The following is a 57,671-nucleotide window of genomic DNA, read 5'->3' on the forward strand; positions in this document are numbered from 1 at the left end:
CATCGACTTCGGTGCCGAGTGGCGTTTTGCCGGCTGCTCGATGTGCCTGGGCATGAACCCCGACCAGCTCGCCGAAGGGGAGCGCTGCGCTTCGACCTCAAACCGCAACTTTGAAGGCCGGCAGGGCAAGGGTGGCCGTACGCACCTCGTTTCCCCGGTTGTCGCAGCAGCCACCGCAATCCGTGGGACGCTGTCCTCGCCGTCGGATCTCGCCACAGCTTCAGCCTCCACCACCGTCGCCTAAGGATCGATCATGGAAAAAATTACAACCCACACCGGTGTTGGTGTTCCTCTGCGCCAGAGCAACGTGGACACCGACCAGATCATTCCGGCCGTCTATCTCAAGAGAATCACACGCACCGGGTTTGAGGACGCCTTGTTTGCCGGTTGGCGCAAGGACTCGTCCTTCATCCTGAACCAGGAGCCGTACTCAGCCGGCTCCGTGCTTGTCGCCGGCCCCGACTTCGGCACTGGGTCCTCCCGTGAGCACGCGGTGTGGGCGCTCAAGGACTATGGATTCAAGGCCGTCCTCTCGTCGCGATTCGCCGATATCTTCCGCGGCAACTCCGGCAAGCAGGGGCTTGTCGCCGCAGAGGTTGCACAAAGCGACATCGAGCTGATCTGGAAGGAAATCGAGAATCACCCGGGCACCGAGATTACGGTCAATCTCGAATCCCGCACGGTGACCTGCGGCTCGATCATTGCCCCGTTTGAGATTGATGACTACACCCGGTGGCGCCTTATGGAAGGTCTGGACGACATCGGACTGACGCTCCAACACGAAGATGAGATCACAGCCTTCGAAAACGAGCGCCCGGCCTTCAAGCCCACGACGCTTCCTGCAAAGTACTCTTAACTCTTTGCTGATCGCGTAAATGCGCGCGGTGCATTCGATGTCGATAAGACTAATCAAGCCCGAATTGGGTAGGGTTCTTCGGATGCAAGCCGCTCAAACGCGACGGGCGTTACAGCCCGCATACAGCCCCCGGCAATGCCGGGGGCTGTATGCTTACTAAGTCTTACCTTCGGTTTCGAAGGACAAACAATTTGGTGAGGTTCTTAAGTTCATGGGGAAAGTCCTAACGATTCATGGTGGCGTGCCACTTAAAGGAAAAGTGACCGTCCGAGGCGCCAAGAATTTGGTACCCAAGGCCATGGTCGCCGCCCTATTGGCGGATTCTCCCTCGGTTCTTCGCAACGTCCCGGAGATCAAAGACGTAGCAGTGGTTACCAGCCTGCTCAAGATTCACGGCGTCACGGTCATCAAGGATGAAATCACCGGGGATCTGACCATGGATCCAGCTGGCACCAAAACGGCCACCAGCAACGAGATCGATACCCACGCCGGTGATTCACGCATCCCCATTCTCTTCTGCGGGCCATTGCTTCACAGCCTGGGCGAAGCCCTTATTCCGAACCTTGGCGGCTGCAAAATCGGCGACCGTCCCATCGATTTCCACTTGGAAGTCTTACGGAATTTCGGTGCAGTCATCGACAAGGCAGGACCCCTGGGTACGAGCATTCGCGCTCCCCACGGTCTGACGGGCGCAAAGATTTCTCTACCGTACCCAAGCGTGGGCGCCACCGAGCAGGTTCTGCTGACGGCGGTTCGTGCCAAGGGCACCACCGAACTTGAAAACGCGGCAGTCGAGCCGGAAATCCTCGATCTGATCTCTCTCTTGCAGAAGATGGGCGCAATCATCACGGTTCAGCGTGACCGCGTGATCCGGATCGTGGGTGTGGATCGCCTCTCCGGCTACAACCACAAGGCCCTTCCGGATCGCAATGAATCTGCTTCGTGGGCCTCGGCCGCATTGGTGACCAAGGGCGATATTTTTGTCGAGGGAGCGGCCCAGCGGGACCTGACTGCCTTCTTGCACACTTACCGCCAGATTGGTGGCGAATTCGAGGTTCTGGATACCGGCATCCGTTTCTACCACCCAGGTGGAGAACTGAAGCCCCTCATGCTCGAGACCGATGTTCACCCCGGTTTCATGACCGACTGGCAGCAGCCCCTTGTTGTTGCGTTGACCCAGGCCGAGGGCGTTTCCATCATCCACGAAACGGTTTACGAAAACCGTTTCGGATTCACCAGTGCCTTGGTGGAGATGGGTGCACAGGTCCAGTTGCACAGCGAATGCCTCGGCGCGATTCCTTGCCGCTTCGGCCAGCGCAATTTCCAGCACTCAGCGATCATCTCCGGCCCGACCGTGATGAAGGGTGCCGATATCGACATCCCCGATCTCCGCGGCGGCTTCTCGCATCTCATTGCGGCCTTGGCTGCCGAAGGCACCAGCCACGTGACGGGAATCGAATTGATCAACCGCGGCTACGAGAAGTTCATGGACAAGCTCACCGATCTCGGTGCGCGAGTCGAAATGAATGAAATCGCCTAGTCCGCATAGGCTAATTTGCATGAAAGAATCACGCGGTACTAGAGCCGTGTTTGCTGTAGCTGCAGGAATCGTCCGGCCGGTCATGAATCTGATGATCAGCCGGACCTGGAAGGGTTTTGACAAACTTCCGGCTGGCGGCTTTATCCTGTGTCCCAACCACGTCACGGAGATTGATCCGTTGGTCGTGGGTCATGCGGTCTACAGCAACAAGCGCTATCCCCGATACCTGGCCAAGGAATCCTTGTTCAAGGTGCCGGTGCTCGGTTTTGTGTTGCGGAAAACCGGGCAGATCCCCGTGGCACGCACGAGCGCCGGTGCCTCGGAGTCGCTCCTCGCGGCCCGCAAGGTGCTGGATGCCAACGGCGTGATCATTATTTACGCAGAGGGAACCCTGACGCGCGATCCGGACCTGTGGCCGATGCGTGGGCACACAGGTGCGGCACGCCTCGCTCTGCAGACCGGCGCCCCGGTGATTCCCATGGGACATTGGGGCGCGCAGGACCTGTTTCCTCGGTATGCCAAGGGCATCAAGCTGTTCCCGCGCAAGCGGGTAACCGTTAATATCGGCGATCCCGTGGACCTGGACGACCTCCGAGGCTTGCCCATGACTCGCTCCGTATTGAACGAAGCAACCGAGCGAATTATGCGGGCCATTGCCAACGACGTGGCCGAGCTACGTGGCGAAGATGCTCCTGAGATTCTTTGGGACCCAGCCGCCCACGGACAAGCGATCAAGGGAAGAAACTTTGAACGCGGATCCGCTTCGGACAAACCGGAAGGCAAATAATTGAGATCCCTGCCAAAAAAAATCGCGGTCATGGGAGCCGGCAGCTGGGGAACAACCTTTGCCAAGGTTCTCGCCGACTCGGGTTCGGAAGCCGGGCGTAGGGTGATGGTGTGGGCGCGTCGTGAAGAGGTTGCCGTTGAAATCAACACCCGCCACACAAACTCACGATACCTACGTGAAACGCAGCTACCGTCAAACATCACCTCCTCCTCGGATCCCCGCGAAGTCCTGGCTGGTGCCGACCTGGTCGTCCTCGCCGTTCCAGCGCAAAGCCTCAGAGAGCAGCTGCGGTCCTTCCGGGATGCGATCGAACCAGGCGCCGTGCTCGTCTCCCTGATGAAGGGTCTCGAACGAGATACGGATGCCCGCATGAGTGAAGTGATTGCGGCGGAGGTTGATATCGATCCCGAGCGTATCGCTGTGCTGTCCGGACCAAACCTGGCCATGGAGATCGCACGCAAGCAGCCGACGGCTTCCGTTGTTGCTTGTTCCGACATTGAAACGGCGGCGTGGATTGCGGCACTCTGCTCCACCGAATACTTCCGCCCGTACACCAACACCGACCTCATCGGTGTTGAAATCGGCGGTATCGCCAAGAACGTGATTGCCCTCGCCGTGGGCATCTGCGACGGTATGGGAATGGGCGACAACACCAAGTCATCCATCATTACCCGTGGCCTTGCCGAGACCACACGCCTGGCTTTGGCATTGGGCGGAAAGTACGAAACCCTGTCGGGCCTTGCGGGTCTGGGCGACCTGGTTGCCACATGCTCATCCTCACTCTCGCGCAACAACACCGCAGGACGTCTCCTGGGACAAGGGCTGTATCTAGACGAGGTCAACGACCGGATGTCCCAAACTGCCGAGGGCATCAAATCGGGTCGTGCCGTGTTGGACCTTGCCATCCGCAACAATGTCGAGGTTCCCATCACCGAAGCCGTGGTCATGGTACTTGAAGGCACCCTGAGCGTTGAAAACATGGGGGCGCGCCTCCTGGGTCGCGAACTGAAATCCGAAGGGGAACTCCAATGAGTCCAACAAACACCCGCAAGCCTCGTGTCTTGCTCTTGTTCGGGGGTCGCTCGTCAGAGCACCCGGTTAGCTGCGTAACCGCCGCAGGCGTTCTTGACGCCATTGACCGTGAAAAGTACGACGTGGTTCCGGTCGGAATCACCCGTGAGGGCGCATGGACGCTGGTGGACCAGGATGTGGCCACATGGTCGCTGGCCGGCAGTGCAAAGCCCGAGGTAACTGCAGGGAAAGAAATTCTGCGGCTCACCGGCGAGCCGGGCCGCCACGAGCTCCTGGCTTCCGGGCCGTCACACGAAATCCGGAACCTGGGAGACATTGATCTGGTCTTCCCGCTGCTCCACGGGCCGTTCGGCGAGGACGGCTCACTTCAGGGAATGCTTGAAATGGCCGACGTCCCATATGTGGGTTCGGGCATCGCTGCCAGTGCCATTGGCATGGACAAGCATTTCATGAAGGTTGTGTTCGAGGCTGCCGGCTTTGAGGTCGGACCGTATGTCGTCATTACCGACAAGCAGTGGGGACGCGATCGCGCGTCTGCGCTGGATTCGGTCAAGGGCCTCGAATACCCACTCTTCGTCAAGCCCGCCCGTGCAGGTTCTTCAGTCGGTATTTCGCGGGTTGACACCCCCGATGCGCTTGAGGCAGCGATTGAGGCAGCCCGGATCCATGACCCGAAGGTTGTCGTGGAGCAGGGAATCGTCGGTCGAGAAATCGAATGCGGAGTTCTCGAGGGACGGGGACACCTTGCACCACGTGCGTCGATGCCGGGCGAGATTTCGGTATCAAATGACGGACATACGTTCTACGATTTTGATGCGAAGTACGTAGACGGCGCGGCAGCCCAACTGAGCTGCCCAGCGGCCTTGTCTGAGGAGGCAACGGCTGAAATTCGCGAACTGGCAGCCAAAGCCTTTGACGCTGTCAACGCCGAAGGCCTCTCACGGGTTGACTTCTTTTACACCGAAGACGGCAAATGGATCATCAACGAGATCAACACCATGCCAGGGTTCACGCCCTCGAGCATGTACCCGCACATGTGGGCCAAGACCGGCATCGAGTATGCCGAGCTCATCGATGAGCTGATTCATCTGGGACTGAACCGCAAGACCGGGCTTCGCTAGAAAAGTTCGACATGCAAAAGGGGTTGTTGCCTTGGCAACAACCCCTTTTGCATGTCGAAAGACTATGGAATGTCTTCCGATTTGGTGACGTCAGTGCAATGCCGTTGGGCAGGAATCTTTGAAGCGGCGGTTCCTAGGGAAGCCAGGACTGTGCTTGACGGAATCACATTCGGATCAAAGATGAGCTCAGTGGCCGGAGTGCGCCCATAGGTCGTCAAGGTCCAGCTTTTCTCACCTTGCTTGGCAAGCCAGTCAACACCGTTAACGGTGACACAGGGGTCGGTTGACGGCGGAGGGGGAGTCACCCCACAGCGGAGGACAAGCTGTGAGGGGTCCCCCCACACAGCCGTAGCCTGGCTATTGGTCTGGCGCTTTTGCTGGTCGGAGATTTCAGAGGGAAGCAGCACCATCATCTCGGCGCATAGGGGATTCCCCGCGTCATCGGCAGCTTGCACGTTTGCGATGGAACTGCAGCCGGTGAGGACAGCCAAGCCGACTACTGCACCGGCGATGGCGGTCGAGAAGCGCCGTTTGGCGGGAGTTGAAACTGACTTAACACTGAACAAACACTGTGAATTTGGGGCTGTGGGATTCGAAACTGTCATTCTAGGCACTTAAACAGCCTACCGGTCGTGGGAGATGACTAGGATGTAATGGAGTATTTTGATGAGAGGCATAAATGACATATCCGCATGAGTCCTTCGAGGACACCAGCAGTGAATCGCCCAAGAAGAAACGAACTGGGCGGGCCGTCTTGCTGGGTGCACTGGCACTCGTCTTGATCGGGTTGTTGGCGGCCGGCGGATACCTGTTCACTCTTGCTCGCGCGTTTGACGACGGAACCAACAAGCTTGCAGGCGCGTTTCCGGAAGAATCACTGCGCCCCCAGAAATCCGGGGAATCCAGTGGCGCGGTCAATATCCTTCTTCTAGGTAATGACTCGCGTGCGAAGAGCCAGGGTGAAGAGAACTTTGCCTCGCTGCCCAATGGCGGGCGTTCCGACACCATGATGCTCGTCCACATTCCGTCAGATCGGAAGGGCATCTATGTAACTTCGATCATGCGTGATACTTGGCTGGACATCCCGGGGCACGGGAAGGCAAAGATCAATGCCGCATTTGCCTATGGAGGGGTGCCGCTTGCAGTCCAAACGCTGGAAGGCCTGCTGAACACCCGTATCGACCATGTCGCATCTATCGATTTTGAAGGATTCAAGGGACTCACAGATGCCTTGGGCGGAGTGCAAATCAACAACCCGATTGCGTTCTCCCCGACTACGTCCAAGAATCTTCATTTCCCGCAGGGCGTCCAAACGCTCAACGGCGACGAAGCCCTTGCCTTTGTTCGTGAACGCCATGCGTTCAAGGACGGCGACTACCAGCGCGTACGCAATCAGCAGCTGTATATTAAGGCCGTTCTGGGTAAGCTGACGTCCAGGGATACATTGACCGACCCGGGAAAAATCTTGGAAAGCGTCAGGCAGCTTGCGCCATATGTCGCCGTGGACGAGTCATTGGATGCCATAAAGGTGGCGCAGATTGGCGCTACCATGCCCGGAATCAGTTCGGGTGACATGAACTTCTTCACGCTTCCCAACAAGGGAACAGGTCGGTCAGCCGACGGCCAGTCCATCGTTGTTCCCGACATGGCAATCATCGATGAATTCGCAAATGCATTGAACAAAGACAACGTCGCCCAGTTCGTAGAGGACAACGACCTCTAAAGGTAAAGAAATCATTCACACCATGAACGTAAAAATCCATGCCAACTCACAAGCAATGGCGAACTGGCTTGAGCGGGTAGTTAAGAGCCTTGGAAACCACAGTGATCGCCTGAACGCCATCAACATATTCCCAGTGGCGGATGGCGATACCGGAAGCAACCTCTACCTGACAGCACGGGCAGCTCACGATGCCATTTCCAAATTGGAGACGGAGAACATCGGCGAACTCTTGACCATGGCCTCGCGTGCCGCGATGGAATCGGCGCGGGGGAATTCCGGGACGCTACTTGCGGTGTTCCTGGCTGGCTTGGCCGAGCCGCTATGCGGAGTCGAACGGCTCACCGCTCCGCTTCTTGCAACGGCATTGGAACGCGGCAAGGTACGGGCGTGGTCCGCACTCAGCGAGCCTGTGGCGGGCACGATGCTATCGGTGATGGAGGTTGCGGCGAATGTCGCCCGTACGATGCACCGGGCCAGCGTTCTCGAGCCAGCGAGCAAGGCAGCGCTCGCGGAGATTCTAGAAGCCATTTGTGTTGCAGCCGAGGACGCGGTGGTCGCCACCGAATCCGAATTGGGTGTCTTGCACGAAGCCCAGATCGTGGATGCGGGCGCAGTCGGAATGCTCATCATCCTGGATGAACTGCGCGGCGCACTCCAAGGCCACGTATTCGACCCGGATGAATACGCCCAATTCCACGGCTACGACATCCAGGATCCGCATATCCACCAAGGGGTATCGAACGGGACCGGCGTGGAAGTCATGTGCACCATCAACCTTGATGCCTTGGGGGCAGCCACCCTACGTGGGCAGCTTGATGCCTTGGGCGACTCGGTGATCATGAGTCCTGTCAACCCGACCAGCGAGGGATACCGCTGGAGGGTTCACGTCCACGTGCCGGCAGCTGAGGATGCGCTGAACGCCATTCGAGGTGTCGGTTCCCCGGTGAACGTATCGATCACCGATCTTTGCACCCACGATGGCTGACCTGGACTTAGTTTCAACAACGCCATTGGAGCGAGTCCTCGGAGGCGCTACGGCCAAGAAGGTCCAGCAAGCCTTCGGGTACGAAACCGTGGGACAGATGTTGGGACATTTTCCGCGCCGTTACATGGAAGTCGGGGAGCTCTCAAAGATCTCCGAACTTCCCATCGGCGAGGAAGTCACGATCGTTGCCCAGGTTGAATCCATCAACCAACGACGAATGCACTCGCGCTCTGGATTCCTGTTGCAGGTTGCCGTACGCGACGCCCTCGGGCCGGAACAATCAATGCTGAAAATGACGTTCTTCAATGGCTACGAGGCAAAGCGGGATCTGCAAGTCGGTGCAACAGCCATGTTCAGCGGCAAGGTCACGCTTTATCAGAACCACCTGGAATTGACGCACCCGGAGTATTCCCTTTTGGAGGCAGCCGAGGAGGCGGATCCGAGGCCCATTCCCATCTACCCGGCGACGGCGAAGTTCCCCAACAAGAAAATCCGTGACGTGATGTCGCTGATCGTGGCGGGCACCAACGAAAGAGGGTTTCCGGAGTTCATTCCGGAAACGGTTCTGAAGAAACAGCGTCTGTCGCCTCGTGCAACGGCATATGCAGAAATCCATGGGCCCGAAAACCTCGCCCAGGGCTACGCGGCCCGGAAGCGTTTTGCCTTCGAGGAAGCATTCCTGCTGCAGCTGGCTCTTCTGCAGCGGCGGGCACACCGTCGCTTGCAGCCTGCCATCGCGCGAGTGGGCCGCAGCGACGGGTTGCTGGCGGCGTTCGAACGGACACTGCCGTACACCCTCACGGAAGGGCAAATTCGGGCCGGCACAGAGATCGCCGAGGACCTTCTTCGTGGACACCCGATGAATCGCCTGCTTCAGGGCGAGGTCGGTTCTGGGAAGACGTTGGTGGCCTTGCGGGCCATGCTTCAGGTCATTGACTCAGGCGGGCAAACGGCATTGCTGGCTCCGACTGAGGTCTTGGCGCAGCAACACCACCAATCCATCCGAAAACTCTTGGGAGACCTCGGAAAGCTGGGGGAGCTAGGCGCCGGTCCGTTGGCCACCAGAGTCGACCTGCTGACGGGGTCCGCCGCGGCCGGCGAAAGGAAGCGTGTTCTCCTGGGGGCTGCCTCGGGTGAAACCGGAATCCTGGTTGGTACCCACGCCTTGCTTTCGGACGTGGTGAGCTTTGCGGACCTGGGTCTGGTTGTCGTCGACGAGCAGCACCGCTTCGGCGTTGAGCAACGCGACCTCCTGCGATCGAAGGCAGAGAACCCTCCGCACATGCTTGTCATGACGGCCACCCCTATTCCTCGGACTGTGGCCATGACCGTGTTCGGGGACCTGGAGGTCAGTATGATGAAGTCGCTCCCGCCGGGCCGCGCGCCCATATCCACGCATCTGGTTCCGCTTCAACTTCCCCACATGCAGGCCCGGCTTTTTTCGCGGATGGCCGAGGAAGTTGCAAAGGGCCACCAGGTCTATGTCGTGTGCCCGCGGATCACCGAAACTGCAGTCGAGGACGATGCGCCACCGGTGCTTGCGGATCTATTGGAACCCAATGGTTCAGGCAGCCCGGTGGCGGCAAAACCCGCCTCCATGACCGTCGAGAAGATGATGGACCTACTTGCCTCGATGCCCGCCTTTGCGGGTACCGAGATAAGGCAGCTTCACGGGCGCATGTCCAGCGAGGAAAAGGCTGCCGCCATGGGTGCCTTCGATAGCGGCCGTGCCTCCATTCTTGTCTCTACAACCGTCATTGAAGTCGGTGTTGACGTTCACAACGCAACATTGATGGTGATTGTCGACGCCGAAAACTTTGGAATCTCGCAACTGCACCAGCTGCGTGGCCGCATCGGCCGTGGTCGCCATGCAGGCACGTGTTTGATGACCACCTGGTTGGACGCGGAACATCCTTCGGTTTCCCGTCTGCGCGCGGTGGAATCAACAACCGATGGATTCCTTCTGGCGGAATCGGACCTTCAAGAGCGCCGAGAGGGCGACATCTTGGGAGCAAGCCAGTCAGGTTCGCGTTCAACTCTCAAAGTGCTGAGGGTAATCAAGGACTCAAAACTCATCGCGCGGGCTCGCGACGCCGCGGAGCAAATCGTTGAATCAAGCCAAGGCTTGAACGCATACCCATTGCTGCGCAAGGCAGTTGAGGAATGGGTGGACGAAGACATGCAGGACTTTTTGGAAAGAGGATAAGTAAGAAATGAGTCGAATAGTTGCCGGTGCCGCAGGAGGACTTCCGCTGAAAAGCGTTCCCGGGGATTCCACGAGACCCACGACGGACAGGGTCAAGGAGGCCCTATTCTCCAGGCTGGAAAGCTACGACGTGCTGACCGATGCCCGTGTCCTGGATCTCTACGCCGGCGCAGGATCGTTGGGCCTCGAGGCGGCAAGCCGTGGGGCCCGTTCGGTCCTGTTGGTTGAATTGGCGCCGAAAGCTGCCGCGGTGTGCCAAGCCAATGCGGGATTGGTCAACAAGGCACTTCGAAGTGACATCGTAAGTGTGAGGCGTGGCTCCGTAGATACGGTTTTGGATTCGTTCGCGCCGACCGCCGGAGTGTCAGGCGGTAAGAGCTGGGATTTGGTCTTCATGGATCCGCCATATCCCATGACCAATGAGGAACTGGCCAAGACTCTTGAAAAGGTGGCACTGCTCCTTGAGGAACATTCAACTGTGGTGGTTGAACGTTCCTCAAGGTCAGAAGAGCCCATTTGGCCTGCGGGCCTTACTCGATTCGCCGAGAAAAAATACGGCGAAACACGACTATGGTTTGCCGAACCCGTCCAGGTCGGCTCCGAATAGAACCGTTCCTGGATGCGGGCCGGCCGCGCGGAGCCGTTCGACGAGCCCCAGGTCAATTTTCGATTGGGTGGCCGCCAAGATCATGTTGCCGGGGTATTTCCGGGAAAAGATTTCTGTTGGGGCACTAGCCATGATCGACCTGAAAACTCCAGACAGAGCCCTGATTTGAGTGTCGGCGAAGGCAAACGGTGGATCATCACCGACGTTGACCAGGACCATACCACCGTCCTCGAGCAGGTCGTTCATCTCGGAGTAGAATGCCGGCACGGTCAGATGTCCGGGTGCCCCCGAACCGCTGAAAATGTCCAAGACTATGACATCGAATTTCCTGTCTACTAGCTCGTGAGTGAGAACTTCACGCGCGTCGCCGATCAGGGTCGAGAGATTCTCCGGATGGTTCAGCGGGAGTGATTCAAGGACAAAGTCAAGGAGCTCACGTTCCAAATCAACCGCGACCTGTGTGCTGCCGGGACGAAGCTGCTCAATGTAGCGGGCAAGCGTCAACGCGCCAGCGCCCAGATGAAGCACCCTTAGTGGTTTGCCAGGCTGGCCAACCTCGTCGACGAAGTTGGCCAGCCGGCGCAGGTATTCGTAGAAGATCTCATCCGGATGCGCGACATTGACATGGGACTGCTCCGCGCCGGCCAATGAGAGCACCCATGCCCCCGGTACGAAAGTGTCTTCCTCCAAAGTCGCATGTGCACCCAGGTTGCTCATCCAACGGGAAATGGGGCTAGTCACGCTAGTTTCCTATCTTCGCGGTCAATTGTGACAGGCGTTCCGCTGCCTCGGTAAGTACCTCGAGCTTCTTGCAGAATGCGAATCTCATCAGCGTCCGTGTTCTTTCCGCGCCGTCCTCATGGCAAAAGACCGAAAGGGGGATTCCCGCCACCCCGATCGAGGCCGGCATTTTCCGCGCAAGGTCGAGGGCGTTGGTGAACCCCAACGGCGCCACGTCCGCAACGATGAAGTACGTCCCCTGCGGCCTATATACGCTCATGCCTGCAGCCTCGAGACCGGCCGCCAAGACTTCGCTTCGGTTCTGCAAATCCTTGGCGAAGCCGGTGAAGAATTCGGTGGGTGATCCCAGTGCCTCAGCAACCACGGGCTGGAAAGCCGAGCCCGAGGAGTAACTGAGGAACTGCTTGACGGTGCGCACTGCGGCGACCAACTCTGCCGGACCGCTGGCCCACCCGACCTTCCACCCGGTGAACGAGAAGGTCTTGCCGACGGACGAAAGGGTCAGTGTCCGCTCCCAGGCCCCGGGCAAGGAGGCAATGGGCGTGTGCGCGACACCAAACGTCAAATGCTCGTAGACCTCGTCCGAGAGAATGAGGCAGTCATGTTCCGTGGCAAGTGCGACAATTTCTGCCAAGACTTCCCGGCCGAAAACCGCACCGGTGGGATTGTGCGGGTTGTTCAAGACGATCATTTTCGTACGCGGGTTGAAAGCGGCCCGAAGTTCAGCGATGTTCGGCTGGAACATGGGCGCATTCAGGGCAACGGTCCTGTGGATACCGCCGGCAAGCCCGATTGTCGCCCCATAGGAATCGTAAAACGGCTCGAAAGTGATGACTTCGTCGCCTGGTTGGACAAACGCCAGGATCGAGGCTGCGATAGCTTCGGTGGCACCCGTTGTGACAACCACCTCTGTGTCAGGGTCAACTGTGATCCCGTAGAAACGCCATTGATGCTCGGCGATCGCAACCCGCAAAGCGGGTATGCCGCCACCGGGGGCATACTGGTTCAGGTTTCCCGCGATCCCTTGGGCGGCCCGATCCTTGAAGGCCGCCGGGCCATCGGTGTCAGGGAATCCCTGGCCAAGGTTGATGGCATCGTGTTTTGCCGCCAGGGTCGTAATTTCCTCAAAAATGGTGACGCCAAGCTGACCAGACGTTGATAAAAGATTGGCGCCGGCTGCCGTACGCTGCCATGGCAAATTGAATGTGGGCATGATCCATTATCCCGATTCTTGGCCCGATCATCAGCCGGTGACGTGACGCCACGACACGACGCAATGCTCGGCTCGTTCAGGCATCTACTGCGAGCCTGCCTTTGATAGATTGCTGAGTATGCGTAGAGCCGTCTGCCCCGGATCCTTTGACCCAATCCACAATGGTCATGTAGAGATCATTGCCCGTGCCAGTAGCCTCTTTGACGAGGTGATCGTGGCGGTTTCCACCAACTATGCAAAGAAGTACAAGTTCGAGGCCGCCGACCGCCTGGAAATGGTGCAAGAAACCATTGGCGGGCTTCGTGGCGTAAGCGTTCAACCCATGGGGGAGGGGCTACTTGCGGACTTTTGCAGGGAGAACGGCGCGGACGCCATCGTGAAGGGCCTGCGTTCAACCGTGGACTATCAATACGAAATTCCCATGGCCGTGATGAACCGCCATCTCACGGGGGTTGAAACGGTTTTCTTGGCGGCCGACAACAGGTATACCCATTTGTCATCTTCGCTCTTGAAAGAAGTGCAGTCACTGGGAGGGGACGTTTCCGATTACTTGCCGCGCACGGTGCTCAAACGCTTGAACCACGGGTAGCAATGGGAAATTGGTGTTTCGTAGTTTGTGTAATTCATGAAGTAAAGTCGAATCCATGAGTACAAGCAGGCGCGTCATCAAAGCAGTCATCCCAGCAGCAGGCCTCGGAACACGTTTCCTTCCGGCCACCAAAGCCATGCCGAAGGAAATGCTGCCGGTTGTCGACCAGCCAGCGATCCAGTACGTTGTCGCCGAGGCCTCGCGGGCCGGGCTCACCGACATGCTGATGATCACTGGCCGCAACAAGCGCGCCTTGGAAGACCACTTCGACCGAGTGCCTTTCATTGAGTCCACGCTCGAAGCCAAGGGCGACCTGGAAAAGCTGCGCTCGGTTCAGGAAGCCACCGAACTAGGCGACATCCACTACATCCGTCAGCGTGATCCGAAGGGCCTCGGGCACGCGGTGCTATGTGCCAAGCAGCACGTCGGCAATGAGCCGTTTGCCGTTCTGTTGGGTGACGACCTTATCGACGAACGCGACGAACTGCTGTCCGTCATGATTGATGTCCAGGAGAAGACCGGCGGATCGGTCATCGCCCTGATGGAAGTGGATCCTGAACAAATCAGTGCATACGGCTGTGCCGACGTCACGGCCGTCGACGGTGCCGAATATGTGACTGTCAACGGTTTGGTTGAAAAGCCCGCAGTCGAGGATGCCCCGTCAAATCTTGCCGTTATCGGCCGCTATGTGCTCCATCCGCGCGTGTTCTCTGTCTTGGAGGAAACTGCGCCGGGCCGAGGCGGCGAGATTCAGCTCACCGACGCGCTGGAAACGCTGGCGGTTGCGGACGGAGAAGGCTCCGGCGTCCACGCAGTGGTCTTCCGTGGACGTCGCTACGACACCGGTGACAAGCTCAGTTACATTCAGGCGGTTATTTCGCTGGCCGCAGAGCGCAGCGACATCGGCCCTGGGCTTGTTCCTTGGCTTAAGGATTTCGTAGCGGGCCTCTAAAATAGAGACTTGTCAGCGAGGCTAACCCAGCTTTCTCACAGGGGAACTGGTTAGCCTTGCTTTGTTTGTGCGACAGTTGCCAAGTGACCAGTAATACCGCTGAGTGCTTGGCAACTAGTTCTTGTCTAATGGAGACGTTGATTGACTGACAATAGAAATTTCCGCGGCGGCTACGAGCCCCGACGACTGCAAGCACCCAAGAAACGGACCGGCTTGGTGGTTTTAGCCAGTTTTGTTGGCTTGGTGCTGATCGCATCGCTAGCCGCAGGCGGGTACGTCATGAATCTCGCCAAGACCTTTAATGACAAGACCCAAGTTATTGCGTCGGCGTTTCCCGAAGAAAATCTCCGACCTGTCAAGAGCCCTGACGACGGATCGATCAACTTCCTCTTGCTCGGAGTAGATCATGGTGCCGACGGAACCGAGTCCAGTGATTTGTTGAAAGGTGGCGGCACCGATCAGCGTTCCGATTCCATGATGCTGATGCACATTCCGGAAGATCGGAAGGGTGTTTACGTGATGTCCATCATGCGGGACCTCTGGACCGATATCCCGGGGCATGGACGGCAAAAGATCAATGCATCCATGTCATTGGGTGGTGTGCCCCTCGCTGTTCAGACAGTGGAAGGCATGCTTGATACCAAGATCGACCATGTCGCAATGATTGACTTCGACGGTTTCAAAGAACTCTCCACGGCGCTGGGTGGAGTGACCGTCAAAAACGACATTGAATTCTATTCGACCGACAAGTACAAATACCACTACCCCGTCGGTGAGATCACACTCAAGGGTAACGAAGCATTGCGCTTTGTCCGCGAACGCAAACCGTTTATTGACGGCGACTACCAGCGCGTGCGAAACCAGCAAACATTCATCAAGGCAGTCATGAGCGAGATGCTGTCCAAGGACACGCTGACGAATCCTGGCACTATCTACGAGGTGATTGACAAGGTTTCCCCGTATCTCTCATTCGATAACGGATTCGATGCTGCGACGGCCGCAGGCTTGGGCTTGCAGCTCAAGGATCTGCGTGCATCAAACGTGAAAATGTTCACGCTGCCGACTGCAGGAGTCGGAACTTCGCCCGACGGCCAATCGATAGTCTTGCGTGATGAAGCAGCACTTGTGCAGATCGGTGAGGCTCTGCGGACTGACACCCTGCGTGACTATCTGAAGACTGCACCCCCAACCGAGTAGTTTCCTGATAGGTGGATCGCCGAGAATGGTTCGATGTCGATCGAAGCGTTGAGATACCGCACTATCTACTAGAATCGAAAGGGTCTGCCTCCTTCGGACAGACTCATAATCAGCAATATACGAGGTAAGAAGACACATGACAGCTGCCGAATATGCGGAGCAGCACAACCTGCACAGGGTTGGTGCACGTCCGAGTCTGGTGAGCTATCTAAAGCAAGCCTGGGCACGACGTGACTTCGCCTACGAACTCGCCCGAAGCCGCATACAGGCCAGCAACCAACAGAACCGCTTGGGCATGCTTTGGGTCGTTCTTCGCCCAACGCTCAACGCCCTGATGTACGGTGCCATCTTTGGCATCTTGCAGGGCGGCAACAAACCGGCGGACTTCCCCGTTTACGTTGTCATTGGCGTGTTTCTCTTCGAGTTCTTCTCCGATTCAATGACTCAGGGCGCGAAATCCATCACCGGGAACGCATCGCTGGTGCAGTCATTGGCATTCCCGCGTATCACGCTGCCTTTCTCTGCGGTCATGCAGCAGTTCTTGACACTAATCCCCATGCTGGGCGTGATGTTCGTTTACTGCCTGATCCTGGGTACCACTCCCAAATGGTCGTGGTTCATGCTCGTGCCATTGCTAATCGTGCTGACTTTGTTCAACACGGGGGTCGCGTTGATCTGCGCCAGGATTACCGTGCATGTTCGGGACTTCACTCAGTTCCTGCCCCTGATCACTCGAATGCTTTTCTACACGTCCGGTGTCCTCTTCGGCGTCGACAAGATCTTGAAGGCGTCTCCAGTGCTAGTACACCTCTTTGATTTCCACCCGATCTATCAGGCGCTCCAGATCGCCCGCGGTTCAATCATGGACAACGCCCACTACCCCGCGTTCTACTGGATCGTCCTGAGCGTTTGGGCTGTTGTCGTGTTTGTAGGCGGAGTCATCTACTTCTGGACCGCTGAGGAGCGTTATGGTCGAACTAATTAGCTTTGATGATTTGATAAACCCCCGATTGCATGCGCCCCGTCAGGCTCATCCAGAACTCGGGGGAACCCAGCAGCCACCGGCTGCGAGCGAGGGAACACCGTTGGCAGAAGCACCATACACCACGGCACAGGACCGGGGCGAGACCCGTCGCCCAGTTGTTGTCGTGGACGATTTGCATGTTAAGTACCAAGTCTATTCAAGCGGAAAATCGGTGGGAACCGCAGGCGCTCGACGCCTTCTGGCCCCATCAACCCGAGGCATACGGGAAGTCCACGCCGTCAAGGGTGTTTCTTTCGTCGCGTATGAAAACGAATCGATCGGAGTGATCGGATCCAACGGTTCCGGCAAATCGACCCTGATGCGCAGCATCGTGGGGCTCACGCCTCCAGCCAGTGGGTCCGTGTACGCATCGTCACGCCCGAACCTCTTGGGCGTCGGTGCAGCGTTGATTGCCGATCTTTCTGGTGACAAGAACATCACACTAGGCGGGCTAGCTCTGGGGTACAATCGCAAAGAAGTCGACAAACTTCGCGAGGACATCATCAAGTTTGCCGAACTTGAAGAATTCATTGATCTTCCAATGCGTACCTACAGCTCAGGCATGTCGGCGAGACTCAAATTTGCAATTGCCGCTTCAAAACAGCATGAAATCCTCATCGTAGACGAAGCGTTGGCCGTCGGTGATGCTCGCTTCCGCAAGCGAAGCGAAGCCAGGATCCGCGAGATTCGCGAAAACGCGGGCACGGTTTTTTTGGTCTCGCACTCCATGAACTCGATCCTCGATACGTGCAACCGCGTCATCTGGATCAACAAGGGCGTTCTCGAGATGGATGGCGACGCCAAGACCGTGGTCGATGCATACAAGGCAAGCAAGAAGTGACACCTGCACAGACGCCGGGGGTTTCCTACGTGATGCCGGTGTTGAACGAGGCCGACTACTTGCGCGATGCGGTTCATAGCATCCTGAATCAGGATTATGCCGGCGACAAGGAAATGATTCTTGCTCTTGGGCCCAGCGTCGACAAGACCGATGAAGTTGCGGCCGCACTCGCGGCCGAAGACTCCCGGGTCCGTTTGGTGGAGAATCCGCGCGGACGTACCCCCATTGGATTGAATCTCGCGATCAAGGCTTCAAAGCATCCGATCGTCATACGCGTCGATGCCCACAGCGAGTTGGAACCTTCATATACGGCACGGGGCATTGAGACTATGTTCCGTGTCGACGCCCATGATGTCGGCGGCCTGATGGATGCGCGCGGAAAGAATCCCCTGCAGCGCTCGATTGCTGCCGCATACCATTCCCCTTGGGGATTGGGCGGCGCGGCTTACCATAGCGGTGCGCCCGAAGGCCCGGCAGAGTCGGCTTACCTGGGCATCTTCCGTCGCGAAGTCTTTGACGAGGTCGGGTTCTATGATGAATCGCTTTGGCGTGCACAGGACTGGGAACTGTGCCTCCGAATTCGCCAAGCGGGACACAAAGTGTGGTTCGATCCGGAATTGCGCACCGGATACTATCCACGCGACGAGTTCGATGCCTTGGCCGCGCAGTCGTATGCCTCGGGTGTTTGGCGCGGGGAACTTGCACGCCGTTATCCCGCCGGCAAATCCCTCCGGCATGACTTGCCACCGCTTATGGTCGCGGGAACCGCGATCGGATCCCTGGCAGTGATCATTGAGCCATTCCTGGGACGCAAAACCAAGCCAACCGTCCGGCTGCTCTGGAAGCTGGCGAAGCTTGCTCCGGTGGCGTATGCGGGGATGGTCGTCTATGCGTCGGCCACAGCCACACGTGCTTCCACCAAGGAAAAATTCTTGATGCTTCGAGTCCTACCCACCATTCACTTCCCATGGGCGATTGGCTTCGTCAAGGGGCGCCTCAAGGGCGCCCAGGGCACCCTGGACAAGGGGAGGGTCCGTTCATGAGCTACAACTCACCCCCGCGCCCCAAGAATCCGTCCCTTGAACAGTTGCGGGCCATCTGCCAACCACCCGAGGTCCGCTCCCGCCGAAACGCCGAGCATTGGACGGCAGAGCTCTATCTCCGCCATATTTCGATCTATCTGACGGCAGTACTGGTCCGCACAAGAATCAGCGCCAACGGCGTCACGGGCCTCATGATCCTTGCCGGTTGGCTGATGTCGTTTGCCCTGCTGATCCCTGGTATCTGGGGGCCGCTGCTGGCGGTCGTACTTTCCCAGGTGCAGCTTTACTTTGACTGCAGCGATGGTGAGGTCGCCCGCTGGCGGGGGACCCAATCGCCCAGGGGCATCTTCATCGACATGGTGGGCCACCACACCACGGAAGCCCTCATTCCGATTGCACTCGGGTATCGGGTATTCCGTGAACTCCAACTGCAGGGTGTGGACGCCGCGCAGGCCTGGCCCACTTTGTTTGTGGCCACCTTGCTTTCGGTCCTTCTGGTGTTGAACCGCTCGCAGAGCCTCATGGTGCATGCGGCGCGCAGCATGGCCGGATTGGGCAAGCTGCCTGACACCGCCGAGGCACGCTCCATATCGTCCGCCAGCCTTGTTGGCAAGCTGCGTTCCGCGGCTCGATTCCTTCCATTTCACAAAATGCTCCATGCCGTGGAACTGAGTCTGTTGATTCTACTCATGTCAGTAGTTTCGCTGATTGTAGGGACACCGGGCATCGCGGAAAAATGGATGATCTGGATCCTGCTTCCAGCAGTCTTTTTCGTCAACATAGGCCACTTCATTGCGAGTATGGCCTCGTCCAGGTTGCGGTGATCCAGCAATGAAGGAATCGACAAACCTGCCCACCGTTGGTGTAGTCGTCCTGACAATGGGGAACAGGCCCACCGAATTGGACCGGGCATTGAAAAGCCTCCTGGGACAACGAAACGTCGACCTTGACGTGGTGGTCGTTGGCAACGGCTGGAACCCGACCGGTCTGCCCGAAGGCGTGCGCGGACACTTCCTGGAATCCAATATTGGGATCCCCGCGGGGCGCAATGCAGGTGTGCCCTGGGTTTCCGGGGAGTTCCTGTGTTTCCTCGACGACGATTCGTGGTTCCTGGACGACGATTTCCTGGATGATGCCATCTCCCGTTTCACCAAATACCCCAAGATGGGACTGCTGCAGCCGCGAATCACGGATCCGGAACGAACCGACGACCCTACCCGATGGATCCCACGGCTAAACAAACGCACGGCTACGGATTCCAGCAGGGTGTTCCATGTTGGTGAAACTTGTTTGGTCATGCCACGGGCGGTCTTTGACCAGACCGGGGGATGGGCAGGCGGTTTCTGGTACGCGCATGAGGGTATCGAACTTGCCTGGCGCGTCTGGGACACCGGACACCATGTTTGGTATGCAGGCGACATGCGCATCGGACACCCGGTTATTGATCCGCGCCGCCACGAAGAGTTCTATAGACTCAACGCCCGAAATCGGGTCTGGTTGGCTCGACGGAACCTCAGATGGCCATTTACCTGGGCCTATGTCACAAGCTGGGGACTCTTGGAATGCCTTCGGCTTCGACGTGAACCCGGAGCAGTCCGCCAATACACAAGCGGTTGGCTGGCGGGGTGGCACGACAGTCCTTGGTATGCTAAACCACGACGAAAACTCAAATGGTCGACTCACCTGCGGATGATGTTGGCCGGACGGCCACCCATCATTTAATCCCTCATACTCCACGCACGTCTTGTGTGCCGGAAAAGTCACTGGAGCGCTTCATGACAAAGACGATACTTACATACGGAACTTTCGACTTGTTCCACGTCGGGCACTTGAACATTCTCAAGCGTCTGAAGGAACATGGCGACCGACTCATCGTTGGCGTATCCACCGACGAGTTCAATGCGATCAAGGGGAAGAAGCCTATCGTCCCCTTCGAACAACGCATCGAAATTGTTCGAGCCATTAAGTACGTTGACGAAGCAATCCCGGAAAACAACTGGGAACAGAAGCGCTTGGATATCGTAAAATACGATGTCGACGTTTTCGGCATCGGAGAAGACTGGAAAGGCAAGTTCGATGACCTTGGCGACAAGGTCGAAGTTATCTACCTGCCACGGACATCTGGCATTTCCACGACCGAGTTGAAGAGAGTTCTGAGTGCTTTCGATGAACGCCACGTTGCCAAATTGAAAGACACCCTCGATAGCATCAGCCAGATCGTCAAGGAACTCAGCTGAGCTAGTTTGCTGGGTCTTCGATGGCCTGCTTTGCCGCTCGAATGAATCGTTCGGTTCCTGTTCCCAGCGATTCTGCACCGAAAACACGTTCACGTAAGGCTGCTTGGCCTTGCGGAATTGGAGCAGCGGCTACTTCAGCAACGAGCTCGGCAATTTTTCCGACATTCTCAGGCCCAATGTGCCTGAGTGCTTCAACGGTCTTTTGAGTTGAAGGACTATTCCTCGACTGCCGCCGCATTGCATCGCTCATGGATAGCAGGACGGGCTTATCGAGGCCAACGGCATCCATCGTCATTGCTGAATTATCGGCGATGATCACGTCGCTGTTGAGCATTGCTGCCGTCGCATCCGAGGTACGGTCTGTACGGTGACCTGCGAGTGGATCAAGTGCAGCTGCCTTGCTTACCCTATCCTCAACGTGGTTGAGCGCCTTTCGCGTTTCTTTTGACCAGGTTCCGGATTTAGGATGTGGCCTGAATACGACCGTGAACCGTTTGTCACTGAGCAGTTCTTCAATGACTGCAGGTCCGATGCTCGGGAGGGATCCGTATGCCATATGCCGGCTGTCGCCCTCCCATGTTGGAGCGTAAAGTACTTCAATTCGCGAAGTGTTCCTCTGTGTTGGATTCTCTAGCCGACTATCCAACTGGGGGCGCCCAATAGTGGCGAGTCGGTTTGTATCAAACCGTCGAATAGAGGACCTAATCCTTTCCACAGCAGCATCTCCAGCCACGAATGCAAAGTCATATGCCTTTAGTTGATTCGACACCATCGAAATCTTGTCGCTCTCCCCATGGTTCAAGTGAATGTGGGTGGGCGACGTGATGCGAAGGGCAGTGAAATTGGCTTGAGAATTGTTGACGTAGAAAACACCACGAACGCGACGTTCAAGCACAAAATTTTCATACGATTCCATGGACCGGGTCAGGAAAATGGGCAAGCTAGTCTGCTTGGCAAGCTCCCGTGCAACAAACGGATCGGCGATCACGAAACCAACGGTTTGGGCGTTGCTTGACAGCGATTCCAAGGGTTTGATCCATTGAGTGACCTGGTAAATCTGTTCGAGCGGATCGGCGAAATAGACTACGAAATCACACGTCTCCCCGAAGGGAAGAGAGGTCCTGTTTAGGTTGCGTCTAATGGATGACTCGTGAATGGAACCATTCACCTTTCGAGCCGTCATTGTTGCTATCCGCATGAGTTTAGAAAAGTAGTGCACTGTCACAGACTAGTCTCATTGGTGAGAAATGCCATCGTGGCACATGCCGTCATACGCTTCATCGTTCACTAGACTTGTAAGGCAGACGTGCGGGGCAGGTCTGAATGCACACGAAGTGAAACACAAGGAGCGAATTGGATGTCACGATGGAAGGGAAACTTGGCGCGCCTTGTACCTGACTGGAAGTGGCGACTACTCGTTGACCTGACCAACAGGCGGACACAGACTGCTCACTTATCGCTTGAAGAAATCAAGCGCCGAGAATTTGTTCGATATAGCCAAGTTCTCGCCAAATCGGCTGCACAAGTCTTCGAGCGAGAACAAGGTGCCTACATATCACCCGCCGATTCGAAACCACTCAGGATGCAGCTTGAAGCAATGGGGGCCGTTGTTCTCCCCATTGACCGTCAAGCCGTTTCGCCCAACATAATATCTACGTGGACCGTTGCGTCGAAGGAGTTGGTTGGCCGTCGTCGTGACCTAGCCGAAGCGTTTGGCGTGAGGTTGTTTGAAACGCATGATGGACTCAAACCGTTTCAACCGAATGTCTTGGACTTCGTCGACCCAATCGACATGGTTTACACGTGGGTCGATGGAACGGATCCGGACTGGATCGCCAAACGCGATCGCCACGTGGATTCCAAGGAAGACAATGCTCTTCCAACTGCCGCATCAGACGCCCGATTCGTGTCGAACGACGAATTGCGCTACTCACTTCGTTCCGCCGAAGCCTTTTTGCCCTGGGTTAACCACATCTACCTCGTGACTGCTGGCCAGAGACCGGAATGGCTTGTTGCGGACCACCCAAAACTGACGGTGGTTAGTCACGAAGAGATTTTCCGGGACCCTCAGAACCTCCCGACCTTTAACTCGCATGCAATCGAATCGCAACTTCACCACATCGAGGGTCTTTCAGAGCATTTTCTGTATATGAACGACGATCTTTTCTTCGGAAAATCCATGCATCAAAATTCTTTCTATTCAGCACAGGGATTTTCTGTTTTCTCCACCTCGGAACGTAGTTACAAAACCGATATTAAAAACAATCTACCGATCAATCTTGCTGCAAAAAATAATGCAAAATTAATTGAGGAAACATTTGGACTTAAGGCTACGTTAAAGTTCAAACACGTTGCACATCCACAGCGCAAGTCACTGTTGTCAACTATCGAACGCAACCACCCCGAGCAAGTGGCTCAGACTGCGGCCGCCAAATTCAGAAGCTCGTCAGATTTGTCGATTCCGTCATCGCTTGCGCACTATTACGGTTCTGCCGTAGGCAGTGCCATAGGTAAGGATGTCTCGTATTCCTATGTCGATTTGGGAGCAAAGAACGCCCAGATGAATCTTGTGAAACTCTGTTGGGGTGAACGTCCGCAGATGTTCTGCCTGAACCAGGTCTCGGGTACGAAAGAAGATCTCATGCGGCAGAACGCAGCACTGGAGCATTTTTTGGAATACGCCTTCCCATGGAAGTCTTCGTTCGAAGTCTAAGGTCGGCCCGTATGCCCTTGTACTTGCTGGCACGGTGCGGGAATCCCGGAGTGTGCATTCGCAGAGTCGGACTATGAAGATTGGTACCGATGTGATTTTGCGTTCAGGTCCAAGCCGCTGATGGTCACTTTTCCTCGGCCCATGGCGGACGCCTACAGCAGGCTGAATGCGCTGACACCTTGCGACGGTGTCTTTTGCATCGAGATTTGTCTGGAGGCTGCGCGGGCCGGTTGGTTCTTTCACACGCCAGGTGCCTGCTTTCGGGTTTGGTAGGGATGCTGACCGGTGGATGGTCCGCGACCCGGAGATCTCTTGTCTCGGTCTCGGCTTGTTCTGCGAAGCGCTTTCGAATGCAGCTGGCCAGGGTTCTTCTTGGGAGGCCCGGCCTGAGGCCTGTGTAGCAGACGAAGGGTTGCTCTGAGATGCCAGAGCGGCGGAACACATGGCCACCTCTTGTGATGCTGGTGAGCGCGACTTCTACGCCTTCTTGTTGCGGCGTTTTTCTGCAGGCATTGCCACAGTGCCGGTTCGGTTGGTCCCCGACCTTCATACCGCGCTCGCGGCCTTGCGCGGTGACAATGCACAAACTGTTAGTGCCCGCCAAAGTGACATGGAACTGCCCTGTTCATTGCCCGCGTAGATTGCGGATCTGGCTTTGGGGCCGGGCAAAATTCTTCCGCCGTTCCTGCTGCCCCGGAATTCCCGGATCCAAAGTGGGGATGGCGGCATCCGAGTCTGGAGTTGCGAGTTGGCTCGACTTCCGGAAGCGCTCAGCGCCGCAGATCCTCCTCTGGTGGAATATATGTCGTGGCGCGCCTGACGACGCCGGTGCCTGCCGCGAGATCCTTGCAATCGCCCCAAGCGCGTGGGCGCGTATCAGTGTTCCCCCTGCCAGTAACTGAAATGCAATTTGACTAGTGGATCAACGCCAGACGCTAGTCGGAGACCTGCTCTGGACCCGAACGGGGAACGGCGCCGGAATGAGCGTGTATCGTACGCCGCTGAGGCGCATCCTGTATCGGGGCTCCGCCATCCTGCATACGGCGCACCGGTGCCACTGATGGACGCTACGTCATCGTAGTCCTTGCCAGTGCCCTCACACCGGTTTCTGGATGTCCGACACCGTGTCCGGGACGGATACGAGGAGTGAATCGACGTTACGAAAGCCAATCACCTGCGGAGCCTGCCAGTCGATGCCTTCCACGAGATTCGAGCTCGGGTGGAACCGTGCTGCTCTGGCGGCTAAGAAAATTATCTGGATTCAGTTGACTGCCTTACATAACGGTCATGAGCCGGGTAGCGAAAATTCGGAGTTGACGGCCCTTCGTTGTGACCGGCAGGAATCTATGCCATTACCCACCTTGCCGGCCTCCACAATTGTGTCGGAGGACGGGTCGAGCATCCATCTATGGGAGGTACGAGGAGTTGCTGGACAAGGTCCGAAATCGGGCAGTGGCAACCTCCTGAGGGCTGCTTCTGACGGGACCAGCGGTCTTCGGATCCAACAAGGCGGGCCAGCGGGAACCGAGCTGAACCAGTGGGGAAGATCATTTCGCCATGTCCACGGAAATGGGGGCAACCGCGCGCCCACGAACACTTCGCAAGGGTACCCAGCTCCGGGCCTTATGAAGGATTCCGGGCGGGAGACCTCCCAAGCTAGAAACACGCTCGGATAAGCGCAGGCGGTGCTAGAAAGTGCGGTCGCGAAATCCGGGAAAGGCGAGGTCCCTTCGGGTTCCAGCCAGGTCGAAGTATCCTGTTGGATCAACTCGACCGCCGTCCGGCCCTCAGATTGATGCTTCGGGTGGGCTAATATTGATTGCTGGTGGTGTGCGATATCGGGCGTGCCGTTTTCCGAATCAGCAAGTGCAATTCAAGGAGCAGGCTAAGGTTTGATCGTCAAAATAAAGGACCTAAAGCGAATCCTTCGTCGTCTTGAATCAAAAATCCGCCGTGCTCTCTCAAACGCTTCCGCGGCTGGCGCCACCCTCTTGAGGGGACAGCCCGCAAATGTGATCGGCTTGGTTTATCCAGACGGGAAATCGGTCAACGTACTGGTTGAAAAGGGGGAGAACTTCAGGCCCCTTGACCTGGTCGCCGTCGGGCTTTCGCCCACCTCTTTTGTGCTCCGACTGGAAGCGGTTGCTGAAACAAGCACCTGGATTCAGTTCTACGGCAAGATCCCCGAGGGAACGGAAGAGTTCGAGCTCAAGGCCAGACGCGGCCGAGGGCATGTTCCGGTGACAGACGGCACCGCCGGCGCGCTGGGCCCGGGGCATCTCCGCGGCTACCGTTCGTGGAAGCGGGGAGCGCATTGGCTAGCGGAGTTCCGTAGTCGAAAAGTTATTTTTGAATTGAAACCAGACGTAAATCAGGTTTCAATTATTGGCATTTCGACAGAACTTGGTCAAATTTCATTGAAATTGGGATATTCGGCCGCACAAGAGACGCCGTTGTCAAATATTACTCTTCGCGCAAGAAAACATGGCAAAAGGATTGTGCTGCCCGTCCGCAGCGATGCAGGTCAAGGACTATGCATCATTGACGGGGCCTCGGTAGCTGAGTCCGTCCGTGGTTTTCCGGTTGGCAAGTACGCGTGGGATCTCTATGCCAACGGTGAGAGGCTGCAGATCGGGCAAACCGATATCGTGAACCCCCGAGCCGCCTACAGGTTCGGCTGGATTATTGCACCTTCAGGTACTCATTGCGTCAAGCTTCGCCCGTACTGGACGTTGGACGGGAAACTGTCCCTTGAGATGAAGCTAACAGCAGACCTCCCCGCGTTGAGTATCCAGTAACTTAGAAATGAAACAAATGAAAATCTCTTTCTTTTTGACTACCGTTGACAGTGCCGCAGGTACCGAACGCGCGATCATCAGCCAGGCCAACAGCCTCGTCGAATCGGGTGCTCAGGTAGACATACACAGCGTGTATCGAACTACAGGTGCGCCAGGTTTCCCGCTCAATGAGAACGTAGCCGTACGGTACTGGATCGACGGTGAATCGCTGAGGGATATCAGCGGTTCTGGGGTTGCAGCTGAAACGGCGGAATACGCCACCAAGCCGTCTCGCCTGATTCCACGCGAGTGGGACGACCAATTTAGTTTGCTCACTGATGTGGTTGCGGGTCGGATCATTCCAACCATTGACTCGGACATCATCGTCACGACAACACCTGCGCTGGGTTTGCTGGCGGGAAGCCTTGCTAAGCAAAAGACGGTTGTAGTAGCCCAAGAACACCGCGCAACCATGCGCAGGGGGCAGGGGTTCACCCCCCTTGAACGAGCCGCGGCTCATATCGACTGCATCGTTTCGCTGACCGACGCCAGCAAAGAATGGCTAACGGAGAAAGTGGCCAATTCCGGGGTTCGGCTTGAGACGATTCCGAACTTTCTGCCCGACATTTTCCGGCCACAAAGTACAACTGATGAGAAGGTTGTTTTTGCTGCCGGACGGTTCGCCGGGGGCAAGCAGTTTTCACATCTAATAGATGCATTTAGCAGAATCAGCGATCGACACCCCGACTGGATCCTGAGAATTTATGGTCAGGGGCCACTCGAAGATGCTCTGAAGAACCAAGCGGTACGGCTAAATATCGCGCACGCCGTTCAGATCATGGCACCCGTAAAGAATCTCGAGCTCGAATGGCCAAAAGGAAGTATCTTGGCACTCACCTCGCGTTCGGAAGGGTTGCCCCTGGTCATTATGGAAGCTGCGGGAGCCGGAATACCAACGGTTTCGTACGATTGCCTGACGGGACCGGCCGAACTAATCGATGACGGCAAGTCGGGTATCTTGGTACCGCCAAATGATGTTGCATCCTTAGCTTTGGCTTTGGACAAGTTGATGAGTGACGCCCCGCTGCGCTTCGAAATGGGGCAAGCAGCGAAAGCTGCAATTGGTAATTACTCGCCTTCGAGGATTGGGGCTCTGTGGAACCGCCTCTATTCGGAACTGATGGACGAGGCCAACCGGTTGCCAGTTCGTGCTGAGCGCAACGCAGAGAGGTTCGCGAATGCGCTGAAAACGGAGCAGGAGAGTACAAAGGTCGAATCATCGGGCGAACTACCTGTAGTCAAGTCACCGAGCAAGACCGCACCCCCCAAGATTCTTCACCTTTCGGAGCTCGGATACGGCGAGATTCTCCGCAAGAACCGCAGCCTTCTTGGCCAAATCTTGAAGGCTGCGAACGCTAGGTCTCGTTCGGTTGAAGGCAGCGATGCCAATCGCCACGTTGTTGCCGTGCCCGAGGACGATCGACTTGCAGTGATTGATCAATTGGGTCAAGTATCTGACCCTGCAATCGCTGTTGAACTCTTCATGGATTCAACTCGCCTTACTTCCGGAGCCTGGCACCCGGCCGAGGAGCCGGTTCCAGCCGCACTTGGCGAGGCAAACGTAGTCCGCGTTTACGGACGCTATACGGATGCACATGCCTTGGTGCACGTCGGTGCGGAGTCCTCAGTCGATATCGAATTTTGGACTCGCGACGTGGAAACCGGTCACTACATTGCGCCTCGGCACAATCGCGTTGTCGATTCAATGGAACAAGCCGACTTTGGGGCCCAAGGCCAAGATGGAGCGGCCATCGAGAATGTTTGGTCGAGCATCGATTTTCCAATTGACGTCGTCTACACGTGGGTGGATGGCAATGACGCTTCCTGGATGGAAAAGAAGGCTTCGTACCTGCCTGACAGCAATGAAGCACACGACCAAGCAACCAGCGCTGCTCGTTTTACGAATCGCGATGAACTCCGCTACTCCATTCGCAGCGTGCGGCGGTTTGCGCCATGGGTGCGAAACATCTTCCTGGTGACCGATGATCAAGTTCCCGCTTGGCTCGCCGCCGAGTCCGATATCAAAGTTGTTTCGCACAGCGAGATTTTCCCGGACAAGTCCTGCCTGCCAACTTTCAATAGCCACGCAATCGAAACGGCGCTGCACCGGATCCCAGGTCTTGCCGAGCATTTTCTCTACCTCAATGACGACACCGTCATGCTGCGTCTTCAGTCCCCGGAAACGTACTTCACGCCGAACGGGTTGGCAAAGTTCTTCCCTTCGCCGGTGAAGATAAACTACCTTTCCGGCCAAGACGAACCACACATTGCCGCGGCCAAGAACAACCGGGCCATCATTCGTGAACGGTTCGGTGTGGAAATTTCGCAGTCGATGCTGCACACCCCCCACCCGCACAGGAAATCGGTGCTGGCTCAAATTGAACAAGAGCAGCGGGATGCTATCGAAGCAACCCGAAGCCACAGATTCAGGCATGCTGAGGATGTATCCTTCCTTTCGTCGCTCGGCCAGTACTACGGATTCTGCCTCGAAAAGTACGTTCAAGGATCAATTCGATACACGTACGTTGGACTGGGGCGTCCAGGAACTGCAGCGCAGTTGGCGGCTCTGGTGACGTCGGCGCGCCTCGACGTTGCAACGTTCGGAGAATCCAATAGTGGCTACGAAAATCCTGAGGCAACGGATCGCCAGATCCGGCAGTTCTTCGAAACCAAGTTTTCGATGCCTTCGCATGACGAATCGGTCGATCTGGCACAGGACAGCTAGAACACCAATCACCACACTCATAACCATGATTGGCCCAATTGGCCAGTGGAAATCTAGTTAGGAAAGTTCTTGAGCCTTCGAAGTTCAGCATTCAAAATAAAAGAGCGCGTCACTCGGGCTGCTACCTCCCATATGATTGCGAGCCGTCCTGGCGCTGCTTCCGACGGGTTCGTCAAGGCCGGCACGCGGATCAGCCCGGTCCTCGCACGTTCGAGTAATTCCTTGCGTTTGCCTGATCTGCGCGAAGATTCGGCCACTGCAGTGGCCGCGATCTTGGATGCCGTGAACATCGAATACTGGTCGATTGACGGGGAAAGCAACGCGGCTACGACTTACGGTGTCTCTTCCAGCGACGCCGGACGCCTTGTTGCGGCTCTTTCACGGGCTGACTCGCTTCAGCATTGGTACTCCAAGCGGATCGCTCCCAACGGCAATACGCTGGCGGCGGTTTACAGGGTTGGTGACGGCAAGATGAGCGCATCGTGGGCAGGCATAAGCCTCTACGAGGTTGTCGTCCACGAGAAGAGCCGCTCATTCGGCTCGGGCGCACGCCAAGGCGTCCGAATCTTGTTTTGGGATCGGGATGCGGAGAACAAGCGAGTGGTCTCCCGGGTATGGAACGGACGCGTCGCTGAGCTCCCCGACCCGAAGATCAGTCGTGAGAAATTCGAGACCGCCCTGCAGGCAGCCAATCGTCCCCTTGCCGACCAAGTGGATTTCCCTATCGACGCCGTCTACACGTGGGTCGATGGAACGGATGAAGACTGGCAGCGGCTTAAGGCTGCGGCTCAGAACGGTCAGGCGGGGGAGTCCCTCATCCAGGATGCGTTGGCGGAAGCGCGCTTTGCCGACCATGACGAGTTGAGGTACAGCCTGCGGTCCATCGAGCAGTACGCACCGTGGATTCGAAAGATCTGGATCGTGACCAACGGACAGGTACCGGCCTGGCTGGACACCGAGAACCCCAAGATCCAGGTGGTCTCGCACGAAGAGATTTGGCCTACTCCCGAGGGCCTGCCAAACTTCAACTCGCACGCGATCGAGGCTTGCTTGCACCGAATCGACGGTCTGGCGGAGCACTACCTCTACTTCAATGACGACATGATCCTGGGACGGCCAGTGAGCCCTAGCCGCTTCTTCCACGGGAACGGCGTCAGCAAGTACTTCTACTCGCGAGCGCTGGTAGATTTTTGCGATATCAGTGAGGAAGACAATGCCTCGACGATCGCAGCAAAGAATGCCCGCGAGGCCATGAAGCTGCAGGGCGCCAGTACCGCTTCGCGAAAGTTCTTCCATACGCCGTCACCGTTGCGACGCAGCGTGACCGAGCGGCTTGAGGTGGCCTACCCGGAGCTGTTTGCCGTTACCAGGCGCGCGCAATTCCGCGAACAAACGGATATTGCCGTGGCGGGCTCCTTCTACTTCAATGTTGCAGGCGCCATGGGAGCGGCAGTGCCGGCCCGTATCGGTTACGACTACATCGACCCGGCAATCGAGGACGGGCGCCAGCGGATGCTTCGGGTCATCGCGAAGCACGACAAAGACACGATCTGCGTCAATGACGGTTCGACCGAGGAAACGGACGAGCAGCGAATCGAAACCGACGCCTTTATTCGACGGAGCCTGGAAGAGTTCCTGCCGGTGGCTTCGAGGTTTGAAAAAACAAGCTAGTGGCCCGCGGACCTTGCCGAAGCGGTTTGGAGAGCTGTCTCACGTGAGGCGCTGTCGTTTCGGTTTGGTCTGCTTGGGCCTGTCGGGTTAAGATGTAATGTCCGTCTATGTTCTACAGGAGTCATTATCAGCGAAAAGCGTTCAGATCGTTCGTCGTCACACGACATCGATCGCAGTTCGCCCTTGGTTTTTCTAACCAAGGATCTCGGGCGTAGCCCGGGAAACATGACGACCCTTGAAGAGGTGGTCGTTGCACCCGCGGAAGTGGGTGTTGCACTCATCGGTGTTCGTGAAGGATCAGAAATTGATCTGGATTTGAGATTCGAAGCCGTGCACGAGGGCATTCTGGTGTCCGGTACAGCAACCGTTGAAATCAGCGGTGAATGTGGCCGGTGCTTGGAAGCCATCGCGTATGACTTAGAAGCCGACATACAGGAACTTTTCTACTACGAGGGCTTACACGAGTTCGACGAAGATGAAGAGTTGGACCAGTACCAGGTTGTAGATGATCGTATTGATCTCGAACCTGTGCTCCGGAATGCAGTGGTGACCGCGCTGCCATTCCAACCGGTGTGCCGGGAAGACTGTGCAGGGCTTTGCTCCGAATGTGGAAAAAGCCTGAATGAGGATCCTGCGCATCACCATGAGGTCTTGGATCCTCGTTGGGCAGCGCTTGCCGGGCTGACCGACATCGTCGCAGAGGACGCGACACAGAGTACACATTCAGTCGAGAGAGAAGAGAAGTAGCCGTGGCTGTTCCTAAGAGGAAGATGTCCCGCTCGAATACTCGCGCCCGTCGCGCCCAGTGGAAGGCAACCGCGCCTACCCTGGTGAAGACCGTTGAAAACGGCCGCGTCACCTACAGCCTGCCGCACCAGGCCAAGGTTGTAACGGATTCCGCAGGCACCGAGCTGTTCCTTGAATACAAGGGTCGCAAGGTCGCAGACGCGTAAGTCTGTCTGATGCCTTCAACAGAAGAGCTTTTGAAGCGTCTCGGGGTCAATATTGACCCCGAGACGCTTCGTCTTGCCCTCACACACCGCTCATACGCCTACGAACACGGTGGAATTCCCACCAACGAACGGCTTGAATTTTTGGGTGACTCGGTGCTCGGCTTTGCCGTGACCGACCATCTCTACAACAACTATCCGGATTTGCCCGAGGGCGATCTGGCTAAACGTCGTTCAGCAGTCGTGAGCACCCGCGCCCTCGCCGGCATTGCCCGCTCGCTCGGCGTAGGCGAATTCATCCTGCTTGGACAGGGTGAGAAGCTCACGAATGGCAAGGACAAGTCATCGATCCTTGCCGACACCATGGAATCATTGATTGGTGCGACGTTCCTTAACCATGGCATCGAAGTAGCACGTCAGATGGTCATGCGCCATATCGGCCCGTTGTTGCAGGACGTTGAAGTCCTGGGTGCAGGTACCGACTGGAAAACCGCTATCCAAGAGATTGCTGCTGCCCGGAAGCTTGGTGCAATCGAGTACCGGGTGACCGGTTCCGGACCCGACCATGCACGTTCCTACGTTGCTGTCCTCCACATCGGCGGAAAGCCGTACGGTGAAGGCAAAGGACCCTCCAAGAAGGAAGCCGAGCAGGAATCGGCAGCCATCTCCTGGAAAATGGTTCAGCCAGAAAACAGCAAGGCCAACTAACCATGCCCGAACTGCCTGAAGTCGAGGTGGTTCGGCGTGGTCTGGTCGACTGGGTTGTTGGCCGGAACGTCGAATCGGTACAGGTCCTGGATCGCCGCTCGATTCGACGGCACCACGAAGGCCCGACCGACTTCGAGCAGAAACTGGCCGGCACGGCCATTAGCGCCGCCGTGCGCCGCGGGAAATTCCTATGGATGCTCCTCGATGGTCCGCGCCGGCCGACCGCACTGGTTGGACATCTCGGAATGAGTGGCCAACTGCTGGTGGAAGAAGCCGCCGAGCCGGATGAAAAGCACCTGAAAGTGCGGTTGCAACTCACCCCTGATGCAGCCAAGCCGCGAGAATTACGTTTCATCGACCAAAGAATCTTTGGCGGAATGTTCCTCTCGCCCCTGGTTCCAACAACCGACCACCTGCCTGGCGGTTTGGGATCGGACATTGAATTCATCCCCGAGGCTGCGGCGCACATCGCCCGGGACGTCCTGGACCCGGCATCGACTCCTGAAAGCCTGTACCTGGCCTTGCGTAAGCGCAACACGCAGCTCAAGCGGGCCATCCTTGACCAGGAGGTCATCTCCGGCGTTGGAAACATCTATGCGGATGAGGCGCTCTGGGCTGCCAAACTACACGGCCTGCGCTCAACCGCAACGATTCGGCGCCCGGACGTAGAACGCCTGCACGCGGCCCTCGTGGATGTCATGGGTCGTGCGCTTGACGCTGGGGGAACCAGCTTCGACGCGCTCTACGTCAACGTCAACGGCGCCTCGGGGTACTTTGACCGATCCCTCAACGCCTACGGGCGCGAAGGCGAGTACTGCCACCGTTGCGAAGCAGCGGGGATGCCTACGGTAATTCGTCGCGACCCCTTCATGGGACGGTCGTCATACACCTGCCCCCGCTGCCAACGCAAGCCGCGCTAGGGCAGCTGGTCCGCCCATTCTGAAGGCGGCTAGCGGGATCGAAGCTCGGCAACAACCTGGTCGTTGAACGGAGCCCAGGCTTCAACGGCCCACGGTCCAAAAGACTTGTCGGTCAACGTCACGCACGCCGTTCCCAGTGCGGGATCCACCCAGAGGAACGTTCCAGCCTGCCCGAAATGGCCGAACGTGTCGGGTGAGTTCAGCGAACCCGTCCAGTGCGGCGACTTCTCCGAACGGATTTCGATGCCCAACCCCCATGTGTTGTCCTTTTGCCGGCCATAACCGGGAAGGATTCCGGCCAGCCCCGGATACGCCACGTGGGTGGCTTCAAAGTGGGTTTCCGGGGCCAACAGCGTCGGAGCCAGCAGTTCCGCGGCGAACTTCACCAGGTCCTGCACCGTGGAAACGCCGTCCGCCGCTGCGCTTCCTTCCACGGTGGTCGAGCCCATGCCCAAGGGTTGCAAGACGGCCTCCGTGAGGTACTCCGGGAAGGTCATACCGGTTGCGGCTTCCAGAGTCTCGGCCAGGACGTCAAAACCGACATTCGAATAGAGACGTCTTGCGCCGGGTGCAAACCGAACCGTTTTTTCTGCGAAGTCGTAGCCCGAGGTATGGGCCAAGAGATGCTTGACGGTGGAACCCTCGGGCCCCGCGGGAGTGTCTAGGTCGAAAGCACCTTCCTCGACGGCAACCAAGAAGGCGTAGGCGCTGAGCAGCTTGGTTACGGAGGCAAGGGAATACTTGCGAGCCAGATCGCCGTGGGATCCGAGCAGCGAGCCGTCCTTGGCCACAACCGCCGCCGCGGCATGGGCCGAGGGCCACGAATCTATTGCCTTGAGGCTTTGCATGGAATTGTTTCTCCTAGGATCACACTTAAAAATGCCCGCGTACGGGGTTGCCGCTGCCGGGGGAATGGGCGCTAGTCGATACTATAGAAGCTACCCCCTTAACCACTTTAGCCACCCAGAACGTAGGACTGCCTCACGTGCATTTGAAAACACTCACAGTACGTGGGTTCAAGTCGTTTGCTTCGGCAACGACTTTCGAATTCGAGCCGGGCGTAACGGCTGTGGTTGGACCCAACGGTTCCGGCAAGTCAAACGTTGTGGACGCACTGGCCTGGGTCATGGGGGAGCAGGGAGCCAAGACCCTGCGCGGCGGCAAGATGGAAGACGTGATCTTTGCCGGAACTTCGGGCAGGGCTCCGTTGGGCCGTGCCCACGTATCCCTGACCATCGACAACGGCGATGGTGCGCTGCCCATCGACTATGCCGAAGTCACCATCTCTCGGACTCTCTTCCGCGCCGGCGGCTCGGAATACGCCATCAATGGCAACTCGTGCCGGCTGCTGGACATCCAGGAACTGCTTTCCGATTCCGGGCTCGGACGTGAGATGCACGTGATTGTGGGCCAGGGCCAACTCGACCGGATCCTGCATGCAACTCCCGAAGACCGCCGTGGATTCATCGAAGAGGCCGCGGGCGTGTTGAAGCACAGGCGCCGCAAGGAGAAAACGGTACGGAAACTCGACGCCATGCAGGGCAACCTGAACCGGCTCGAGGACCTCACCTCGGAACTCCGGCGCCAACTAACACCCCTGGGCAAGCAAGCCAAGATCGCCAGGCGTGCACAGACCGTCCAATTCGAGGTCCGCGACGCGAAATCCAGGCTCATGGCCGATGACATGGTGACCTTGCGAGGAGCCCTCGAAAAGGAACTTGCAGATGAGGCAACGCAACGTGCCCGCCAGCAAGACGCGAACCTCCGCTTGGAGCACTTGCGGGCCGAACTGGCGCAACTGGAGGCCGCTGCGTCCCAGGCGACACCCGAGCTCAACAGGGCGCGGGACCTGTGGTTTGGTTTGACATCAATGCGGGAGCGCTTCGGGTCCCTCGGGGCCATTGCGGCAGAGCGTTCACGTCTGTTGAGTTCCGAAACCACCACATTTGATCCCGCCCGAGATCCGGAACGGCTCGAAGCACAGGCCGAACGCCTGGGCGGCGAGCTGGAGGAGCTCGAGGAGAACCTGGAACTGCGGCGTGAACTGCTCGAGGACGCCCTTGAAGCACGGGCCGTCGCGGAGGACGCCGCGAACGCAGAACAACAACGACTGACCCAACAGCTGCGCGCCCTTGCCGACCGTCGAGAAGGACTTGCCCGGTTGGCGGGGCAGGCGGCGGCAGCCCGCAGCCGCGTGGAGGGAACCGAGGGCGAACTGGGGCGGCTCATGGAGTCCCTGGACGGTTGGTCCGCGCGTCGGGAGGCCAGCGCCGCTGACTTTGCGGCACTCGAGCAACAGGCCGCCACGATCCAGGACGGCGAGGAGGACCTGGACACCGCTTACGAGCATGCGGCAGACAGGCACGAATCCCTGGCCGCAAGCATGAACTCCATGCGGATTCGGGAACAAGACCTGGTGACTCGCCTGGGCTCCCTCAAGGGCCGTCTGGAGGCCCTCAAAATGGGCGCCGTGCGCAAGGATGCGTCGGAAGACGTCCTGGCGGCGGAACACGACGGCTTGCTGGGGCGCATGTCCCATTTCTTGGAGGTGGAGGCAGGTTTTGAGGTGGCTGTTTCCGCTGCGCTCGGACCTGCAGCCGAGGCGTTGGCGGTCAGTGAACGCAGCCACTCGCTGGAGATCCTCAAGGGGCTCAGGGATTCCTCGGGCGGCCGCGTGCACCTGGTCACCGCGGGACTCAGCTTCCCCTCCGGGAACAGGAAACCGCCGTTGTATGGCCGAGCCGCGACGAATGTCGTTTCGGCGCCCGAGGCATTGGACGGCACGCTCCAGCACCTTTTGGCCAACACCGTGATAGTTGCAGACCTGGCCGAAGCGCACGAACTCCTGGAAGTCGACCCTGACGTATGCGCAGTGACGCTTGGGGGAGACGTGCTGACCCTCGGTACCGCCAGCGGCGGGACGGGCGCCGCACCCTCGCTGGTCGAGCAGCATGCCGCAATCGCGGAAACCGAAGCAGGCATCCTCGACGCCGAGACCGCACTTGACGCCTTGCGGCTGGAAAGCGCCGAACTGACGGTGAAACTGTTGGAAGCCGAGGAGGCCGCCGAGTTGGCGCTTCACCGCCTGCATGACTCGGATGCAAGGATTTCCGCCGTGGCCGAGCGTCTGGCGCAATTGGGATCGTTCCTCCGGCAGGGACAGGACGAGCGTGAACGCCTTGAGCAGCAGATCGCCGTCGCCCAGGAGAAGCTCGAGGTCGACCGGGAACGGCTGCACGAGCTCAACCGCCGTCTGGCCATGGCGCACGAGGGACCGGACGAACCCGAACCGGAGAACGACCAACGCCCGGAGCTGGCTGCCGCCGCAGCGCAAAGCCGCCAGAAGGAGCTGGACGCACGCTTGGCGTTGCGTAGTGCCGAGGAACGCGCAAACGGGCTGAAGTCCCGGGTCGATTCCTTGCGGCGGGCCGCCGAAACCGAGCGCAAGGCGCGTCTGGAGGTCCGGCACAGGGCTGCGATTCGCAAGAGCCAGGCAAACGCTGCACGCGGGGTCGTAGAGAAGGTCCAGCGCATCGTCTCGTTCCTGGATGTATCCGTGGAACTTGCGGACCGGGAACGCGAACAACTGCAAGCCCGTCGCGAGGAACTCGAATCACGGCTGGGCCTCGTGCGTTCGGGGACCGACAAGCTAGCCCAGGAACTGGCCGAACTCACGAACTCGGTGCACCGGGATGAAATGGCTCGTGCCGAACAACAGCTGCGCATCGAAGCCTTGGACAACCGTTGCATCGAAGAACTGGGAATGACCAGCGAGCACCTGATGGAGAACTTCGGCCCCCATGTGTTGATTCCGCAAGCCGCGGAATCCGGGGACAAATGGGCGGCACTGCACCAGGAAGTCGACGGTCAGGGTGTCCCCGTGCCCGCAGGCATCCCCTTCGACCGGGTGGACCAGGAGAAGCGCCTCAAGCAGGCCGAAAGGGACTTGGCTGCCCTGGGTCGGGTCAATCCGCTGGCGCTCGAGGAATTCGCAGCATTGGAGGAACGCCACAAGTTCCTCACCTCGCAACTTGAAGACCTGAAAAAGAGCCGCAAGGACCTGCAGGACATCATCAAGGACGTGGATGCACGGGTTGAACGGGTGTTCACCGAAGCCTACGAGGACACCGCCGCGCAGTTCGAGCGTGTCTTTGGGCGGCTCTTCCCGGGAGGCGAGGGGCGCCTGGTGCTCACGGACCCGGAAAACATGCTGACCACAGGAATCGAAATCGAGGCCAGGCCGGCCGGAAAGAAGATCAAGCGGCTCTCCCTCTTGTCCGGCGGGGAACGTTCGCTGACGGCCGTTGCCTTGCTGGTTGCCATCTTCAAGGCCCGCCCGTCCCCGTTCTATGTCATGGACGAGGTCGAAGCGGCACTCGACGACACCAACCTGGGCCGGTTGATCACCATTTTCGAAGAGCTGCGCGAGTCCAGCCAGCTGATTGTCATCACCCACCAGAAGCGAACGATGCAGGTAGCTGACGCGCTTTACGGCGTGACGATGCAAGGCGACGGCGTGTCCAAGGTGATCAGCCAGCGCATCGAACGTGATCGTTCGCAGGACCTCTTGCCGCCGGCGGCCTGACAACGTGCCCAGCGGAGTGGAAACGTACAGTGACTTCGGACGTTTCTCACAGACTGCTCAATTAGCGTAGATGCTTGATCTACGTTTGCGCCGACACCCTTGTCTGCGTGTTATTGAATTGGGGATGTTGAGTGGCTGTACGAAAACTGATCGCAAGGGGCAAACGCGCAATGGCTCGTTTGGTTCCGTTCGGTTCGGCGAATCCCAAGGACATCCGCGTCAGTGTGATCATCCCGGTCTACAACACCGAGACCTACCTCCGGGAGTTGCTCGAAAGCCTTGTTGCGCAGGAACTCCCGGCTGAGCAATTTGAGGTCATTGCCGTAAACGACGGATCCACCGATGCCAGCGGTGAAATACTGGACGAGTTTGCCAACCGTTACCCCAACATTCGGGTCGTCCACCAGGAAAATAGCGGTTGGGCCGGCAAACCCCGAAATGTCGCACTCGACTTGGCCCAAGGCGAGTATGTCTTTTTTGCCGACAGCGACGATTTGTTGGCGCCATCGGCATTGCGACGCATGCTGCAGTTCGCTTCCGAACACAGGATTGACGTGGTCTTCCCAAAGGTCGTGGGTATTGGTGGCCGCAGGGTGTCCAAGGGCCTGTTCGCGAAGACCAACCCCGACCTCTCACCGCTGCAGGCCATAAATAGCTTGACGCCGCAAAAATTGATTTCGCGTGAATTGATCGAATCAAACAGGCTTCGCTTTCCGGAAGAGCCGGTCCGTCTTGAAGACGGAATGTTCATGGTTTCCTGCTATCTACTTGCCGATAAAATCGGTGTCGCCGCGGGTCGCGACCACTACAGCTTGAGAGCTCGCGCGGACGGCTCCAACATCAGCAGCCAACCGTTGGATCCCTTTGGCTACACCTCATCAATAACCAAGATTGCCGCGATTATTCGCTCCGAGGCAAAGGATCCGGCGCTGGCCCGGGCCATGACGCTCACACTGTGGTCGAACAAGGGCTTGAAAATCTATGCGCCCGGACGGTTCAAGCGCTATTCGGAAAAGGTGCAGAACGAATGGATGGATGCCCACTCCAAATTCGTGAATGAGTTCATCGAGGACGAATCGACCAGGAACTTCGGCGACATCCGTCATGACAAGACGGAGTGCATTCGCAGAAACGACAGGCAGGGCGTTCTCGCCATCATTGCCGTCGAAGAAGAGCTGGAGAAAGGAATCTCCATCGACAGTGCCCACTATGAAAACGGGGAACTGCAAATTTCGGGCACTCTGCATTCGCCCATCATCGATTCGATTCGCATCTTCGCCGAAAATCGCGGCAGAGGTCCGGAGATCTTGACGGAAGCGACTTTGATCGCCCGAAACGGCAAATTTGATGGCACTCTTTCCGGGATTCCCGAAGGCGACGCAATCGTTGACTTCTTGGTGAAGCCTGCGGCAGGGGAGAACACGGGCCGTCCAAGGCGGGCTGCGAGCGGAGCAAACCCGACCTTTTCCACCAACGGCAAACTCAGGCCATACAGCACCAAGCACGGCAATTTCAGCCTTCAGCCCGTCAAGCAACCACCGATGGCCAACGAGTCATGATGCACCAAACACTTTGGGTGGCTGGTGGGAAAACCCGCGGGCTTTTCAACCAATAGTCCACGGCGATCAACCGTAGCCGCCCCTTGAGGGCGCACCGGGCCCTTGCCGGGAATACGGACGTTCGTCGTGACCGCCCATTTCCGCAGAGCGGCCCCTAGCTTTCCGAAGCTCGGGTGCTTTCGGGTTGTCCGCGGTTTTCCCTGACGGGGAGCCAGGCCAACACTCCGATGAGTCCCAAAGCGCCACTGATGGTGAAGGCCCAGCCAAATCCGGCTTGGTCGGCAACCAGTCCGGCCAGGATGGGCCCGATGATCGAACCAAAATCCGTGGCCATTTGGAAGGTCGCAAGCACCTTGCCCCCGTTGCGGCCCTGGCCCACCACGTCGGCAATGGCGGCCTGTTGGGCCGGGCCCATGAGGCCGGTGCCCATGCCGGCGGTGATCGACAGGGCAATGAACAGCGGGATGTTGTCGACCCACCCGATTGATGCCGTTGAAATTGAAGCCACCGTCAGCCCGATCAGGATCGGCAGGCGGCGGCCATGCGTGTCGGTGAACCTGCCCGCGACAAACAGGGCTGCGCCGTTGCCCACGGCGAAGATCGCAAGCGCCAAGCCAGCAATAAGCGTGCCCTGCGTGGCGAACGCCGCAACGGCGAATAGCGGGATCAAGGACATGCGGACCCCGAATGCCATCCAGCCGTTGGTGAATCCGGACACCAGGGCGGCCTTGAACGTCGCGGCACCCCACGCTTCCGCAAGCGGGATGCGTTCGATGGCAGGTGGCTTTCCCGATGAGTTGTCCACCGGAGCGGTGCGGGAATGGGAGAGCGAGAAGTAGACGATCGCCGCTGCCACGACGAGGGAGCCCCCGTAGATGAAGAACGGGATCCTGAAGCCCATGCCCGCCATGAGGGAACCAAGGACCGGGCCCGCGACGTTGCCCAGCAGGAACGCCCCGGAATAGAGTCCCGCAATGCGGCCGCGGATTTCCCTGGGAGACAATCGGGCGATCAGCGCCATCGCAGAGACCGTGAACATCGTTGAACCAAGGCCCCCCATGCCGCGGAACACCAGGAGCTGCGTGTAGTCCTGGGCAAAGCCACACAGGATTGTCGACGCCGCGACGATCAGCACGCCCGTGACGTAAACGGCGGGTTCCCCGAGCCGGTCCGTGAGTTTGCCGCTGACCGGCGCAAAAACGAGCCGCGTGAAAGCGAAGATGCTCACGATGACGCTGGCAGCCGCGGCTCCGACGTCAAAGCTCGTTGCAAATTGGGGGAGGATGGGGGCAATGAGGCCGAATCCCAGCGCAATGACAAAGGCGGCCGCGACCAATACGCGGATTTCACGGGGGACGGACGGGCGCTGCTCGGGGGACGTTGGATCGGTCGATTCCGAGGAACTGGGCGTCGGGGCATTCGTAGACATAGGTTCCACCAGTTTAGTGTGTGAGAAGCTAGTGCAGTGTCTGAACAACTAACTTTGATCATTGTCCTAGTCGCAGTGGTCGCCATCATCGGTATTGGTGCTGCATTCTTCCTCGTGCGCGGCCGCAAGGCGCCCAAGGGAACGTACACCGGTCCGCGTGATGCCAACGACCCAGCGACCACTCTCACCGCACCCGAAACCACGACGGAAGCCCCCGCTGCCACTGCGCCTTCCGAAGCGGCCGAGGCGCCAGCCGCCGTCGTCGTGGAGGAACCCGCCGAAACTGCCGTCGTCCCGACGGAGGTCCCGGAGCCGGTCCAGGGGCGCCTTGCCCGCCTGCGCGCCCGCCTGTCCAAATCCAACAACGCACTGGGCAAGGGCCTGCTGGCCCTGTTGAGCCAGGACAAGATCGACGAAGACGTCTGGGACGAGATCGAAGAGACGTTGCTGCTGGCCGATTTGGGCACGGAGCCGACCCTCGAGCTGGTCGACGCCCTGCGGGAACGCGTCAAGATCGAGGGAAGCCGCGACCCGCAGCGGGTCCACGACATGTTGCGCGAGGAACTCATCAAGCTGGTGGATCCCTCCATGGACCGCAGCTTCATTCCCGTGCGCCACGCAGACCGCCCCAACGTGATCCTGGTTGTCGGCGTCAACGGCGTGGGCAAGACCACCACCATCGGCAAGCTGGCACGCGTCCTCGTGGCCGAGGACAAGGACGTCCTCCTGGGCGCGGCCGACACCTTCCGCGCCGCGGCCGCCGAACAGCTGGCCACCTGGGGGGACCGGGTGGGTGTCCCGACCGTGAAGTCCGACATCGACGGCGCGGATCCGGCATCCGTCGCTTTCGAGGCGGTTTCCGCGGGCATCGACCAGGAAGTCGACATCGTCATGATCGACACCGCCGGCCGCCTGCAGAACAAGGTCGGGCTGATGGACGAGCTCGGAAAGATCAAGCGGGTCATCGAGAAGAAGGCCACCGTGGATGAGGTGCTGTTGGTCCTGGATGCCACCACCGGCCAGAACGGCCTGAACCAGGCCCGGGTCTTCTCCGAGGTCGTGAACGTCACCGGCATCGTCCTGACCAAGCTGGACGGCACCGCCAAGGGCGGCATCGTCGTGGCAATCCAGCGCCAGCTCGGTGTCCCGGTGAAGCTTGTGGGTCTGGGCGAGGGCCCGGACGACTTGGCGCCGTTCGACGCCGAGGCATTCGTGGACGCGTTGCTCGACTAAGTCGTCGAAGCGGCAAGGTGCGGGTATTCCTCGATGGAGGGGTATCCGCACCTCCGTGTTTAAGGGCGAATCGGGCGCGGGGCATTCTTGGCGCCCGGTCCGGCGCGTACCATGGGGGAGAATCCCGAACGCATGCGAATGGAGTGAAGGGCACCGCCACCGCTAGCCAGCCCGAAGGATATCCTGCCAATGAAACATGTTGCCAAGAGCGCCCTGAGGGGCGACATCCAGGGGTTGCGCGCCGTCGCCGTCGTGCTGGTTGTCATCTACCACCTGTGGCCGGGGGCGCTCGCCGGCGGGTTCGTCGGCGTCGATGCCTTCTTCGTGATCTCCGGATTCCTCATGACCTCGCACCTGGTGCGGAATCCCCCGGTCGGGGCACGCGATGTCTGGTCATTCTGGATGCGAAGGGTGAAGCGCCTGTTGCCGGCGGCCTTTTTTGTGCTTGCGGCGACCTTGCTCGGAATCAGGCTGTTCGCGCCGGACACGCTATGGCGCGATTGGGGAAGCCAGGTCGTGGCGGCCGCGTTCTACGTCGAGAACTGGAGCCTGGCGGCATCGAGCGTCGACTACCTGACCGCGGAGAACGCACCGTCGGCCGTCCAGCATTTCTGGTCGCTTTCCGTTGAGGAGCAGTTCTACTTGCTGTGGCCGCTCGTCATCGGCGGGCTCTTCATCGCCGGATCCGCGCTGGGAGCCAAGCGCGTGCTGATCGCCCGGTACGGCGTCTTGTGCCTCATGGTGCTTTCGTTTGGCTACTCGATCCATCTGACGGGCAACGAGCCGGGCATCGCGTATTTTTCGACGCTCACCCGTGGATGGGAGTTCGCGGCGGGCGGTGCAATCGCCTTGATCCCCGCAGCCTCGAAGGACTTCCGGCATTCACACGTGGCCTCCGCATTGAGTTGGGCGGGATTGGCCGCGATTCTTTATGCCGCCGTGGCCTATGGCAGCACCACCCCGTTCCCGGGTTCCGCTGCCGCATTGCCGGTGCTCGGCACTGCCGCGGTCATATGGGCGCACGCGGAAGCCGAGACTTCCCCCACCCGGGTGCTGGCGTGGAAACCCTCGAGATTCCTGGGGGACCACTCCTACTCGATCTATTTGTGGCATTGGCCGCTGATTGTGCTCCTGCCCTTTGCCATCGGGCCCCTCCACTGGCCAGAAAAACTCGGCATCGCCGGGGCGACGGTGTTCATGGCCGCGCTGACGAAGGTGCTGATCGAAGACAACTTCCGAAGGAGCCTGGATCGATCCAGGATCATGACGGGCGGCAGGTTTCTCCTGGCCGGATCCCTCGGGATTGGGCTTATCAGCGGCGCCCTGGTGGGAGCGGCGGCCCAGCGCGAGCAGACTCCTGCCGAAGTGGCCAGCCAAGTCCTGGAAGCCAAGGACAACGTCGGGGTTCAGTGCTTCGGCGCCGCATCCATGGTGAACGATTGTGCCGATAGCGACAAAGGGCCACTCGTCCCGGAACCGGCCGCAGCCAAGAACGACAGGTCGGACGCGTACGCCGACAAATGTTGGTCCCAGGGAGAGTTCGATAGCCGACCCGTCTGTACGTACGGGAACGGCAACACGAAGGTCGCATTGGTCGGGAACTCCCACGCAGGGCAATGGCTGCCCGCGCTCCAGCAGATCGCCAAGCAGCGGGACTGGACGATCTCCACGTTCATGGCGTCACGCTGTTCGCCCACCGATTCCGAGCTGGCCTTTGATTCCGACGCCAGTGCCGAGGGCTGCCTGGACTTCGGGAAGTGGGTCCTGGACCGGACGGCACATGGGCAGTTCGACTTGATCATCGCCGCGGCCCGCCAGTCCTTGCCGGTCCACGGGGAGACCTTCGCGACAACGCGGGAGAAGGCCATCACCGGGTATGAGTCGTACCTTGAAAAATGGACGGCGGGAGGAACCCCGATCGTGGTGATTCGAGACAGTCCCTTCCCCGGGAACACGGTGCCGAACATTCCCGATTGCATTGCTTCCAGCAAGAAACCGCTGGCCGATTGCTCGGGAACCCCGAAAACATGGAACTCAATGGACCCGTTGGCCGATGCCGCAAGGAGCATGGCCGTTGGCGGTACGTCGGTTGTCGACATGTCGGAATTCTTTTGCCGGGACAACTTTTGCCCGGCCATCATCGGCTCCGTCATTGCGTACATCGACGGGTCGCACCTGACCGCGACATACGTGCGATCGTTGATTCCGTACCTGGCCACGAAACTCAACAAGGTCATCCGGGATCCCGAACGATCCGTGGATGCCGGAGTGAGTCCCGTAACATCGTCGCAACCCGCCCGACACCAGCCTTTTACGCCAGCGGTTCTTCCGTAACCGCGGTGAAACAAGGCGCTGGAAAACCTGAAACACCGGACGTGAATCCTTGAATCAAGGCGAGAAGGTCTCGCCATCGATCTCGGGAGGCGTTGGACATGGAGCTAACAACCACTCAGGTGTGGATGATGGTTTGTGCGGCACTTGTGCTGCTGATGACACCTGCACTGGCATTCTTCTATGGCGGGATGACCCGTGCCAAAAGCGTCCTGAACATGATGATGATGAGTTTCTCCGCAGTGGCGTTGGTTGCCGTGGTTTGGGTCCTCTGGGGGAACTCGATGGCAGGCGGGGGCGCAAACGTCGCCGGGCTGCTGGGCAACCCGGCTGACGGTTTCGGCATGGAATCGCTGATCGGAACCGACGGCTTCATTGCGGCCGGGTACGGTGCCACCTTCGCGATCATTACGGTGGCCCTGATTTCGGGTGCCATCGCCGACCGCGCCAAGTTCAGCGCGTGGTTGGTCTTCGTTCCGGTCTGGGTGACACTCGTATATGCACCGATCGCCTTCTGGGTTTGGGGCGGGGGCATCCTTGGTGCCGACGGCGCCATCGGGTCGGTTGTCGGAGAGGCCATCGACTTCGCAGGCGGCACCGTCGTCCACATCAACGCCGGCATGGCCGGCCTGATCCTGGCCCTGATCCTGGGTAAGCGCCGAGGATTCGGGAAGGATCCGAGCCAACGCCCCCACAACATTCCCCTGGTGATGCTTGGAGCCGCGCTGTTGTGGTTCGGCTGGTTCGGCTTTAACGGCGGAGCCGCAAGCACCGCCGAGGAAGCCGGGCTCATCTGGATCAACACCCTGGCAGCTCCGGCCGCGGCGTTGTTGGGCTGGCTAGTGGTTGAACGTATCCGCGACGGCCACAGCACGTCCTTGGGCGCGGCATCGGGAATCGTTGCCGGCCTGGTGGCCATCACCCCCGCATGTGCAAACGTCTCGCCCGTGGCGGCCATCGGCCTGGGGCTCGTCGCTGGCGTGGTATCGGCCCTGGCCGTGGGACTGAAGTACCGCTGGGGCTATGACGACTCGTTGGACGTTGTGGGTGTCCACCTGGTTTCAGGTGTCATTGGCACCGTGGCGCTCGGGTTCATCGCGCTTCCGGTGGAGGGTGTTGGAGGCGGCCTCTTCTACGGAGGGGGATTCGGCCAACTATGGGCCCAGCTGGTCGCTTGCGTGGTTGTCATGACGTTCACCGCGATCATGACCACCATCATCGGCCTGGCCATCCACAAGACCATGGGCTTCAGGGTCACCGAGGAACAGGAAGTTGCCGGCATCGACCTCATGCAGCACGCGGAAACGGGTTACGAATTCGGCGGTCTCGGAACCGGCGGAACCTTCGTTCCGCACCCGGCCACCTCGGCCCACCTGAAGAACCAGGACCTCGGAAAGAAGACGGAACCTGCCAAGGAGAAGATCAACGCATGAAACTCGTGACGGCGATTATTCGCCCGGAAAAAACCGATATGATTCGCGCCGCCCTTGAGTCCTATGGGGTGCAGGGCATGACAGTCAGCCAGGCCAGCGGTTATGGCCGCCAGCGAGGCCATACTCAGGTCTATCGAGGCGTCGACCACACGGTGGATTTGTTGCCGAAGGTTCGTTTGGAGGTACTCGTCGAAGATGCCCTGTGCGACGACATACTGGATGTCCTGGTTTCCACGGCGAACACCGGAAATGCGGGGGACGGCAAGATCTGGGTGAGCCACGTCGAGGAGGTCATACGCGTTCGCACCGGCGAGCGTGGAATGGCAGCCGTCTGAACAAAGAACAAGAGATGCCGCGTTGTCCCAGCCTTCAAGGCTGGGACAACGCGGCATCTCCGTTTGCTTCGTGAAACTGCGGCGAATGCCGGTTAGCGGCTACTCGGGCCTTGGAACGACCGACCCACGTGCCTTGGAATCGAGCTTCTGCCGGCGGTCAGCGATGAGACCGGCGATCGCGGAAATAAACGCGGTCGTCGACTGGCCCTTCTCAAACTCGTCGAAGTAGAAGGAACGCATTTCCTGGCGCTGCTCGACGTTTTCCGAACCATCGAAGTGGTCGCTGAGGGTCGAGAGCAGTTGATTCGCGGTGGATTTCGAGATGACGGGGCAGCACCGGCTGACCGGAACTTCACGGTGCAGCAGGTCGATGTCGTTCCTGCGGTCGGTCAGAATCAGCGGCCGGTCCGGGTGCAGGTAGAGGAAGTCCAGCCCGACGCTGGACACGTCGGTGATCAGCACATCGATGCCCTCGAACAGGTCGAGGATGTTGCTTGAATCATCAACGATGTGCTTTCCGCCGGCAACCTGGTTTGCACCCAGGATTTCGATCACGCGTGCGTTCGCGGCGGCCATGTCCTTGTTTGTCGTCGTGGAAATCCGGGGGTGCGGTTTGTAGATGACCCGCGTGTTCGGCAGGGAAACAAGCGAGGTGATGATCCGCTCGCCGAAGATTTCAAGTGAAGTGTAGTTGTTGGCATCGTTTTCCCCTTCCCAAGTGGGGGCGTACATCACGGTTCTTCCCGAGAATGCGGGAAGGGGCGACTTGAAGGAACTGTCCAGTTGCGGCCTGCCCACCTTGACCAGGCTGTCCAAGTTGAAATCAATCAGGGCAGCCTGGTGCCGCTCGATGGCAGCCGGCCCCGCCACGAAAGTCTTGTCGTAGGCCTTGGCCTGGTTGGAAACCATGGAAAGCTTGTCGCTTTCTCCGTGGTTTACATGCACATGGACCAGCTCCGGCGCGCTCAACGACTGGAAATTGGCCACGCCGTTGTTTACGTAGAGGCAGACCTTGAAATCGTTGAACTTGTAGAAGTTGACTAGATCGTCGTACCTGCGCAAGAAGATCTTGGGCAAGGTGGTTAGGCCACGGAACTGACGCATCGTTGGAACCTTGCGGAAGACCAGCACGACAGGGTGCACCTTGTTGAGGTTCTCGAGAGCCGGCAGCCACTGTTCCAGTTGGTAGGCGCGGTTTGGCACGTCGCTGAAATAGACGACGACTTCCCCCGCCACATGGATCTGGTCCATCTCGTGATTTGCCACCGGAGCGGGGCCGACGCCCAACGATCTCCGTACCTTTATTCCGGTTGGCGACGAAATCATTGCCGACAACCGTTGGCCTAGCCAATCTTTCACGCGAGACACCTGTCTGTGTTGGTTGCTGTCACCATTGAAGCCGGTAAGGCTTCAAAGGGAAAAGGAATCAGCGATTGGTGTTGGCTGAACCCGTCCCGAAATTTGCCGTGGGATGCTCTTTGGTGCTGTTTGGTTTTGACAAGAACCAAGTGCTGTAGCGGTGAATTGAGTAGCGACTACACATTTGTCTTTGGGTTCCACCTACAAGGGGTCGAACATGACAATAATCACCGTCACGGCCGCTTAGCGCTATAACTATACCAGTTGGGACTTGGGCTGAACTGATGGTCGAGGCGTAGCGGAACGAGGGATTTACCCGCCAAGCGGCGACCGTTCCGATCCGCGCGGCACCGCTCGGGTCTGGCCGGGGTGCCCGAGTCCGCGACGAAGAATTCAGGCACATTCCTCCTTTCGGATTTGGCGTTAGCAGCCGTCTACTTGAAGCTGAGATTCCCATAGGCGGTCATGAATGGATAGGCCACCGGTTTCCTGTCGGCGCCCAACCTCACGGTGCGGCCAATGCCATCCGTTTCAAAGCGCACATGAATGTCGATGGGTCCGTCGCCGGGGATTCTCGTGCGCAGATCCGTCGGTATGAGGAACCCGAAACCGCCATCGATTTCCCTGCATGGTCCGCACTTCACCGGTGGGGTATCGGGATTCCCGCGTTGGGTGAGCACGAGCTCCAATCCGTCCAGCTGGAGTCCCGCCATTTCGGTGCCGACCTCAATCTCCAATGTTCCGTCCGGGTGGAAACGAATTGCGGACAGCCTTGCCTTGATGCCGGCCATGGCCTTTCGCGCGGATTGCTTGGCCCTGGCCGAATCCAGGGCGTGCATCCATTGGCCGAAGATTTCATCGCTGGTGTAATTTTTGGCAAGGTTGAAGGCGTTGCGTGACATTTCCTCGCACAACGCATCGTCGGTCAGCAGTCGCGTCATGGCTCGGACGGCGGCCTCGCGGTCCTGGAACGGAATCAGGAATCCCGTGGTGTCCTGCTGGATCACATCGCGTGGCCCGAAGTCCACGTCGTATGAAACAGGTACGCACCCCGCGGCCTGTGCCTCGAGCAGCGCCAGGGACTGTCCTTCGAATTTGCTGCAGAGGAGGAGCACCCTGGCCGTGGCAAGTTCGTCTTCCACGGTTTCCAGATGGCCGCGGAAGCGGACGAGATCTTCCATCCCCAGACGCCGGACCAGCTCGGCGAGTTCCTTGTGCTGCTCGCCTTCACCGAGCAGATCCAGCCTGACGGGAGTCCCGCCGGAGGCCACGCCATGAACGATCTCGATGGCCTCGGAAACATTCTTTCCCTTGGTGAAGCGCCCCACGTGCAAGACCTTGGTCCGGTCACGCTTCGCGAAATCCGGGAGCACGTCCGGCCCGTCCACCGGGTTGCTGATGACCACGGTGTTGCCTTGGTCGCCAAATCGTTCCACAAATGCCTGACGTTGGGATGTGGTGAGAAACGTGATTCCATCCCAATTTTCCCTGTTGCCGATGATGCTCTGGTGGGCATCCGAGAGCTTTCCGGTGAGCGGGTTCTCGCCCGCCGAAACGTGGGTGCTGTGGAAATTGACGAACTTCATGGCCAGCGGATGTTCAAAGGACCAGAGGAAACCCGCGGAGAACTTGCTGTCGACGATGACGTCGGTCTCGGCCTCGCCGACCAACTCCGCCAACCAGTGTTTGTAGAGTTCGCTTGCACCGGCGAATTCGCCCCGAACCCGACCCTGTGGGTCAATCAGGCGTAGGATCCGTTCGGTTTTCTGGGGATTGTGTGGGAGCGGGAGCACCGAATCGGTCAGATAGATGGTTCCATCGGGACGAAAGTGCTCCCTGTGAGAAATCCCCCCGTGTATCCGCGAGGAATGCTCCGTATAAAGGATCGATCCGTCCGCTTCGCGTCTCGTGCTCGAATGGTGGTTCCACTCAAAGTTCTTGTAGTCCTGGGGATCCTGCCGTGCCGGAGCCGACCCTTCGACCACGGAAGCGTAGTACTCGTGGAGGTTGATGATCGGCACGTCGGGATGGAGTTTCTTGGCTGCCACGAGCGCGGAGCGAATGGACGCGAACGCCGGCTCCGCCTTGAAGGAAACGACGGCGCTGGGGACGCCTCGCTCGTGAAAGAGGCTTGCCCGCTTCAAGCACATGGCCGTCATCCCGCCAAAGGTATCGTTCACCGACCACGTAACCATCAGGGCAGGCCGTGCCCCCGCCCTCATCGGGTCGGGGCGGCTTGGAGCGCTTGCCGTGGGTCCGGGGTCAAACTCTTGTGCCATGCCAAGCCTCTCCGGGAAGGGGGCCGCTCGAGGAACGAATGCCGATGTTCCCTACACTAGGCGTGGTTGGGCGCAATGCAACACCCCCGGGAAAGTTTCTCCCACTGGGAGTTTCCTCGTGGCGCTCGCCGGAAAACGCGCGGCAAACGTGCGGAAACCGGTCAGGATTCCCGGCGATCCGTCCCGGGGCCGGACCCTCCATAGTGCACGGCAAGCCGGGCCAGGCCCTCGTCGACGGTGACCGCCGGCCTCCAGTCCAGCACCGCCTGCGTGTGGCGCTGGTCGAACCAGTGGGCCGTGGAAAGCTGCTCGGCCAGGAACCTGGTCATGGGCGGCTCGTCGCGGACCAGTCCCCGTGCGCCCGCCACGGTCCAGGCCCGCTCGATCACCGATCCGGCGCCTCGGGCCAGCCATCCGGGGATGCTCCATGCGGGGGCGGGCACCCCGGCGGCACGGCAGATCCCGCCGATGAGTTCGCCGACGGGTCGCGGTTCGCCGTTGGTGACCACCAGCGCCTGGCCGCGGGCGTGCTCCATGCGTTCGAGGCCGCGCACGATCGCCTCCGCGGCGTTGTCGATGTAGGTGGTGTCGATCAGCGCTGCCCCGGCATCGAGCAGGGGCAGGCGCCCGGCCCGCGCCCGGGCGATGACGCGCTCGACCAGCTGGGTGTCGCCGGGGCCCCACACCACGTGCGGCCTGACGGCGGCGACCCGGAAGCCCGGCGAATCGGCGGCCAGTGCCGCCAGCTCCGCCGCGGCCTTGGAGCGCGCGTAGTGTCCGCGGGCGCGCTCCGGATCCGCGACGCCTGCACCGGCGCCCGCCAGCGCCGCGCCGAGGTGGGCGACCGAGGGGGAGGAGACGAACACCAGGTCGCGGACCCCGGCGGCCCGGGCCTCCGCGAGGAGCGTGTTGGTGCCGGCGATGTTGGTGGCGACGAACTCGTCCCAGGCGCCGGTGATGGACACCTTGGCCGCCAGGTGGATGACCGCGTCCATGTCCGCGACGGCGCGGCGCACCGCCGCCACGTCGCCGAGCGACCCGAGCACCTCGTCGGTGGAACCGGCGGAGGGCCGGCGCTGGAAGGTGCGCACCGCGTGCCCCCTGGCGCGCAGCAACGCCGCGACCCGGCCGCCCAGCAGCCCGCTGGCGCCGGTGACCAGCACGCGGCGGGGGGCGGAGCCGTGAACCGCACTCACGGGGTCCGCATCTTCCCGCCGGACAGGGTGGAGGATGCCCACGCCGCCAGCGCGGTCCTGTCGATCTTGGAATTGTGGCGGATGTCGGTGGGCAGGGCCGGGACCACCAGCACGGCGGCCAGCTCCAGCCCGGTGCCGGCGACGGCGGCGCGCACGGCGGTGGCCAGTTCCGGGCCGGCGGGCGCAGCGCGGCGGGCCGGCGGCACGGTTTCCAGCACGGCGACGCCCACCTGGGTCCCGGCGGGGCCCACGCCGACGATCGCGGCACGCCCGGTGCCGGCGACGGATTCGGCCGCGTGTTCGGCGGCCACCGGGGTGGCGATGCCGGAGGCGGTGCGCAGGATGTGCCCGAGCCGGCCCTCCACCCAGAGGCGGCCGGAACCATCGAGGTGTCCCACGTCCCCGGTGCGGTGCCAGCCCGGGATCAAGGAGCTTGCCCGCTGGGTGATCCACAGCCTGTCGTAGCGTTCCTTGACGTGCGGGGCGCGCACCAGGATTTCCCCGCTGAGGCCGGCGGCGGTGGTCGGGACGCCGGAGACGCTGCCATCCGTGGCCAGGGCGGCAATGGCCACCCGCGCCCCGGCCACGGGGGTGCCGACGCAGACGCCGTTGCCGCTGCCCGCGGCGCGGATGCCGTCCAGGTCGATGTCGGTGACGGGCAGCGCCTCGGTCATCCCGTAGGGCGTGTGGATCCGGGCCGCGGGGACGAGCCCCTGGACCCGGGCCAGCAGGGGCTCGGGGATGGGCGCCCCGGCGGAGAGCAGCAGCGCGACCTTTCCGAGGGAGCGGCGTTGCGCGGCATCCAGGGAGCCGGCCGTTTCCAGCACGTTGGCCAGCGCGGCGGGGGAGGCGAAGACCGCGTCCGCGTCGATGGCCGCCGCGGCATCGGCCAGTGCGGCGGCGCTCAGCGTCCGCGGGGAGGTGACGTCCATGTCCGGGGTCACCGAGGTGGCGCCGAGGGCCGGGCCGAGCAGGGCGAAGGGGGCGAACCCCGCCACCAGCCCGGAGCCGGCACGCAGCCCGTAGGTGCCCCTGAGGGTGTCGCGCATGGCGGCGAGCCTGCGGTGCGTGTACACCACGCCCTTGGCCGGGCCGGTGGAGCCCGAGGTGAAGAGCACCGCGGCGTCGGCGTCCGGGTCGGCCGGCGCGAACGCCGGGGGAGTGTCGGCGGCCCCCGGCGACGGGGTCCCGGCCTCCAGCAGCTCCGGGACGGTGTGCGCGACGCCGAGCAGCTTCCGCTTGGCGGCGGGCAGCGGGCCCGCGGCGATCCGGACGCCGGGCCAGCCGAACATCCTGGCCCCCGCGAGGGCGCGCTCGATGCCGATGAGGTAGCCGGGTCCCGCGCCGCGAATGGCGCGTCCCAGCCCGGCGGTGCCCAGTCCTGCGTCGGCCACCACGATCACCGCGCCCAGGCGCAGGCAGGCATAGATCAGCGTGGTCAGCTCGGTCCCCGGGGGCACCAGCAGGCTGACCCTGTCTCCGGGGCGCACCCCGATGCCGGCAAGCCCGCGGGCCAGCGCGTCCACGCGGTTGCCCAGCTGCGACCACGACAGGGAGCTTGGCGGGTTGATGTCCACCACGGCGGGCGAGTGGTCGTTGCGCCGGTCGTCCAGCTCGGCGAGCATGGGCAGGTACTCCGCGGCTGCGGGAGTCTCGGCCGTTTCGGCGGGTTCGGGCCTTTGGCGGGTGGATTCCCCGAGCCAGTCGAACATCGGGGTTGCCACGTCGCGGTCCTCGGGCAGCAGGTGGCTGGCGCCCTCGAAGCGGTGCACCGCGGCCTGCGGCAGCCGGTCCATGAGGTCGCGCAGGTACCGGTCGGAGAACACGGGGTCCTTGGGCCCCCACAGCAGCAGGGCGGGGACGTCGAGCGACCTGATGCCCTGGGCGATCGCATCCAGCGCGGGCCTGCTGGTATGTTCCGGGCCGAAGGGGATGTCCGCGACGAAGTTGCCCACCCCGTGCCGGCGCTTTGCGCCGCGGTAGGGCGCCATGAATGCCTTGTGGACTTCGGGGGGCAGTGCGGGTTGTGCCAGGGCGAGCGTGGTGCGCAGGAAGGCGGTGCTGGTGGTGGTGCCCCAGCCGTGCACCGCGGGGTGGGTGGCCAGGCGCAGGGCGGCCGGAAGGTCGTGGCCCGCGGGGTGCACCGCGGTGTTGGTCAGCACCACGGACGCGAGGCGGTCGCGGTGTTCCAGCGCCCAGCCCAGGGAGATGATGCCGCCCCAGTCGTGCCCGACTGTGGTGACGGGGCCGTCCAAGCCGAGGGCATTGGTGAGGTCGCCCAGGTCGTTGACCCGGTCGGCGAGCCGGCGGAAGACCCCGGTGCGCGCGGAAAAGCCCATGTCCAGCTGGTCGACGGCGACGACGCGCCAGGGCAGGCCGTTGTCCGCGACGTGCCGGAGCAGGCTGCGCCACAGGTAGGACCAGGTCGGGTTGCCGTGCACGCACAACAGCGTGCCGATCGGCGTGACGCCGCGGGACTCCAGCTCGGGGCCGTTGTCCAGCAGGTGCCAGTCGTGTTCGGTGCCGGGGGCATCCGCCGCCGACGTCGACGGGACCCGGACACGGCGGGACCACGCCGGATCCACCCCGGGAAAGGCCTCGTTCACCAGGCCAGCTCCATCATGGCGGTGTTCAGCCCGGAACCCACGCCCATGCACAGCACCCGGTCCCCGGGCCGCAGCGTCGCGGCCTCCTGGGAGAGGGTCATCGGTAGCGAGGCCGGTCCCACGTTGCCCCACTTCGGGAACGTGATGGGGACGCGTTCGCGCACCAGGCCAACGGCCTTGATGATGGCGTTGGTGTAGGAGTTGGAGACCTGGTGGGTGACGTAGCGGTCCATCGACTTCCAGTTCCAGCCCGCCGCGTGTGCCTCGTCCCACGCGTTGACCACCAGTTTCAGGCCGTTGTCCAACAGACCCTTGGTGTCGGTGAACATGCCGGCAGGGCCGCCGACGCACAGCTCGTGGTGCTCGGTGCCGGCGCGGCTGACCCCGCCGAGGATGCGGTGCGCGCCGGGATGCTCGTTGGCCGGGCCGATGACGGCGGCTGCGGCGCCGGAGCCCAGGGTCAGCGTCGCGAACTCGCGGAGGTAGTCCTCGCGCGTGGAGTTCTTGTCGTTGAGCCGACGGATCGTGGTCTCCTGCGTGGGCTGCGCGTCCTCGCCGGCGACGATCAGCGCGTACTTGATCTGGCCGGCATCGATCATGTTGGCGGCCAGGGTCATGCCGTTGACGAAGCCGAGGCACGCGTTGGCCACGTCGAAGTTCATGGCGGAGGAGGGGAGGCCGAGCCCGTGGTGGACCTTCGCGGCCACCGAGGGCTCGAGGTTGCGCCGGGTCACCGAGGTGTTGATGAGCAGGCCCACCTGTCCGGGCTCGATGCCTGCCTCGGCCAGGGCCTTGCCGCCGGCTTCGACGGCGGCGTCGTCGAAGCTTGTCCCGGCGTCCCACCAGCGGCGTTCGACGACTCCCGCCACGCGCTCAAGGAGCTTGCGCGAGAGCCGCAGTCGCTTGAGGCTGGGGGCCAGCCGCTCGTCAAACTCGGCGGAACTGAGAACCACCGGAGCTTGAACGCTGGTGATCGCCAGCAAGGCGGAATTGCTGTGCCGAAATGTTGCATTGCCGTTCAAGATCGAGCCTTCGTTTCGGGGGTGTGGCGCGCTCGCCGAAGCTACCGGATACTGGGCCAAGACTAAGCCCAACTGAGCATGTAATCCACGTCATACGTTATGCCCTACCCGTCGGTACCTTGGCATTGAACGGCAACTTGGGGATCGTGGCGTGAAATGTGTCGAGGACCGCGTGCCGGCCGCGTGCCCTTGTCCGGCGCCGAAAGTCGGATCCATTCCCTCTGGTGCCCGCGCAGAACTGGGCGGTAGATTCGTCCCACGTGGGCGCGTTCCGAAACCCGTTAATCAGGGCCCGGAACCCGATCCGGGAAGGGAAGCACATGCAACCGACGGGCCAGGGCGGGAAGCGGGAGGGGAACGGCGGGTTGCCGTCGCGCGAGGGAAACGTGCGGCGGGCGCTTCCGCCCGGGCTCGACCTGGTGGGGAAGGGCGCCTGGCGGGTGCTCGGCATCATCGGGGTGCTGGCGGTGTTCGTGTTCCTGGTCGCCCAGCTCGAGGAAATCGTCGTCCCGTTCATGATCGCGCTGCTGCTCACCGCCTTCCTCAAGCCCCCGGTCAGCTGGCTGGTGGCGCACGGGTGGCGCAAGTGGCTGGCGATCATCCTGGCGCTGGTCGTCGCGGGCGGGGTCATGGCCGGCCTGGTGGTGCTCGTGGAAACCCAGATCAACGCGGGCCTGCCGGAGGTCCAGGAGCGCTCGGTGGCGGCCTACAGGCAGTTCCGCGACTTCCTTGACTCGTCGCCCCTGCAGTTCACCAGCGCCCAGTTCGACGCTTTCCTGGTGCAGTTGGGCCGGGAAATCCAGAAGCACGGAAATGAGATCTTCAGCGGCGCCCTGGTGCTCGGCAAGACGGCCGGCCACGTGTTGGCGGGTGCCCTGCTGACGGCCTTTGCCACGATTTTCATGCTGATCGACGGGGCAAACGTGTGGCGCTGGACGGTCCGGCTCTTTCCGCGCGGCGCCCGTCCCGCGGTTGACGGCGCCGGGAAGGCGGGCTGGAACACGCTGACAAGTTTCGTGCGGGTGCAGATCCTGGTGGCCGCCGGCAACGGCGTCGGAATCGGCCTGTTCGCCTTCTTCGTGGGACTGCCCTTGGTGGTGCCCATTGCGATCTTGGTGTTCCTGGCCTCCTTCATCCCCGTCATCGGTGCCATTGTCACCGGCGCCATCGCGGTGCTGGTGGCGCTGGTGTTCGTGGGGCCGATCCAGGCACTGGTCATGCTCGGCGGGGTGCTGCTGGTCCACCTGCTCGAGGCCCACGTGATGCAGCCGCTGGCCATGGGCGCGGCGGTGAAGATCCATCCGCTGGCCGTCGTCTTTGCCGTGGCCGCGGGTTCCTATCTTGCGGGAATCCCCGGGGCGCTGTTCGCCGTCCCAACTGTCGCGGTGGTCAATGCGATGGTCACCTTTGTGGTGCGCGGGAGGTGGCGCGCCGGGTCGGATCCCGAGGATGCCCAGGGACCGGGCCCGGATCGCGGCCCGGTGGAACATCCCCGGATGGGCGAGGGTACCGGCACGTCGGCAACGGGCAATGGCGATCCGGCGACGTAGTGGTCCGGACCGCAGTTCCTCCGGGGTTAATCCTTGATCCGCCGAGAATCTTTCGCGATCGGGTGCATTTCCCTGATTTGGGATTCAATCCTTGATCCGAAGGTGCCGGCAGGTCAAGGATACGACTTGGGGCGACGCCACGTCTTCAGCTATTTCCAACCCCATCAGGAGCCGTTGGCGGCACCCCCGGAGAAATCCTCCGGCGAAATACTTCGTTTTCGGTATCCCATTTATGGAAAATTGTCCGAAATGCCACTAGTCTGGGCCAGAGCTATTCCCGACGAAAGGCAGAAAACCCATGTGCGAGCACGACCACAGCACGGGCCCCGTTCCCTCCAAAGCGCTTGAGCGCCGCCATGTGCTGGCCGGGGCCGCTGCGCTCGCCGGGCTGGGCATGGCCGGCATGCTCCCCGCCGGGGCCCTCGCCGCCGAACCGGCAGCCTCGCCGGTCTCGTTGCCGCTACAGCGCGGCAAAGGCAAGCGCCCGGGTGCGGTCATCATCGAGGGCGGTACGCTCATCGACCCCGGCACCGGGCACGCCACCGAAGACGCCATCGTGGTCTTGGCCGATGGCGTGGTCCAGGCCGCAGGCACGCGGGACGAGACCCGCACGGCGGTTCGCGATGCCGGGGCCAAAGCGATCCGCATCAACGCGCATGGCAGGTTCGTCCTGCCGGGCTTCGTCGACGCCCACGTGCACGCCCAGGCCTTCGAGGACGCCGCCCTGATCCTCAGCCACGGCGCCACCACTGTCCGCAGCGGCTCGTCCAGTTTCTACCAGGACATCGCTTTGGCGCGGGTGCCGCACTACGCCCCGGGCCTTGCTCCGCGCATGCACGCGGCGGGCCTGTTCGTTTCCCCCGACCAGGGCGATTCCATCCTGGCCGACCCCGACCTGGCACCGCTTGCGGCCATGCGCAGGCAGCTCACGGATCCGAAGGACCTGGCGTACCTGACCCGGGTGAACCGTTCGCGCGGCGCCACCGTGATCAAGACCCGCGCCAACCCGCGCGCCGGCATCCCGGACCAGGATCCGCGCGAGCTGGTCTACGGCAAGGAACAGATCTCCGCGATCGTGCACGCCGCCAAGGGCGCCGGGGTGCTGTGCCATGCCTACAGCGCCAAGGGAATCGCCGGTGCAGTGGCCGCGGGCGTGAGGAGCATCGAGCATGGCGTGTTCGTCGACGAGGCGACTCTGGTGAGCATGGCCAAACGGGGCACGTACTTCAGCCCGACGCTCTTCGGCATTGCCGGCATGGCCAACTCCGGCAACCCGGTGCTTGCCGAGCGCGGCCGCGAATACGGGCCGATCCTGGCCGAGGCCGCCCGCGCCGCCAACGAAGTCGGCGTAACCGTCGTCGGCGGCACCGACTCCTTCGGTGCGGACGTCACCCCGATCGGCGACGAGGCCAACGCCCTGTCCGAGGCGGGGCTGGGCACGCTGAAGGCCCTTCAGTCGATCACGACCGCCCCGGCCAAGTTGCTGGGCGTGGAGCGCGACGGTGTGGGGCGCCTTGTCCGCCGGGGCGTGGCCGA

The 57,671-nt window shown here is 60.3% G+C and carries 46 protein-coding genes (2 of these 46 cut by a window edge); 35 read left to right on the top strand and 11 right to left on the bottom strand.

The window, feature by feature from the left end; translation table 11 throughout:
• The 6 genes from leuC to ACFY5D_RS00210 all read left to right on the top strand — a co-directional run.
• Nucleotides 1–244, top strand: the 3' end of a protein-coding gene (gene leuC, locus ACFY5D_RS00185) for a 3-isopropylmalate dehydratase large subunit (RefSeq protein ID WP_387523358.1). The gene continues 1,214 nt to the left of window position 1, outside the view; 244 of the gene's 1,458 nt are visible here — the last part of the coding sequence; its start codon lies off the left edge, out of view; its stop codon occupies nt 242–244.
• 9 nt (nt 245–253) lie between these two features.
• Nucleotides 254–856 carry a 3-isopropylmalate dehydratase small subunit gene (gene leuD / locus ACFY5D_RS00190; protein WP_387523361.1) on the top strand — a complete coding sequence of 201 codons (603 nt, stop codon included), beginning with the start codon at nt 254–256 and terminating at the stop codon, nt 854–856.
• 211 nt (nt 857–1,067) lie between these two features.
• Complete coding sequence (gene murA, locus ACFY5D_RS00195; RefSeq protein ID WP_387523364.1) at nt 1,068–2,396, top strand: UDP-N-acetylglucosamine 1-carboxyvinyltransferase; 1,329 nt, start codon at nt 1,068–1,070, stop codon at nt 2,394–2,396.
• Between the two features lie 19 nt (nt 2,397–2,415).
• Nucleotides 2,416–3,183 (top strand): lysophospholipid acyltransferase family protein, encoded by a 768-nt coding sequence (locus tag ACFY5D_RS00200; RefSeq protein ID WP_387523366.1) that lies wholly within the window; start codon nt 2,416–2,418, stop codon nt 3,181–3,183.
• A 30-nt stretch (nt 3,184–3,213) separates the two neighbouring features.
• Nucleotides 3,214–4,215 (top strand): NAD(P)H-dependent glycerol-3-phosphate dehydrogenase, encoded by a 1,002-nt coding sequence (locus ACFY5D_RS00205; RefSeq protein WP_387527501.1) that lies wholly within the window; start codon nt 3,214–3,216, stop codon nt 4,213–4,215.
• Complete coding sequence (locus ACFY5D_RS00210) at nt 4,212–5,336, top strand: D-alanine--D-alanine ligase family protein (protein WP_387523369.1); 1,125 nt, start codon at nt 4,212–4,214, stop codon at nt 5,334–5,336. The genes ACFY5D_RS00205 and ACFY5D_RS00210 overlap by 4 nt, the downstream gene beginning before the upstream one ends.
• Before the next feature lie 62 nt (nt 5,337–5,398).
• Here the strand turns inward: ACFY5D_RS00210 and ACFY5D_RS00215 are convergent, their stop codons facing one another.
• Nucleotides 5,399–5,941 carry a DUF3515 domain-containing protein gene (locus ACFY5D_RS00215; protein WP_387523372.1) on the bottom strand — a complete coding sequence of 181 codons (543 nt, stop codon included), beginning with the start codon at nt 5,939–5,941 and terminating at the stop codon, nt 5,399–5,401.
• Between the two features lie 74 nt (nt 5,942–6,015).
• On the opposite strand from ACFY5D_RS00215, the gene ACFY5D_RS00220 reads away from it, so the two are divergent.
• The 4 genes from ACFY5D_RS00220 to rsmD are packed head-to-tail and all read left to right on the top strand — an operon-like array spanning nt 6,016 to nt 10,857.
• The gene (locus tag ACFY5D_RS00220; protein WP_387523375.1) at nt 6,016–7,059 is read left to right on the top strand and encodes an LCP family protein; all 1,044 of its coding nucleotides are present in this window, start codon (nt 6,016–6,018) and stop codon (nt 7,057–7,059) included.
• 22 nt (nt 7,060–7,081) lie between these two features.
• Complete coding sequence (locus ACFY5D_RS00225; protein ID WP_387523378.1) at nt 7,082–8,044, top strand: DAK2 domain-containing protein; 963 nt, start codon at nt 7,082–7,084, stop codon at nt 8,042–8,044.
• Complete coding sequence (locus ACFY5D_RS00230; RefSeq protein ID WP_387523380.1) at nt 8,037–10,250, top strand: ATP-dependent DNA helicase RecG; 2,214 nt, start codon at nt 8,037–8,039, stop codon at nt 10,248–10,250. The genes ACFY5D_RS00225 and ACFY5D_RS00230 overlap by 8 nt, the downstream gene beginning before the upstream one ends.
• 7 nt (nt 10,251–10,257) lie before the next feature.
• On the top strand, nt 10,258–10,857 hold the full coding sequence (gene rsmD, locus ACFY5D_RS00235; protein ID WP_387523383.1) for a 16S rRNA (guanine(966)-N(2))-methyltransferase RsmD: 600 nt from the start codon (nt 10,258–10,260) through the stop codon (nt 10,855–10,857).
• Here rsmD and ACFY5D_RS00240 read toward each other — a convergent pair.
• Both ACFY5D_RS00240 and ACFY5D_RS00245 read right to left on the bottom strand, forming a co-directional pair.
• On the bottom strand, nt 10,819–11,598 hold the full coding sequence (locus ACFY5D_RS00240) for a spermidine synthase (RefSeq protein ID WP_387523386.1): 780 nt from the start codon (nt 11,596–11,598) through the stop codon (nt 10,819–10,821). The two genes, rsmD and ACFY5D_RS00240, sit on opposite strands and share 39 nt — an antisense overlap.
• Before the next feature lies 1 nt (nt 11,599).
• Nucleotides 11,600–12,811 carry an aminotransferase class I/II-fold pyridoxal phosphate-dependent enzyme gene (locus ACFY5D_RS00245; protein WP_387523389.1) on the bottom strand — a complete coding sequence of 404 codons (1,212 nt, stop codon included), beginning with the start codon at nt 12,809–12,811 and terminating at the stop codon, nt 11,600–11,602.
• Nucleotides 12,812–12,929: 118 nt separating this feature from the next.
• Here ACFY5D_RS00245 and coaD point away from each other — a divergent pair, with 118 nt between their 5' ends.
• The 9 genes from coaD (at nt 12,930) to ACFY5D_RS00290 (ending at nt 20,694) form a co-directional block, all read left to right on the top strand.
• A complete protein-coding gene (gene coaD / locus ACFY5D_RS00250) occupies nt 12,930–13,400 on the top strand; it encodes a pantetheine-phosphate adenylyltransferase (protein WP_387523392.1) in 471 nt (156 codons plus the stop codon).
• Between the two features lie 55 nt (nt 13,401–13,455).
• Complete coding sequence (galU, locus tag ACFY5D_RS00255) at nt 13,456–14,352, top strand: UTP--glucose-1-phosphate uridylyltransferase GalU (protein ID WP_387523395.1); 897 nt, start codon at nt 13,456–13,458, stop codon at nt 14,350–14,352.
• 141 nt (nt 14,353–14,493) lie between these two features.
• Nucleotides 14,494–15,549 (top strand): LCP family protein, encoded by a 1,056-nt coding sequence (locus ACFY5D_RS00260; protein ID WP_387523398.1) that lies wholly within the window; start codon nt 14,494–14,496, stop codon nt 15,547–15,549.
• 136 nt (nt 15,550–15,685) lie between these two features.
• Nucleotides 15,686–16,534, top strand: coding sequence for an ABC transporter permease (locus ACFY5D_RS00265; RefSeq protein WP_387523401.1), 849 nt, complete (start codon nt 15,686–15,688; stop codon nt 16,532–16,534).
• A complete protein-coding gene (locus ACFY5D_RS00270; protein ID WP_387523404.1) occupies nt 16,518–17,414 on the top strand; it encodes an ABC transporter ATP-binding protein in 897 nt (298 codons plus the stop codon). The genes ACFY5D_RS00265 and ACFY5D_RS00270 overlap by 17 nt, the downstream gene beginning before the upstream one ends.
• Nucleotides 17,411–18,457 (top strand): glycosyltransferase family 2 protein, encoded by a 1,047-nt coding sequence (locus tag ACFY5D_RS00275; protein ID WP_387523407.1) that lies wholly within the window; start codon nt 17,411–17,413, stop codon nt 18,455–18,457. The genes ACFY5D_RS00270 and ACFY5D_RS00275 overlap by 4 nt, the downstream gene beginning before the upstream one ends.
• Nucleotides 18,454–19,281 carry a CDP-alcohol phosphatidyltransferase family protein gene (locus tag ACFY5D_RS00280; RefSeq protein WP_387523410.1) on the top strand — a complete coding sequence of 276 codons (828 nt, stop codon included), beginning with the start codon at nt 18,454–18,456 and terminating at the stop codon, nt 19,279–19,281. The genes ACFY5D_RS00275 and ACFY5D_RS00280 overlap by 4 nt, the downstream gene beginning before the upstream one ends.
• Before the next feature lie 7 nt (nt 19,282–19,288).
• Nucleotides 19,289–20,179, top strand: a complete 891-nt coding sequence (locus tag ACFY5D_RS00285; RefSeq protein WP_387523413.1) for a glycosyltransferase family 2 protein — start codon at nt 19,289–19,291, stop codon at nt 20,177–20,179.
• 53 nt (nt 20,180–20,232) lie between these two features.
• Complete coding sequence (locus ACFY5D_RS00290; protein ID WP_387523416.1) at nt 20,233–20,694, top strand: adenylyltransferase/cytidyltransferase family protein; 462 nt, start codon at nt 20,233–20,235, stop codon at nt 20,692–20,694.
• Nucleotide 20,695: 1 nt separating this feature from the next.
• Here ACFY5D_RS00290 and ACFY5D_RS00295 read toward each other — a convergent pair whose 3' ends face one another.
• Nucleotides 20,696–21,913, bottom strand: a complete 1,218-nt coding sequence (locus tag ACFY5D_RS00295) for a CDP-glycerol glycerophosphotransferase family protein (RefSeq protein ID WP_387523419.1) — start codon at nt 21,911–21,913, stop codon at nt 20,696–20,698.
• A 138-nt stretch (nt 21,914–22,051) separates the two neighbouring features.
• Between ACFY5D_RS00295 and ACFY5D_RS00300 the strand changes: the two genes are divergently transcribed.
• The 8 genes from ACFY5D_RS00300 (at nt 22,052) to mutM (ending at nt 33,218) form a co-directional block, all read left to right on the top strand.
• Nucleotides 22,052–23,407: a stealth conserved region 3 domain-containing protein gene (locus ACFY5D_RS00300; RefSeq protein WP_387523422.1), complete on the top strand. Its 1,356-nt coding sequence runs from the start codon at nt 22,052–22,054 to the stop codon at nt 23,405–23,407.
• 1,892 nt (nt 23,408–25,299) lie between these two features.
• Entirely contained in the window at nt 25,300–26,205 is a 906-nt protein-coding gene (locus tag ACFY5D_RS00305) for a hypothetical protein (RefSeq protein WP_387523425.1), read from the top strand.
• Nucleotides 26,206–26,221: 16 nt separating this feature from the next.
• Complete coding sequence (locus ACFY5D_RS00310; RefSeq protein WP_387523428.1) at nt 26,222–28,969, top strand: stealth conserved region 3 domain-containing protein; 2,748 nt, start codon at nt 26,222–26,224, stop codon at nt 28,967–28,969.
• A 69-nt stretch (nt 28,970–29,038) separates the two neighbouring features.
• Entirely contained in the window at nt 29,039–30,640 is a 1,602-nt protein-coding gene (locus ACFY5D_RS00315) for a Stealth CR1 domain-containing protein (protein ID WP_387523430.1), read from the top strand.
• A gap of 225 nt (nt 30,641–30,865) precedes the next feature.
• Nucleotides 30,866–31,387, top strand: a complete 522-nt coding sequence (locus tag ACFY5D_RS00320) for a YceD family protein (RefSeq protein WP_387523432.1) — start codon at nt 30,866–30,868, stop codon at nt 31,385–31,387.
• A 2-nt stretch (nt 31,388–31,389) separates the two neighbouring features.
• On the top strand, nt 31,390–31,593 hold the full coding sequence (gene rpmF / locus ACFY5D_RS00325) for a 50S ribosomal protein L32 (protein WP_387523435.1): 204 nt from the start codon (nt 31,390–31,392) through the stop codon (nt 31,591–31,593).
• Between the two features lie 9 nt (nt 31,594–31,602).
• Nucleotides 31,603–32,298 carry a ribonuclease III gene (rnc, locus tag ACFY5D_RS00330; protein WP_387523438.1) on the top strand — a complete coding sequence of 232 codons (696 nt, stop codon included), beginning with the start codon at nt 31,603–31,605 and terminating at the stop codon, nt 32,296–32,298.
• 2 nt (nt 32,299–32,300) lie between these two features.
• Nucleotides 32,301–33,218 carry a bifunctional DNA-formamidopyrimidine glycosylase/DNA-(apurinic or apyrimidinic site) lyase gene (gene mutM / locus ACFY5D_RS00335; protein WP_387523441.1) on the top strand — a complete coding sequence of 306 codons (918 nt, stop codon included), beginning with the start codon at nt 32,301–32,303 and terminating at the stop codon, nt 33,216–33,218.
• A gap of 29 nt (nt 33,219–33,247) precedes the next feature.
• Here the strand turns inward: mutM and ACFY5D_RS00340 are convergent, their stop codons facing one another.
• Nucleotides 33,248–34,066: a serine hydrolase domain-containing protein gene (locus ACFY5D_RS00340; protein ID WP_387523443.1), complete on the bottom strand. Its 819-nt coding sequence runs from the start codon at nt 34,064–34,066 to the stop codon at nt 33,248–33,250.
• A gap of 137 nt (nt 34,067–34,203) precedes the next feature.
• Between ACFY5D_RS00340 and smc the strand changes: the two genes are divergently transcribed.
• Together smc and ACFY5D_RS00350 are read left to right on the top strand one after the other, a co-directional pair.
• Nucleotides 34,204–37,803, top strand: a complete 3,600-nt coding sequence (smc, locus tag ACFY5D_RS00345; protein WP_387523446.1) for a chromosome segregation protein SMC — start codon at nt 34,204–34,206, stop codon at nt 37,801–37,803.
• A gap of 170 nt (nt 37,804–37,973) precedes the next feature.
• Entirely contained in the window at nt 37,974–39,362 is a 1,389-nt protein-coding gene (locus ACFY5D_RS00350) for a glycosyltransferase family 2 protein (RefSeq protein WP_387523449.1), read from the top strand.
• 154 nt (nt 39,363–39,516) lie between these two features.
• Here ACFY5D_RS00350 and ACFY5D_RS00355 read toward each other — a convergent pair whose 3' ends face one another.
• Nucleotides 39,517–40,791, bottom strand: a complete 1,275-nt coding sequence (locus ACFY5D_RS00355) for an MFS transporter (RefSeq protein ID WP_387523452.1) — start codon at nt 40,789–40,791, stop codon at nt 39,517–39,519.
• 36 nt (nt 40,792–40,827) lie between these two features.
• On the opposite strand from ACFY5D_RS00355, the gene ftsY reads away from it, so the two are divergent.
• The 4 genes from ftsY to ACFY5D_RS00375 all read left to right on the top strand — a co-directional run bounded on the left by ftsY (nt 40,828) and on the right by ACFY5D_RS00375 (nt 46,123).
• Complete coding sequence (ftsY, locus tag ACFY5D_RS00360) at nt 40,828–42,024, top strand: signal recognition particle-docking protein FtsY (protein WP_387523455.1); 1,197 nt, start codon at nt 40,828–40,830, stop codon at nt 42,022–42,024.
• Nucleotides 42,025–42,213: 189 nt separating this feature from the next.
• Nucleotides 42,214–44,358: an acyltransferase family protein gene (locus ACFY5D_RS00365; protein ID WP_387523458.1), complete on the top strand. Its 2,145-nt coding sequence runs from the start codon at nt 42,214–42,216 to the stop codon at nt 44,356–44,358.
• A gap of 98 nt (nt 44,359–44,456) precedes the next feature.
• A complete protein-coding gene (locus ACFY5D_RS00370) occupies nt 44,457–45,788 on the top strand; it encodes an ammonium transporter (RefSeq protein ID WP_387523461.1) in 1,332 nt (443 codons plus the stop codon).
• Nucleotides 45,785–46,123: a P-II family nitrogen regulator gene (locus tag ACFY5D_RS00375; protein ID WP_387523463.1), complete on the top strand. Its 339-nt coding sequence runs from the start codon at nt 45,785–45,787 to the stop codon at nt 46,121–46,123. The genes ACFY5D_RS00370 and ACFY5D_RS00375 overlap by 4 nt, the downstream gene beginning before the upstream one ends.
• 99 nt (nt 46,124–46,222) lie before the next feature.
• On the opposite strand, the gene ACFY5D_RS00380 is transcribed toward ACFY5D_RS00375, so the two are convergent.
• From ACFY5D_RS00380 to ACFY5D_RS00400, 5 genes are all read right to left on the bottom strand, one after another.
• Nucleotides 46,223–47,374, bottom strand: a complete 1,152-nt coding sequence (locus ACFY5D_RS00380; RefSeq protein WP_387523466.1) for a CDP-glycerol glycerophosphotransferase family protein — start codon at nt 47,372–47,374, stop codon at nt 46,223–46,225.
• A 542-nt stretch (nt 47,375–47,916) separates the two neighbouring features.
• Nucleotides 47,917–49,662 (bottom strand): glycosyltransferase, encoded by a 1,746-nt coding sequence (locus ACFY5D_RS00385; RefSeq protein ID WP_387523469.1) that lies wholly within the window; start codon nt 49,660–49,662, stop codon nt 47,917–47,919.
• A 260-nt stretch (nt 49,663–49,922) separates the two neighbouring features.
• The gene (locus tag ACFY5D_RS00390; RefSeq protein ID WP_387523472.1) at nt 49,923–50,957 is read right to left on the bottom strand and encodes an NAD-dependent epimerase/dehydratase family protein; all 1,035 of its coding nucleotides are present in this window, start codon (nt 50,955–50,957) and stop codon (nt 49,923–49,925) included.
• Nucleotides 50,954–53,566 carry an alpha/beta fold hydrolase gene (locus ACFY5D_RS00395; RefSeq protein ID WP_387527504.1) on the bottom strand — a complete coding sequence of 871 codons (2,613 nt, stop codon included), beginning with the start codon at nt 53,564–53,566 and terminating at the stop codon, nt 50,954–50,956. The genes ACFY5D_RS00390 and ACFY5D_RS00395 overlap by 4 nt, the downstream gene beginning before the upstream one ends.
• On the bottom strand, nt 53,560–54,585 hold the full coding sequence (locus ACFY5D_RS00400) for a 3-oxoacyl-ACP synthase III (protein WP_387523475.1): 1,026 nt from the start codon (nt 54,583–54,585) through the stop codon (nt 53,560–53,562). The genes ACFY5D_RS00395 and ACFY5D_RS00400 overlap by 7 nt, the downstream gene beginning before the upstream one ends.
• A gap of 320 nt (nt 54,586–54,905) precedes the next feature.
• Here ACFY5D_RS00400 and ACFY5D_RS00405 point away from each other — a divergent pair, with 320 nt between their 5' ends.
• Nucleotides 54,906–56,135 (top strand): AI-2E family transporter, encoded by a 1,230-nt coding sequence (locus tag ACFY5D_RS00405; protein ID WP_387523478.1) that lies wholly within the window; start codon nt 54,906–54,908, stop codon nt 56,133–56,135.
• A gap of 298 nt (nt 56,136–56,433) precedes the next feature.
• A protein-coding gene (locus tag ACFY5D_RS00410) for an amidohydrolase family protein (RefSeq protein ID WP_387523481.1) crosses the window boundary here: on the top strand, nt 56,434–57,671 show its 5' portion. It continues 103 nt past the right edge of the window; only the first 1,238 of its 1,341 coding nucleotides appear in the window; the start codon lies at nt 56,434–56,436; the stop codon falls past the right edge of the window.

Source organism: Paeniglutamicibacter sp. NPDC012692, assembly GCF_042901625.1.
Classification (GTDB): Bacteria; Actinomycetota; Actinomycetes; order Actinomycetales; family Micrococcaceae; genus Paeniglutamicibacter.

Excerpts from the sequence above, each read along its gene's own strand:
- leuD (WP_387523361.1), top strand. The coding sequence starts at position 254 with ATGGAAAAAATTACAACCCACACCGGTGTTGGTGTTCCTCTGCGCCAG.
- murA (WP_387523364.1), top strand. The coding sequence starts at position 1,068 with ATGGGGAAAGTCCTAACGATTCATGGTGGCGTGCCACTTAAAGGAAAA.
- ACFY5D_RS00200 (WP_387523366.1), top strand. The coding sequence starts at position 2,416 with ATGAAAGAATCACGCGGTACTAGAGCCGTGTTTGCTGTAGCTGCAGGA.
- ACFY5D_RS00205 (WP_387527501.1), top strand. The coding sequence starts at position 3,214 with ATGGGAGCCGGCAGCTGGGGAACAACCTTTGCCAAGGTTCTCGCCGAC.
- ACFY5D_RS00210 (WP_387523369.1), top strand. The coding sequence starts at position 4,212 with ATGAGTCCAACAAACACCCGCAAGCCTCGTGTCTTGCTCTTGTTCGGG.
- ACFY5D_RS00215 (WP_387523372.1), bottom strand. The coding sequence starts at position 5,941 with ATGACAGTTTCGAATCCCACAGCCCCAAATTCACAGTGTTTGTTCAGT.
- ACFY5D_RS00220 (WP_387523375.1), top strand. The coding sequence starts at position 6,016 with ATGACATATCCGCATGAGTCCTTCGAGGACACCAGCAGTGAATCGCCC.
- ACFY5D_RS00225 (WP_387523378.1), top strand. The coding sequence starts at position 7,082 with ATGAACGTAAAAATCCATGCCAACTCACAAGCAATGGCGAACTGGCTT.
- ACFY5D_RS00230 (WP_387523380.1), top strand. The coding sequence starts at position 8,037 with ATGGCTGACCTGGACTTAGTTTCAACAACGCCATTGGAGCGAGTCCTC.
- rsmD (WP_387523383.1), top strand. The coding sequence starts at position 10,258 with ATGAGTCGAATAGTTGCCGGTGCCGCAGGAGGACTTCCGCTGAAAAGC.
- ACFY5D_RS00245 (WP_387523389.1), bottom strand. The coding sequence starts at position 12,811 with ATGCCCACATTCAATTTGCCATGGCAGCGTACGGCAGCCGGCGCCAAT.
- coaD (WP_387523392.1), top strand. The coding sequence starts at position 12,930 with ATGCGTAGAGCCGTCTGCCCCGGATCCTTTGACCCAATCCACAATGGT.
- galU (WP_387523395.1), top strand. The coding sequence starts at position 13,456 with ATGAGTACAAGCAGGCGCGTCATCAAAGCAGTCATCCCAGCAGCAGGC.
- ACFY5D_RS00265 (WP_387523401.1), top strand. The coding sequence starts at position 15,686 with ATGACAGCTGCCGAATATGCGGAGCAGCACAACCTGCACAGGGTTGGT.
- ACFY5D_RS00270 (WP_387523404.1), top strand. The coding sequence starts at position 16,518 with ATGGTCGAACTAATTAGCTTTGATGATTTGATAAACCCCCGATTGCAT.
- ACFY5D_RS00280 (WP_387523410.1), top strand. The coding sequence starts at position 18,454 with ATGAGCTACAACTCACCCCCGCGCCCCAAGAATCCGTCCCTTGAACAG.
- ACFY5D_RS00285 (WP_387523413.1), top strand. The coding sequence starts at position 19,289 with ATGAAGGAATCGACAAACCTGCCCACCGTTGGTGTAGTCGTCCTGACA.
- ACFY5D_RS00290 (WP_387523416.1), top strand. The coding sequence starts at position 20,233 with ATGACAAAGACGATACTTACATACGGAACTTTCGACTTGTTCCACGTC.
- ACFY5D_RS00300 (WP_387523422.1), top strand. The coding sequence starts at position 22,052 with ATGTCACGATGGAAGGGAAACTTGGCGCGCCTTGTACCTGACTGGAAG.
- ACFY5D_RS00310 (WP_387523428.1), top strand. The coding sequence starts at position 26,222 with ATGAAAATCTCTTTCTTTTTGACTACCGTTGACAGTGCCGCAGGTACC.
- ACFY5D_RS00320 (WP_387523432.1), top strand. The coding sequence starts at position 30,866 with ATGACGACCCTTGAAGAGGTGGTCGTTGCACCCGCGGAAGTGGGTGTT.
- rnc (WP_387523438.1), top strand. The coding sequence starts at position 31,603 with ATGCCTTCAACAGAAGAGCTTTTGAAGCGTCTCGGGGTCAATATTGAC.
- mutM (WP_387523441.1), top strand. The coding sequence starts at position 32,301 with ATGCCCGAACTGCCTGAAGTCGAGGTGGTTCGGCGTGGTCTGGTCGAC.
- ACFY5D_RS00340 (WP_387523443.1), bottom strand. The coding sequence starts at position 34,066 with ATGCAAAGCCTCAAGGCAATAGATTCGTGGCCCTCGGCCCATGCCGCG.
- ACFY5D_RS00350 (WP_387523449.1), top strand. The coding sequence starts at position 37,974 with ATGGCTCGTTTGGTTCCGTTCGGTTCGGCGAATCCCAAGGACATCCGC.
- ACFY5D_RS00355 (WP_387523452.1), bottom strand. The coding sequence starts at position 40,791 with ATGTCTACGAATGCCCCGACGCCCAGTTCCTCGGAATCGACCGATCCA.
- ACFY5D_RS00365 (WP_387523458.1), top strand. The coding sequence starts at position 42,214 with ATGAAACATGTTGCCAAGAGCGCCCTGAGGGGCGACATCCAGGGGTTG.
- ACFY5D_RS00370 (WP_387523461.1), top strand. The coding sequence starts at position 44,457 with ATGGAGCTAACAACCACTCAGGTGTGGATGATGGTTTGTGCGGCACTT.
- ACFY5D_RS00375 (WP_387523463.1), top strand. The coding sequence starts at position 45,785 with ATGAAACTCGTGACGGCGATTATTCGCCCGGAAAAAACCGATATGATT.
- ACFY5D_RS00380 (WP_387523466.1), bottom strand. The coding sequence starts at position 47,374 with ATGGACCAGATCCATGTGGCGGGGGAAGTCGTCGTCTATTTCAGCGAC.
- ACFY5D_RS00405 (WP_387523478.1), top strand. The coding sequence starts at position 54,906 with ATGCAACCGACGGGCCAGGGCGGGAAGCGGGAGGGGAACGGCGGGTTG.